At 57.5% G+C, this 57671-nt stretch carries 49 protein-coding genes and 3 tRNA genes (1 of these 52 running past the window's edge); 22 read left to right on the top strand and 30 right to left on the bottom strand.

The annotated features are described in order from the left end of the window. From AD944_RS14335 to AD944_RS14280, 12 genes are all read right to left on the bottom strand, one after another. On the bottom strand, nucleotides 1-1271 hold the 5' portion of the coding sequence (locus AD944_RS14335) for a complex I subunit 4 family protein (protein WP_006558541.1). Its footprint begins 247 nt before the window's first position; the window shows 1271 of its 1518 coding nt (coding positions 1-1271); it begins with the start codon at nucleotides 1269-1271; its stop codon lies off the left edge, out of view. Nucleotides 1272-1397: 126 nt separating this feature from the next. After that, a complete protein-coding gene (gene mutL, locus AD944_RS14330) occupies nucleotides 1398-3413 on the bottom strand; it encodes a DNA mismatch repair endonuclease MutL (protein ID WP_045542392.1) in 2016 nt (671 codons plus the stop codon). A 16-nt stretch (nucleotides 3414-3429) separates the two neighbouring features. After that, nucleotides 3430-3960, bottom strand: coding sequence for a DUF3035 domain-containing protein (locus AD944_RS14325; RefSeq protein ID WP_006558539.1), 531 nt, complete (start codon nucleotides 3958-3960; stop codon nucleotides 3430-3432). Between the two features lie 54 nt (nucleotides 3961-4014). After that, entirely contained in the window at nucleotides 4015-4500 is a 486-nt protein-coding gene (gene lspA, locus AD944_RS14320) for a signal peptidase II (protein ID WP_035379489.1), read from the bottom strand. Nucleotides 4501-4511: 11 nt separating this feature from the next. After that, a complete protein-coding gene (gene ileS / locus AD944_RS14315; RefSeq protein ID WP_045542393.1) occupies nucleotides 4512-7442 on the bottom strand; it encodes an isoleucine--tRNA ligase in 2931 nt (976 codons plus the stop codon). A 379-nt stretch (nucleotides 7443-7821) separates the two neighbouring features. Beyond that, nucleotides 7822-8766 carry a bifunctional riboflavin kinase/FAD synthetase gene (locus tag AD944_RS14310; RefSeq protein WP_045542394.1) on the bottom strand — a complete coding sequence of 315 codons (945 nt, stop codon included), beginning with the start codon at nucleotides 8764-8766 and terminating at the stop codon, nucleotides 7822-7824. A 2-nt stretch (nucleotides 8767-8768) separates the two neighbouring features. Continuing rightward, a complete protein-coding gene (gene mtnC, locus AD944_RS14305; RefSeq protein ID WP_045542395.1) occupies nucleotides 8769-9479 on the bottom strand; it encodes an acireductone synthase in 711 nt (236 codons plus the stop codon). After that, nucleotides 9476-10021, bottom strand: coding sequence for a 1,2-dihydroxy-3-keto-5-methylthiopentene dioxygenase (locus AD944_RS14300; RefSeq protein WP_006558532.1), 546 nt, complete (start codon nucleotides 10019-10021; stop codon nucleotides 9476-9478). Before AD944_RS14300 ends, mtnC begins: the two co-directional genes overlap by 4 nt. After that, nucleotides 10018-10638: a methylthioribulose 1-phosphate dehydratase gene (locus AD944_RS14295; protein WP_045542396.1), complete on the bottom strand. Its 621-nt coding sequence runs from the start codon at nucleotides 10636-10638 to the stop codon at nucleotides 10018-10020. The genes AD944_RS14300 and AD944_RS14295 overlap by 4 nt, the downstream gene beginning before the upstream one ends. Nucleotides 10639-10664: 26 nt before the next feature. Further along, nucleotides 10665-10916, bottom strand: coding sequence for a twin-arginine translocase TatA/TatE family subunit (locus AD944_RS14290; protein WP_006558530.1), 252 nt, complete (start codon nucleotides 10914-10916; stop codon nucleotides 10665-10667). 167 nt (nucleotides 10917-11083) lie between these two features. After that, complete coding sequence (locus tag AD944_RS14285) at nucleotides 11084-11533, bottom strand: CHAP domain-containing protein (protein WP_081473559.1); 450 nt, start codon at nucleotides 11531-11533, stop codon at nucleotides 11084-11086. Next, nucleotides 11530-12204, bottom strand: coding sequence for a regulatory protein RecX (locus AD944_RS14280; protein ID WP_045542397.1), 675 nt, complete (start codon nucleotides 12202-12204; stop codon nucleotides 11530-11532). The genes AD944_RS14285 and AD944_RS14280 overlap by 4 nt, the downstream gene beginning before the upstream one ends. A 242-nt stretch (nucleotides 12205-12446) precedes the next feature. Here AD944_RS14280 and AD944_RS14275 point away from each other — a divergent pair, with 242 nt between their 5' ends. From AD944_RS14275 to AD944_RS14255, 5 genes are all read left to right on the top strand, one after another. After that, nucleotides 12447-13649, top strand: a complete 1203-nt coding sequence (locus AD944_RS14275) for an aspartate aminotransferase family protein (protein WP_045542426.1) — start codon at nucleotides 12447-12449, stop codon at nucleotides 13647-13649. After that, complete coding sequence (argF, locus tag AD944_RS14270) at nucleotides 13646-14644, top strand: ornithine carbamoyltransferase (RefSeq protein ID WP_045542398.1); 999 nt, start codon at nucleotides 13646-13648, stop codon at nucleotides 14642-14644. Before AD944_RS14275 ends, argF begins: the two co-directional genes overlap by 4 nt. 3 nt (nucleotides 14645-14647) lie before the next feature. Then, entirely contained in the window at nucleotides 14648-14962 is a 315-nt protein-coding gene (locus AD944_RS14265) for a hypothetical protein (protein WP_045542399.1), read from the top strand. 122 nt (nucleotides 14963-15084) lie between these two features. Beyond that, nucleotides 15085-16035, top strand: coding sequence for an Hsp33 family molecular chaperone HslO (hslO, locus tag AD944_RS14260; protein WP_035379493.1), 951 nt, complete (start codon nucleotides 15085-15087; stop codon nucleotides 16033-16035). Between the two features lie 239 nt (nucleotides 16036-16274). Then, nucleotides 16275-16817 (top strand): flavin reductase family protein, encoded by a 543-nt coding sequence (locus AD944_RS14255; protein ID WP_045542400.1) that lies wholly within the window; start codon nucleotides 16275-16277, stop codon nucleotides 16815-16817. A gap of 267 nt (nucleotides 16818-17084) precedes the next feature. On the opposite strand, the gene AD944_RS14250 is transcribed toward AD944_RS14255, so the two are convergent. Then, nucleotides 17085-17435, bottom strand: coding sequence for a zinc ribbon domain-containing protein YjdM (locus AD944_RS14250; RefSeq protein ID WP_045542401.1), 351 nt, complete (start codon nucleotides 17433-17435; stop codon nucleotides 17085-17087). 183 nt (nucleotides 17436-17618) lie between these two features. On the opposite strand from AD944_RS14250, the gene AD944_RS14245 reads away from it, so the two are divergent. Beyond that, a complete protein-coding gene (locus tag AD944_RS14245) occupies nucleotides 17619-18605 on the top strand; it encodes a hypothetical protein (protein ID WP_006558521.1) in 987 nt (328 codons plus the stop codon). A 57-nt stretch (nucleotides 18606-18662) separates the two neighbouring features. Here the strand turns inward: AD944_RS14245 and AD944_RS14240 are convergent, their stop codons facing one another. Continuing rightward, nucleotides 18663-20975 carry a TonB-dependent siderophore receptor gene (locus tag AD944_RS14240; protein WP_082741223.1) on the bottom strand — a complete coding sequence of 771 codons (2313 nt, stop codon included), beginning with the start codon at nucleotides 20973-20975 and terminating at the stop codon, nucleotides 18663-18665. Between the two features lie 124 nt (nucleotides 20976-21099). Between AD944_RS14240 and hrpB the strand changes: the two genes are divergently transcribed. From hrpB to AD944_RS14225, 3 genes are all read left to right on the top strand, one after another. Continuing rightward, the gene (hrpB, locus tag AD944_RS14235) at nucleotides 21100-23667 is read left to right on the top strand and encodes an ATP-dependent helicase HrpB (RefSeq protein WP_045542428.1); all 2568 of its coding nucleotides are present in this window, start codon (nucleotides 21100-21102) and stop codon (nucleotides 23665-23667) included. A gap of 130 nt (nucleotides 23668-23797) precedes the next feature. After that, nucleotides 23798-24901, top strand: a complete 1104-nt coding sequence (locus AD944_RS14230; RefSeq protein ID WP_035379404.1) for a S1C family serine protease — start codon at nucleotides 23798-23800, stop codon at nucleotides 24899-24901. Nucleotides 24902-25373: 472 nt separating this feature from the next. Further along, nucleotides 25374-28475 carry a TonB-dependent receptor plug domain-containing protein gene (locus AD944_RS14225; protein WP_045542402.1) on the top strand — a complete coding sequence of 1034 codons (3102 nt, stop codon included), beginning with the start codon at nucleotides 25374-25376 and terminating at the stop codon, nucleotides 28473-28475. Nucleotides 28476-28629: 154 nt separating this feature from the next. Here the strand turns inward: AD944_RS14225 and AD944_RS14220 are convergent, their stop codons facing one another. Beyond that, on the bottom strand, nucleotides 28630-29487 hold the full coding sequence (locus AD944_RS14220) for an aldo/keto reductase (RefSeq protein ID WP_045542429.1): 858 nt from the start codon (nucleotides 29485-29487) through the stop codon (nucleotides 28630-28632). Nucleotides 29488-29800: 313 nt separating this feature from the next. Between AD944_RS14220 and AD944_RS14215 the strand changes: the two genes are divergently transcribed. Continuing rightward, nucleotides 29801-30247 (top strand): DNA polymerase III subunit chi, encoded by a 447-nt coding sequence (locus tag AD944_RS14215; RefSeq protein ID WP_045542403.1) that lies wholly within the window; start codon nucleotides 29801-29803, stop codon nucleotides 30245-30247. A gap of 7 nt (nucleotides 30248-30254) precedes the next feature. Here the strand turns inward: AD944_RS14215 and AD944_RS14210 are convergent, their stop codons facing one another. The 7 genes from AD944_RS14210 to AD944_RS14180 all read right to left on the bottom strand — a co-directional run bounded on the left by AD944_RS14210 (nucleotide 30255) and on the right by AD944_RS14180 (nucleotide 36598). Then, nucleotides 30255-32033, bottom strand: a complete 1779-nt coding sequence (locus tag AD944_RS14210; RefSeq protein ID WP_082741224.1) for a M28 family metallopeptidase — start codon at nucleotides 32031-32033, stop codon at nucleotides 30255-30257. An 81-nt stretch (nucleotides 32034-32114) separates the two neighbouring features. Then, a complete protein-coding gene (locus AD944_RS14205) occupies nucleotides 32115-33875 on the bottom strand; it encodes a glycosyltransferase family 2 protein (protein ID WP_045542404.1) in 1761 nt (586 codons plus the stop codon). Between the two features lie 128 nt (nucleotides 33876-34003). Then, a tRNA-Arg gene (locus tag AD944_RS14200) sits at nucleotides 34004-34080 on the bottom strand. A gap of 38 nt (nucleotides 34081-34118) precedes the next feature. Beyond that, nucleotides 34119-34424, bottom strand: a complete 306-nt coding sequence (locus tag AD944_RS14195) for an ETC complex I subunit (protein ID WP_045542431.1) — start codon at nucleotides 34422-34424, stop codon at nucleotides 34119-34121. A 22-nt stretch (nucleotides 34425-34446) separates the two neighbouring features. Continuing rightward, nucleotides 34447-34523 (bottom strand) — tRNA-Pro (locus AD944_RS14190). Between the two features lie 57 nt (nucleotides 34524-34580). After that, nucleotides 34581-35066, bottom strand: a complete 486-nt coding sequence (gpt, locus tag AD944_RS14185) for a xanthine phosphoribosyltransferase (RefSeq protein WP_035379430.1) — start codon at nucleotides 35064-35066, stop codon at nucleotides 34581-34583. Nucleotides 35067-35185: 119 nt separating this feature from the next. Continuing rightward, nucleotides 35186-36598, bottom strand: coding sequence for a glycosyltransferase family 4 protein (locus tag AD944_RS14180; RefSeq protein ID WP_045542405.1), 1413 nt, complete (start codon nucleotides 36596-36598; stop codon nucleotides 35186-35188). 217 nt (nucleotides 36599-36815) lie between these two features. Here AD944_RS14180 and AD944_RS14175 point away from each other — a divergent pair, with 217 nt between their 5' ends. From AD944_RS14175 to upp, 3 genes are all read left to right on the top strand, one after another. Then, entirely contained in the window at nucleotides 36816-37886 is a 1071-nt protein-coding gene (locus AD944_RS14175) for an NAD(P)H-dependent flavin oxidoreductase (RefSeq protein ID WP_045542406.1), read from the top strand. 102 nt (nucleotides 37887-37988) lie between these two features. Continuing rightward, nucleotides 37989-38246 (top strand): hypothetical protein, encoded by a 258-nt coding sequence (locus tag AD944_RS14170; protein WP_035379510.1) that lies wholly within the window; start codon nucleotides 37989-37991, stop codon nucleotides 38244-38246. 180 nt (nucleotides 38247-38426) lie between these two features. After that, nucleotides 38427-39080 carry a uracil phosphoribosyltransferase gene (gene upp / locus AD944_RS14165; protein ID WP_035379434.1) on the top strand — a complete coding sequence of 218 codons (654 nt, stop codon included), beginning with the start codon at nucleotides 38427-38429 and terminating at the stop codon, nucleotides 39078-39080. A gap of 68 nt (nucleotides 39081-39148) precedes the next feature. Here the strand turns inward: upp and AD944_RS14160 are convergent, their stop codons facing one another. Both AD944_RS14160 and AD944_RS14155 read right to left on the bottom strand, forming a co-directional pair. Continuing rightward, entirely contained in the window at nucleotides 39149-40261 is a 1113-nt protein-coding gene (locus tag AD944_RS14160) for a PQQ-dependent sugar dehydrogenase (RefSeq protein WP_045542407.1), read from the bottom strand. 222 nt (nucleotides 40262-40483) lie between these two features. Further along, on the bottom strand, nucleotides 40484-40996 hold the full coding sequence (locus AD944_RS14155) for a hypothetical protein (protein WP_035379438.1): 513 nt from the start codon (nucleotides 40994-40996) through the stop codon (nucleotides 40484-40486). Between the two features lie 304 nt (nucleotides 40997-41300). Between AD944_RS14155 and AD944_RS16865 the strand changes: the two genes are divergently transcribed. Further along, complete coding sequence (locus AD944_RS16865; RefSeq protein ID WP_156105408.1) at nucleotides 41301-41453, top strand: hypothetical protein; 153 nt, start codon at nucleotides 41301-41303, stop codon at nucleotides 41451-41453. A gap of 373 nt (nucleotides 41454-41826) precedes the next feature. On the opposite strand, the gene AD944_RS14150 is transcribed toward AD944_RS16865, so the two are convergent. After that, nucleotides 41827-42933 (bottom strand): acyltransferase family protein, encoded by a 1107-nt coding sequence (locus tag AD944_RS14150; RefSeq protein WP_169794920.1) that lies wholly within the window; start codon nucleotides 42931-42933, stop codon nucleotides 41827-41829. A gap of 351 nt (nucleotides 42934-43284) precedes the next feature. On the opposite strand from AD944_RS14150, the gene AD944_RS14145 reads away from it, so the two are divergent. Further along, complete coding sequence (locus AD944_RS14145) at nucleotides 43285-43935, top strand: oxygen-insensitive NAD(P)H-dependent nitroreductase NfsB (RefSeq protein WP_045542432.1); 651 nt, start codon at nucleotides 43285-43287, stop codon at nucleotides 43933-43935. A gap of 107 nt (nucleotides 43936-44042) precedes the next feature. On the opposite strand, the gene AD944_RS14140 is transcribed toward AD944_RS14145, so the two are convergent. Next, on the bottom strand, nucleotides 44043-44648 hold the full coding sequence (locus tag AD944_RS14140; RefSeq protein WP_045542409.1) for a CatB-related O-acetyltransferase: 606 nt from the start codon (nucleotides 44646-44648) through the stop codon (nucleotides 44043-44045). A gap of 559 nt (nucleotides 44649-45207) precedes the next feature. Between AD944_RS14140 and AD944_RS17660 the strand changes: the two genes are divergently transcribed. Next, entirely contained in the window at nucleotides 45208-45492 is a 285-nt protein-coding gene (locus AD944_RS17660; protein WP_035379446.1) for a hypothetical protein, read from the top strand. Nucleotides 45493-45690: 198 nt separating this feature from the next. Here AD944_RS17660 and AD944_RS14130 read toward each other — a convergent pair. Further along, nucleotides 45691-45780 (bottom strand) — tRNA-Ser (locus AD944_RS14130). 160 nt (nucleotides 45781-45940) lie between these two features. Here AD944_RS14130 and efp point away from each other — a divergent pair. Continuing rightward, entirely contained in the window at nucleotides 45941-46507 is a 567-nt protein-coding gene (efp, locus tag AD944_RS14125) for an elongation factor P (RefSeq protein WP_006557949.1), read from the top strand. A gap of 41 nt (nucleotides 46508-46548) precedes the next feature. Further along, nucleotides 46549-47376, top strand: a complete 828-nt coding sequence (locus AD944_RS14120; RefSeq protein ID WP_045542410.1) for an inositol monophosphatase family protein — start codon at nucleotides 46549-46551, stop codon at nucleotides 47374-47376. 331 nt (nucleotides 47377-47707) lie between these two features. Here AD944_RS14120 and AD944_RS14115 read toward each other — a convergent pair whose 3' ends face one another. Then, nucleotides 47708-48772, bottom strand: coding sequence for an NAD(P)-dependent alcohol dehydrogenase (locus tag AD944_RS14115; protein ID WP_045542433.1), 1065 nt, complete (start codon nucleotides 48770-48772; stop codon nucleotides 47708-47710). 185 nt (nucleotides 48773-48957) lie between these two features. Between AD944_RS14115 and AD944_RS14110 the strand changes: the two genes are divergently transcribed. After that, entirely contained in the window at nucleotides 48958-51963 is a 3006-nt protein-coding gene (locus AD944_RS14110; RefSeq protein ID WP_061474876.1) for an ATP-dependent DNA helicase, read from the top strand. Nucleotides 51964-52373: 410 nt separating this feature from the next. On the opposite strand, the gene AD944_RS14105 is transcribed toward AD944_RS14110, so the two are convergent. After that, entirely contained in the window at nucleotides 52374-52577 is a 204-nt protein-coding gene (locus tag AD944_RS14105; protein ID WP_006557943.1) for a cold-shock protein, read from the bottom strand. Between the two features lie 128 nt (nucleotides 52578-52705). Then, nucleotides 52706-53392, bottom strand: a complete 687-nt coding sequence (locus tag AD944_RS14100; RefSeq protein WP_045542435.1) for a dienelactone hydrolase family protein — start codon at nucleotides 53390-53392, stop codon at nucleotides 52706-52708. A 212-nt stretch (nucleotides 53393-53604) separates the two neighbouring features. Between AD944_RS14100 and groES the strand changes: the two genes are divergently transcribed. The 3 genes from groES (at nucleotide 53605) to ade (ending at nucleotide 57525) form a co-directional block, all read left to right on the top strand. Continuing rightward, complete coding sequence (groES, locus tag AD944_RS14095) at nucleotides 53605-53898, top strand: co-chaperone GroES (protein ID WP_035379617.1); 294 nt, start codon at nucleotides 53605-53607, stop codon at nucleotides 53896-53898. A gap of 54 nt (nucleotides 53899-53952) precedes the next feature. Further along, entirely contained in the window at nucleotides 53953-55593 is a 1641-nt protein-coding gene (groL, locus tag AD944_RS14090) for a chaperonin GroEL (protein WP_006557940.1), read from the top strand. A gap of 228 nt (nucleotides 55594-55821) precedes the next feature. Continuing rightward, nucleotides 55822-57525 carry an adenine deaminase gene (gene ade, locus AD944_RS14085; protein WP_045542436.1) on the top strand — a complete coding sequence of 568 codons (1704 nt, stop codon included), beginning with the start codon at nucleotides 55822-55824 and terminating at the stop codon, nucleotides 57523-57525. Nucleotides 57526-57671: the final 146 nt, after the last annotated feature.

The raw sequence follows: 57671 nt of genomic DNA, 5'->3' as shown, positions 1-57671 counted from the left end.
TAAACAGCCCCCATGATCATGGTGCTACCAGCCAGCAGAGCGACCCAGAAAGACACATGAATGGCCCCCATCAGCACCAGCAGTTCCCCTACAAAGGAGCCAGTACCGGGCAGGCCGACATTGGCCATGGTGAACAGCATGGTCAGCAGGGCCAGAACGGGCATCTGGCGGGCAACGCCGCCCAGCGCGTCAATCTGACGCGTTTCAGACCGCCACGCCACGGCAGAGACACAGAAGAACAGCGCCGCAATCACCACCCCGTGGGAGAGCATCTGAAAGATTGCGCCATCAACACCCTCAGCCGTGAGGGTAAACAACCCTACCGCGATCATGCCCATATGCGAGAAAGAGGAATACGCAATCACGCGTTTCATGTCTGTCTGCGCAAAGGCGATGAATGCGGCGTAGATAATAGCCACAACACCCAGCGCCAGCACGTAAGGCGCAAAGGCGTGGGCGGCATCCGGGAACATCAGCACCCCAAACCGCAACAGACCATAGGCACCTGTTTTGGACAGCACGCCGGACAACATGGCAGATGCTGGAGCAGGAGCCTCGGAATACGCGTCAGGCAGCCACGCATGCAGCGGGAACAGCGGCAGTTTGACACCAAAAGCCAACACAAAAGCCAACAACAGCCATATCTGCAACTGCCAGGAGAACCCGGCCTGCATCAGCGCAGGGATATCCGTGGTGCCCGCGTGCAGCCACATCACAATCAGCGCGATCAGCATGAACAGTGATCCGCCAAAGGTGAACAGGAAAAACTGAAGCGAGGCCCACACCCGCTTTGGCCCGCCCCACACGCCAATCATCAGGCTGGCAGGGATCAGCGTGGCCTCATAAAACACATAGAACAGCACCAGATCCTGCGCGGAAAACACGCCAAACAGGGCGGTTTCCAGCATCAGCATGGCCACCACAAAATCCCGCGCCTGCGTCTGCACCGTGCGCCACCCGGCCGCCATAGCCAAGGGGGTCAGGAAGGCCGTGAGCAGAATGAAGGCCAGTGAAATGCCATCCACCCCCGTATGGTAGGAAATGCCATACTCTGAAAGCCAGCCTAACCGCGCTTCATACTGCAAACCGGGCTGGGCGGGATCAAAGCCAAGCCACATCACCACGCTCAGGCCCAGCACACCAAGGCTGGTCCATAACCCCAGCCAGCGGGTGATGCGATCCTTTTCCGGGCCGCTGCCGCCAGACAGAAAAGCCAGTAACGCCCCGGCCAGAGGAAGATAGGTGATCAGGGAAAGCAGGGTGGAGTGCACGGTGTTCTTACCATCCGGGTTGCATCACATCATCCGCAACCTGCGCCTTTTTACCTGCCCAGACCAGACAAGCCCTGTTCACGTTCCGCCGAGCACCGGCTGTTTCAGCCGGTCCTCACGCAGTCTTCAACGCCTGCCGAACAGTTTTTCCAGATCTTTTTTGCTCAGTTTCAACCAGGTTGGCCGTCCATGAGAGCATGTACCCGCGCGCGGCGTGGCTTCCATCTGGCGCAGCAGGGCATCCATCTCCTCCCGAGTCAGCCGCCGCCCGGCCCGGATACTGCCGTGGCAGGCCATGCGCGCAATCACGGCATCCAGTTTGCCATCCAGTGATGGCATTTCGTCCGGGTTGCCGCTCTCGTCCGCTTCCAACTCATCCGCCAGATCACGCAGCAGACCGACGGCGTCACTGGTATTCAGCATGGCAGGCAACGCCCGAACCAGCACGGCGTCTCCGCCAAAGGCTTCAATCTCGATCCCCAGTCTGGAGAGCATGGCCTGTCTGGCGACCAGCAACTCCACCTGCAGGCGGGGCAGTTCCACCACGTCAGGCACCAGCAGACGCTGGGCTGTTACCGTGCCCCCCAGAAACTGCTCGCGCAGGCGCTCATGGGTCAGCCGTTCATGCGCGGCGTGCTGGTCCACCAGAACCAGACTGCCATCAGCCGCCACGGCAATCACATATGTATCCAGCACCTGCGCCACCGCAGCGCCCAGCGGATGCTCCGCCAGAGGCTGATATGCCGTGTCATGAGGCATGGAGTCGGGCACGTGTCCCGCACCAGTAGCGGGTACTGGTGCGCTCCCGTTATCGGGGAAAGCCCCCTCTGCGGAGGGAGATGCTGGGGCAAAGCCTGACGGCACAGTTCCGGCATCCCACCCCGTCTGAGCATCGCCTTGCTGGAAAGGCGACACCATGCGGGCGGTTGGAGCATCCCCCAAACCGAGACGCGGTTCCGCAAATCCTGAGCCGGACCGTAAGGGCAGAATTGTGCGTCCCGGCGCAGGAGCAGGCACAACAGGCGGCGCATTTTTTTCAGGCGGGTACCAGATACGTCCCGGCTTCAAGGCTGAGAAAGAGGGCCTTACGCCAGCATTGCCCGCGCCCCCTTCCAGCGCACGGGTCAGCGTGCCGATCACGAGGGAGCGGACGGATGCCTCATCTGCAAAACGGAGTTCTGTCTTGGCCGGATGCACGTTCACATCCACCCGGTCAGGCGGAATGGTGAGCATCAGCGCCACCACGGGGTGGCGACCGGGTTCGATCACGCGCCGGTAAGCCACGCGCACCGCCGTCCGCAGCACAGGGTCCACCACCGGGCGGCCATTCACCAGCATGAACTGCCCCGCTGCTGTGGCGCGATGCACGGACGGCCCACATGCAAAGCCGGACAGCACCATGCCATCCCGCTCGCCGTGAATGCTCAGAAATCCATCGGCCTCGTTCGCTCCCAGCAGAGCCGCCGCACGCCCCGCCATATCCTGAGCAGGCAGATCAAACAGTACACGGTCATCCATGGTGAAGCAGAAAGCTGTTTCCGGCACGGCCAGCGCCAAGCGACGCACCACACTCTCGGCGTGGTTGCCCTCCACACGGGGGCTTTTCAGAAACTTGCGGCGGGCCGGGGTGGCAAAAAACAGATCTTCCACCACTACACTGGTGCCTTGCGCACCCGCGCTGGGTTCTGGAGGCGTGATCTTGCCGCCTTCAACATGAATACGCCACGCGCCGGTCTCCCCCGGTGTGCGGGAGGTAATCGTCAGCCGCGCCGCCGCGCCGATAGAGGGCAGCGCCTCTCCCCGGAACCCCAGCGTGCGGATATGCACCAGCGATTCGTCCTGAAGTTTGGAGGTGCAATGCCGTTCCACCGCCAGAAGCAGGTCATCCGGCGTCATGCCGCACCCATCGTCCGTGACGATAATGCGGTCTATGCCGCCCCGTTCCAGACTTACGTCCAGCCTGCGGGCTCCGGCATCTATGGCGTTTTCAACCAGTTCCTTCAGTGCGGCGGCGGGGCGTTCTATCACCTCACCTGCAGCAATGCGGTTGACCAGCACTTCCGGCAGACGGCGCAACGTAGGACGCAGCGGCAGCGTGCTATCCGGTTCAGGCGAAGGGGCAGAAAAAAAAGGGTCTGACATGATCAGACCCCTTATATCAGAACAGCCCTTTTTTGGGAGGATGCTGTGTGGGGGTTACCCCCTTTGTGGGCTTGTTGCCCAAGGCCGCATTGGTTTTCAGGCGGCGGTTTTCTTCATCCGCATCCACAACCGATCCTGCCTTGCCACCTTTCCAGAACATGAGCTGCTGCACAAAGCCTGACCCGGCCTGCCCAAGCTCACCTTCATCCGGTGCATCAGACGCTTCCGTGGCGGAGCTGACCAGCATGCTCTGGCCCTCACTGGTTGAGCCGCCTTCCCCATGCAGCGCCACATCGGGGGAGAGAGTTTCCAGCGCCTGCAGGCGTTCACTTTCGTCCTGCGGGCGGTCCGCACCGCTGACGGGCTTGGCCAGTTCATCCATCGGCGGCATGGAAAGCGGCGCGCGCGTGGTGACGGTATATTCATCTGGCATACTGCGTTCGAGCCCGAACGCACGTGCGGCTTCTGAACCGGAACACCCGGTCAGCATTGCACACCCGCCGAGAAGAAGCAGCGGAGAAATCAGTGTCGAGACACGGCGCGCCATCTTCTGCCTTTTATCCTTCCTGCCCAGCCTGCCAGAGTGGCAGGTTGCTTTTGTTCATGTCGTCTGCTGCTGCCTGCCCATAAGGACATTCTGCACCAGCAGAACGCAGACCGCACACACTATAGCGGAATCAGCAACGTTGAATACATACCATGACCACCCAAAAGCGTGGGCATGAATAAAATCAACCACGGCACCATAGCGCACGCGGTCTATCACATTCCCTATGGCCCCGCCCGTGATAGCCCCTACGCAGGCGGCTGTCAGCTTGCTGGGGGTACGCGCCATCCATACCAGCAGGCAGCAGGCTACCGCCAGCGCCACCACGGAAAACACCACCCGGCCCGCATTGCCAACGCCACCAAACATGCCAAAGGTGACGGCATGGTTCCAGACCATGGTGAAGTTCAGAAACGGCAGCAGGGCAATGGATCCCTTGTTGGGCAGGTCCAGCCCATACAGAATCCAGTATTTGCTCACCTGATCAGCCGAAAGCGCTAGCATCAGCACCAGCAGCCCCAAACCAAAGGGACGAAGCATGAAGGGTTTGCTCACGCGCCCTCCTGCCCCGCAGCAGCAGACACAGCCGATGCCTTGAATGTGGTTTCCACCACATCCGCACAGCGCAGGCACAGGCCCGGGAATTCCGGCCGGGAGCCAGTCTCGGGCAGCACCTTCCAGCACCGCACGCATTTTTCACCCTCGGCAGCCCGCACAACAGGCGCGCCATGCAGCGTGCCGCCTTCCGAGCCCTCCACGTAAACCGAATTGCTTTCCGGATCGATCATCACCTCCACGTGGGAGACAATGGCCAGTTCGCTCCAGTTCACGTTGGCAAAATGCGCGGCTTCCTCCTGAGAAAGCGTAAGTTCCACCTGCGCCTGAAGGGAAGAGCCGATCGTACCATCACGCCGCGCCCCTTCAATCTCGGTGGTGATGATACGGCGTACGGCCCGCAGGCCAGCCCAGCGCTCATCCAGTGCCGGGTCACTCCATTCCGCAGGCATGTCCGGGAACGCCTGAAGATGCACGCTTTCCACATCACCAAACCGGGCAGTCCATGCTTCTTCCGCCGTGAACACAAGCACAGGCGCCAGCCACGTGGTGAGGCAGCGGTGCAGATGATCCAGCACAGTGCGGGCAGAACGGCGCAGGTGACTGTCTGGCGCATCGCAATACAACGCATCCTTGCGGATATCGAAGTAGAAAGCGGAAAGATCAGTTGTGCAGAAGCCATGCAGGGCGGGATAGACGCCAACCCATTCATGCGTTTCCACCGCGCGGGCAATCAGGCCGCCCAGATCTGTCAGACGATGCAGAACCCAGCGTTCCAGTTCCGGCAGTTCTGCGTATGGCACGGCTTCTTCAGGCGTGTAGCCATCAAGCGCCCCAAGCAGCCAGCGCAGTGTATTGCGCAGGCGGCGATAGAGTTCACCCTGCTGCTTCAGGATTTCCTTGCCAATGCGCAGATCTTCATTGGTATCAGAATTCATGACCCACAGACGCAGGATATCTGCGCCCAAGCTGTCATTCACGTCCTGCGGGGCCACCACGTTGCCCAGAGACTTGGACATCTTGCGGCCCTGTTCATCCAGAACAAAGCCGTTGGTCACCAGCGCCTTGAACGGGGCGATGCCGCGCGTGCCCACACTTTCAAGCAGAGAGGACTGGAACCAGCCGCGATGCTGGTCAGACCCTTCCAGATAGAGATCGGCCGGGAAGCTCAGACCCGGCTGGCCCAGCACGAAGGAATGGGTGGACCCACTCTCGAACCACACATCGACAATATCGAACACCTGTTCATAATCATCAGGGTTACGGTCCGGGCCAAGGAAGCGGGAAGCCGGGGCGCTGTACCAGACGTCCGCCCCTTCCTCACGGAAGGCGTCAACCACACGCTTCATCACCGCCGCGTCACGCAGGACTTCGCCCGTACGTTTTTCCACAAACACGGCAATCGGCACACCCCAGGCGCGCTGGCGGCTGATGCACCAGTCCGGGCGGTTCTGGATCATGGAGGTCAGCCGGTTCCGCGCCTGTGCGGGCACGAAGGTGACATCATCCAGTGCGTCCAGCGCTTTATTGCGGAGCGCGCCTTCTCCATCCATACGGATGAACCATTGCGGCGTGGCACGGTAGATCACCGGTGCGCGGGACCGCCAGGAATGCGGGTAGGAATGAACCAGTTCACCCCGTGCCACCAGCCCTGCCGGGGCCAGACCGTTCGCGTTGGCCTGCTCCATCACCGCTGTCAGCGTGGCGCACACAACATCAGCCGCCTTGAACACATGCACACCGGCAAAACCGGGCACCCATGGCGCGTAAGTGCCATCGTCCTGCACAACCTCGGGCACTTCCACATCATATGCGCGGCACAGGCGGAAATCGTCCTCACCATGGGCCGGGGCCATATGAACCAGGCCGGTCCCTGCTTCCGTGGTGACAAACTCACCCGGCAGCATGGGCACATCAAAATCATACCCGGCCCCACGCAGCGGATGAGCACACACGGCCCCCTCCAGCGCGCTGCCCGGCAACGTATAGAGCACATGATGCGCGGTAACGTGGGCTTCCTTGCAGAAGGCGTCTACCAGAGCTTCGGCCACCAACACCTTGGCACCCGGTTCAAGCAGAGCGCCCTCACCCGTGTCATCCACCCGCAGTACCACGTAAGTGATCTCTGGCCCGTAAGCCAGTGCCCGGTTGCCGGGGATGGTCCATGGCGTGGTGGTCCAGATCACCACGGAGACATCGGCCAGCGCATGGGCTGGGGTCGGGTCTTTCACCACCGGGAAGGCCACCAGAATGGTGGTGGATTTATGATCGTGATATTCGATCTCGGCTTCTGCCAGAGCGGTCTTTTCAACCGGGCTCCACATAACCGGACGCAGGCCACGATACAGACCGCCATTCAGCAGGAACCGGCCAATTTCTTCCGCGATCGCCGCTTCGGAGGAAAAATCCATGGTCGCGTAGCGGTTGGCCCATTCAGCCTGAACCCCCAGCCGCTTGAATTCTTCCATCTGCACGTTCAGCCATTTGCCCGCATAGGCACGACATTCCGCACGGAATTCCAGCACAGGCACGGAATCCTTGTCCCGCTTGGCCTTGCGGTATTCTTCCTCAACCTTCCATTCAATGGGCAGGCCGTGGCAATCCCACCCCGGCACGTACCGAACGGCATAGCCGGACATCCGGTGTGCACGGTTGATCACATCCTTAATGATCTTGTTCAACGCGTGTCCGATATGCAGATGTCCGTTTGCATAGGGAGGACCATCATGCAGCGTGAAGGTCTGACGCCCTTCCGCCTGCTGTTTAATCTGCTCATCCAGCCCAATTTCCGCCCACCGGGTCAGCCAGTCTGGCTCCCGTTTGGGTAGGTTCCCCCGCATGGGAAAGGACGTGCGGGGCAGAAAGACCGTATCGCGATACAGATCGGCGGGAGAGGTCTTTTCTGGGTCGCTGCTGGATGTAGACATGGAACGGCAGGTGTCACTCTGGTTCGGGTTCAGCTCAACACGCAACAGGCGGCCGGATGGCGCACCAGTGCGAAAGACGTGTTATCAAAGCGCAAAGGAAAAGGGTCAAGAAGCAACACAACATAACGGGTTGCTCCCCTTTTCCAAAATCAGGCGAAAAACCGGCGCGCTGCAACGGATACTGCACTGCACGCCAGAGGACCTGCTTACGTTTTATGAGAGAAAATCAGTTTCCTGACGCCATAATTTACCCCCACATAGACACTGTAGATAATGACGGCAGACATCACAACGTTATGCGGCGGAACCCAAAAATGCCGGGCACTCGCCAGTAACGGTATGCCAACAAGGCATGAAACAAGATGAGGGAAAACAGCCGTCATGACCCTGCCAGTTCCGCGTCCAGCACGGTGCGGGCGGCCTGAGCATCCTGCGCGATCTGGGCCTTCAGTTCATCCAGTCCGTTAAAGCGTTTTTCCGCCCGCAGCATGCGGTGCACCGCAACGGAAAGGGTCTGGCCGTACAGATCCCCCTCATAATCGAACAGATTGACTTCAACCCGGCTTTCCTGCCCGTCATCAATGGTGGGACGGCGGCCAATATTGGCCACGCCGGGCCGCGTGTTGCCATCTGGCAGGCGCACCGTTACCGCATATACCCCACGGGCAGGCTCCAGATGCCGACCAAGCGGGATATTAGCGGTGGGGAACCCCAGCAGGCGGCCCCGCTTATCCCCATGCTGCACCTCACCCCGAATAAACCATGGCCGCCCCAGTTCTTCCGCAGCCCGTTCAGGGTAGCCATCCTGCAACAGGCGGCGGATACGGGAGGACGAATAAGGCCCACCACTATCCGCCAGAGCAGGCACTGCCGTAAACCCTACCCCCAGTTCAGCCGTGCGCTCAGCCAGAAATGGCACACTGCCACCACGCCGATGCCCGAACGCAAAATCCGGCCCACAGGCAACATGCCGCAGCCCCAGGGACTCATACAGCACGTCTTCCACAAACCGTTCGGCGGGCATGAGAGAAAAGGCTTCATCAAACCGGATCTGAAACACATGTTTCACACCCAGCGCTGCAAGTGCGGCAAACCGCTCATCCGACAGGGTCAGGCGGAAAGGTGGGTCCTGTGGGCGAAACAGTTCTCGCGGATGCGGGTCAAACGTGACGACCGCCAGCGGCAGGTCTGGCCGCGTGGTATGCAGGGTATGCACCAGATGAGCATGGCCCAGATGCACCCCGTCAAAATTGCCAAGGGCCGCAGCGCAGCCCCGCGCCTCTACGGGAATATCCTGCCAGTTCTGGTGCAGCCGCGCCCGCATGGTTACGCGCGCTCCGCACCCGGCAGGCCGAACAGCGCTGCCGCTTCTGGCAAGGTTGCCGCTGTTGGAAACTTTTTCCCGGCGATAGTGCCATCTTCAGGCCGCACAATCTGACACACGCGCAACCCGGCTTCCGCCGCGGCCTCAAGTTCCGCCGTAACATCGGAGAGGAACAGAACGTCCTCATCCTGCCAGCCGGTTTCCCGCAGAATAGCCCTGTAGCTTTCAGCTTCTTTCTTACCGCCTACGCGCAGATCAAAAAAACGGCTGAACAGGGGCGTCACATCTCCCTGCTCGGTATGGCCGTAAATCAGCTTCTGCGCGGGTTCGGAACCTGAGGAATACACAGCCAGTTCAACCCCGGCGCGAGACCATGCTTCCAGCGCGGGCACCACGTCCGGATACAAACGGGCCACCAGTTCTCCACGCTTATACCCTTCCGCCCATGCCATGCCCTGCAAGGCCTTGAGGGGAGCTACCTTTGCGTCTTCATCCATCCAGCGCTCAAGCTGCTCAAGCGGCGGCACGCCGGGGGCCAGCCGTTCGGTTTCCGCCAGAGCGTCCTTGACCACAGGGTCATTTTTCCGCTCGGCAATCAGGCGTGGCAGATGCGTGCGGGCATAGGGAAACAGCACCGTATGCACAAAGGAAACCGGGGCTGTTGTGCCTTCAATATCCAGCAGCACAACACGGGGAGCAGCAGAAACACTCATAGAGGATACGCCAGAAAACGGTGGGCCAGATCCGTGCCGGTATAATCGGCAACCCAGCCTTCCTTATGGGTAAAGATACGCAGCGTGACAAAATCGGGCTCGGGCCCGCCGTCAAACCAGTGCTTTGTGCCTTCCGGCACGGAAATCAGGTCTGTCTGGGTGCATTCCACATCATAAATGCGGTCTCCCACATGCAGGATAAAGTGACCGCCACCATGCACAAAAAACCGGACTTCATCTTCGCTATGAATATGTTCGGACAGAAACTTGCCGCGCAGCGCTTCCCGATTAGGGGTGTTTTCATCCACGCGCAGAACATCCGCTGATCCCGCGCCAGTTTCCCCCATCAGTTTATCCAGAAACGGACGGTAGGTTGCCAGCACCGCCTCCTCATCCGCATCACGCGGGGGAATGGCTGGCCCTTCCCACCGTTCAAAGCGCACGCCAAGCGGCTTGAGTTCGGCGGCAATCTCAACCGGATCATGCGTCAGGAGAACAGGCTTTTCAGGCACCGTATCCTGAAAGATGGTCAGTGTGCTCATACGCCCAGCTTCCTTCTTTCCAGAGCGCAGGCCAGCAGGAACTCCAACCCTTCCAGCCGGGCCAGCGCGGTTGGCATGTCCTTGCCCCACACATACACACCATGGCCACGAATGATGTACCCCGCTGGCATGGCCCCGAACACCGGAGCCACCACCGTGGCCAGACGGGCAATATCCTGATCGTTATCAAACAGGGGCACCGGCACTGTTGTCTCGTGCGTGGTCTGCCCTTCAAACACTTTCAGCACTTCATAGTCAGACAGGTGCAGGGCTGGGCTTTTTTCCACCATGGAAAGCACGGTAGACGCCACGGAATGCCCATGCAGAACAGCACCCGCCGTAGGGTCCTGCTGATAGATCTGGCAATGCAGCAACGTCTCGGCGCTGGGTTTATCCCCTGCGCGGTGCGGCTTACCGTTTTCATCAACGGTAATAACGTCCGCCGCCTGCAAAAACCCTTTATGGCCACCGGAACGAGTAATGGCGATACGGCCATCCGCAAGCCTGCGGCTGATGTTACCAGCCGTGGCGGGTACCCATCCGCGGGAATCCATACGCTGCCCGGCCGTGAGAATATCCTGCACGGCCCGCGCGAAATCCGTCATGCTCTCGCTCATACCTTGATCCTGCCAGCGCCTTGGGTTCAGGGCTGCGGTGTCTTGTCCCGCGCTGCGGGAACAGGCTCAACCGGCGTGGTGGCCGAAGGTGGCGCAATATGCCCGTTGGGGCGGCTTGCGCTATCATCCATCGGTTCATCATCCGCCATGTGCTTCTTGAAGGATTTGATCCCCTTCGCGAAGTCTCCCATCATGGAGCTGATCTTGCCGCCGCCACCAAAAACCACCAGCACAACCACAAGCACAATCAGCCAGTGCCAGATGCTCAAGCTACCCATTCAACAGTCCTCTGCTTACATGCCGACACAGCCGGGACGGCCCATCTAATCCTGCGTCTGTCTTAGACCACATGGCGGCGCTTGTCTTCTCATGCAAGCCCGAACTCCTGCATCTGGCCGCAAAACCCGCCGCGGCAATACCAAACGCCCGGCCCCGCCAGCGTCTCTCAGCTACTGCCCATCACAATAGGCTCTATAAAGCCGTAAGCAGGATAAACGGTTTTCCCCAACCCGTGAACAGGTGACCACCATACCCGCACGCGCGTCCAGTCATTGGCAGGAGAAACATCCTCCACCGGCGCCTTATGCGTCACCCGCCCGGGCTCCCAGTTGGCGTGATCCACCAGCACAAGGCGGGAGTTTTCCACCTTCCGCACCACGGAAACATGCCCCGATGGCAGCCGGCGCGTAGAGCGGAACACCAGAACATCTCCCTGATGCGGCGCGGAAGACCGTGCATATTGGCCGCGTGCCTGGTTCCACCAACTAGCTGCGGCACCGCGCAGATTAATGGCAGAGTGCTCTCTGGCGTAAGGGGCGCATTGCACGGAGCCATTCCACCCACCGCCGCAGGCCGCCAGAAAAAGCGGCAGCAGCAAAAACACGTATCGCTTCACGATTCGGACCTCAACCGCTCCATCCATCGTCCGGCTTCTTCCGGCTCCATATCCAGCACCCGTTCGGCCACATCCCGTCCGTAACCGGACCGGGCCAGCACACCAAGCGCGCGCTGCCGCTCGGCCATGGCTTTCTGCCTCTCATCCTGCTCCTCCTCTTCCTCATAAGAAGAAGCACGCAGCGATGGCCTGCCAGCAAAAGGCCCCAGCCGCCGTTTGCGGGCCAGAACCAGAGCTGCTGAAAGCTCTGTTTCCTGAGGAGAAAACCCTTCCACCACATCCTGCAAGGCGACATTACGCACATCTGCCTCCACCCCTCGGGCAGCCAGATGCGCCTGCACCGCCTTGCCTGACCGACCGGAACGCACCAGCTTTTTGGCTCGTGCTCTGGCAAAGGCTTCATCATTCACTGCGCCAAGCTGCACCATATCTGCCGCCACGGCCTGAATGACGGGCTTCAGGGCGGCAACCGCGGCGCTGACCTCATCCGCTTCTACCCCAGCTTTCAGCGCTGCACGCTCCCACCGAGACACACGGCGCGCCAACACCTGCTCCAGCCCGTGGCGGGTGGTGCCAAAACGCGCCAGATGCGCCAAAGCCGCTTCTCGCAAAGCTGCGCGATCAGGAGGAGGGGGTGGGCTGTCAGGCCCGGAAGAGGATGAAGACGCCATGCAACAGAGTATGCCTCAAAACACACCGAAATGACTATTCATGACGTCAGCACATCTCTGCACGCAAGAAATGTGACAGTTTCATGTATGATTTTCGCACTCTGCGTTTGACTCTGGCTGCACAACGCAGTCATCATTGCGTCCGCAACGGGTCGCCCGCTCCACACAGGCAGCGGGCGTTTTCTGTTTTGCGTGATTTTGTCCCTTTTTTGAACAATGACAGCAACACAAAGATAACCTCCATGATTCCAGCCCTGACCCCTACCTACAACCGCGCTGACCTCGCCTTTGAGCGTGGCGAAGGCGCATGGCTGTACACCACGGACGGGCGACGATTCCTGGATTTTGCTGCTGGCATTGCCACATGCTCCGTTGGCCATGGCCACCCGCATCTGGTGGAAACCGTGCAGCAGCAGGCCGCCAAGGTCATGCATGTGTCCAACCTGTTCCGTATTCCGCAGGCTGAAAAGCTGGCGCAGCGGCTGGTGGATAACAGCTTTGCGGATAGCGCGTTCTTCTGCAATTCCGGCGCGGAAGCCAATGAAGGCATGGTGAAATTCGCCCGCCGGGCACAGGCTCTTGCGGGCCACCCGGAACGGACGGAAATCATCTGCATGGATGGCGCGTTCCATGGCCGCACGCTGGCCATGCTCTCCGCCACAGGCAACCCGAAATATCTGGAAGGCTTCGGCACTCCGGTTCCGGGCTTCCTGCATGTGCCGTTCAATGACATCGAGGCCGTGAAGGCCGCCATCACGCCCCGTACCGCCGCCGTGATGCTGGAACCCATTCAGGGTGAAAGCGGCATCAAGGTTGCCTCGCCAGAGTATCTGCGGGCGCTGCGTGCCCTGTGTGATGAAACGGGCGTGCTGCTGGCACTTGATGAAGTGCAATGTGGTGTAGGCCGTACCGGCAAGCTGTTTGCGCATGAATGGGCAGGCATCAAGCCGGATGTGCTCTCCACAGCCAAAGGGCTGGGCGGCGGCTTTCCCATCGGCGCTGTTCTGGCAACGGAAGCGGTCGCCAAGGGCATGACAGCAGGCACCCACGGCACCACGTTTGGCGGTAACCCGCTGGCCTGCGCCGCCGCCAACGCCGTGCTGGATGTTCTGCTGGCCCCGGGCTTTCTTGAGCAGGTGCAGGCCCGCGCCAAACTGCTGGACACCCAGCTGGATAAACTGGTGAAAGAAGCGCCGGGCGTGTTTTCCGAACGCCGTGGCCTTGGCCTGCTGATCGGCCTGCGTTGCGTGCCGCCAGTAGGGGAAGTGCAAGCTGCCGCACAAAATGCTGGCCTGTTGTGCGTAACGGCCGGAGACAATGTTCTCCGTCTGGTGCCGCCCCTTACCGTTACGGAAGAAGATTGCATGGAAGCGGTATCCCGCCTGCGGCAGGCCATTTTTTCCAATAGCCATAATAACAAGACAGTTCTGGAGCCAACCCCGTGAGCGCTGCCCTTTCCACCGTCTCCCCTACCCAGACCCAGGCCGGGCCGCGCCATTTTCTTGACCTGAAAGATCTGGACGCAGCAACCCTGCGCCAGATTCTGGATGTTGCCCGCAGCATGAAGACCATGCAGCAGGGGCGGCGGTTCCCTCTGCACCCGCGCCTGCCACTGGCCGGGCGGATGCTGGGCATTATCCTCTCCAAACCCTCCACCCGTACCCGCGTTTCTTTTGAAGTAGGCATCCGCCAGCTTGGGGGGGACGCCATTATCCTCACACCGGGCGAAATGCAGTTGGGGCGGGGGGAGACCATTGCCGATACTGCCCGCGTGCTTTCCCGCTTTGTAGATGCGCTGGTGCTGCGCACCGGCAAGACAAGCTCCCTGCTTGATCTGGCGAAATGGAGCAGCGTGCCCGTTATCAACGGCCTAACACCAAGCTCTCACCCGGTGCAGATTCTGGCTGACATTCTGACGTTTGAAGAACATCGCGGCCCCGTAAAAGGCCGCACCTTTGCCTGGACCGGTGACGGCAACAATGTGCTGGTGTCCCTGATTGAAGGGGCCGTGCGCTTTGGGTTCAAACTGCGTGCCGCCACCCCGCCAGATATGCGCCCACCGCAGGACGTGCTCGACTGGGCCACCCGTGAAGGGGGCGCGGTGGAATGGACCGCCGACCCGCGTGAAGCCGTGAAAGGTGCTGATTGCGTGGTGACGGACACTTGGATCAGCATGTCTGATTCAGAAGAAGAAGCCGCCACCCGCATGGCCAAGCTGGAAGCCTATCAGGTCAATCCTGCCCTGATGGCGCTTGCAGCCCCCAATGCCCTGTTCATGCACTGCCTGCCTGCCCATATAGGTGAGGAAGTAACAAAGGACGTGTTTGAAGGCCCGCAATCCGTGGTGTTTGATGAAGCTGAAAACCGCCTGCATGCCCAGAAAGGTGTGCTGGCATGGGCCATGGGCGGCGCAGACTGGCTTTCTTTCGGGAAGGAATAAGCAATGAGCGGTACGGAGAACGCACACCCTACCAGCACGGAAGAAACACCCGCCGCCCCCGGCTGGGTGGAAGATTCGCTGGACAGAATTCTGGCAACCCTGCCTTTCCCGGCAGACAAGCTGGCTCCGTTTCGTGCCTCCTATCTGGATTGCCTGGCAGGATGCGGCCGTGCTGCTGATCTGGACCGCGCCCATGATGCCTGCCGTCAGGGGTTGCTACGCGCTCTGAAAGATGGGCTGGACATGGATGCTGAAACCAGCCGGGCGCTTGAACAGAAGCTGGAAAAGCTTGAACTGGACATTTCAAGCGCCATTTAAAGCAGAACGTGTTGACGCGGGCAGAAGAGCGCCGCCAGCCATAGGATGCTTTTTCTCAAGCATTTATGTGGATGGCCTCCGCGCACTTTCTGCCCGTTTTTCTTTTTTCAAGGCCCCCCATCATGCAAACCCCCGCTTTTCTTGACCGTGACCGTCCCGATGTGCCTGATCTGGTTGTGCCGGGCGGCATAACCCCGTTTTTCCTGCAAGGCCGCCCCGTGCGCGGACGGCTGATCCGCCTTGGCGTGCTGGCGGATGTGCTGCTGACCCGTCATGACCATCCTGCCCCCGTCACCCGGCTGGCAGGCAAAGCGCTGACTGTTGTGGCGGCACTGGCCTCCGCGCTGAAGTTTCAGGGCTCTTTTTCTCTTCAGATCAAGGGCGATGGTCCTGTCACCATGCTGGTTGCGGACTGCACGGATACGGGTGCTCTGCGCTTTTACGCCCGCACGGATGAAGACGCCCTGAACGCGCTTCTGGCAGAAACACCCAACCCGACGGACCGCGATCTTCTGGGCAATGGCTATCTTGCCCTGACCGTGGATCAGGGACCGGATACGGAGCGGCATCAGGGTATTGTGGACATTGCGGGAGATGATCTTGCCACCATGGCCTCCCACTACTTCGCCACCAGTGAACAGCACGCCTGCTGGATCTATCTAAGCTGCAAAATGACCGATGCAGGCTGGCGCGCAGGTGGACTGGTGCTGGAGCGTATTGCGGGTGAAGGGGGCTCTCACGTGGTGGGAGATGAGAATGCCGATGCAAGCTGGGAGACAGCGACCATTCTGGCGACCACCCTCACCAGCCGGGAACTGCTGGACGATACATTGCCTCCGGCTGATCTCCTGTATCGCCTGTTCCATGAGGAAGGTCTGCAAATAGGCCACCCGCGCGCGCTGGCCTATGGTTGCCGTTGCTCGCGCGCGCGTCTGGCCGATGTGCTTCAGGGCTTCCCGGATGATGATCTGGACCATATGGCACAGGATGACGGCCAGATTGTCATGACCTGTGAGTTCTGCAACATCGACTTCCGCTTTCCCCGGAAGGATATTTCGCCTCACGCAGGCTGAAACCTCCTCCCTTTTTTCGGCTTTTGTTAAACAAGACATCCCTTAACGGCCCATGCACACAGCCCTGTTGCATGGGCCGTTTTGCTTCCAGCGTCATGACGCCTCTTTTAGTCTGTAACGTTCAGCCCGGTTGCGCGTCAGATCTGCTGGAGTTTGCCCTTTGAAAGCACTGGCTTTTTAGAAGAGCGCTCTCACCAAGACTGTGCCAGTGTGTACAGACGTGAGCAGAAGAGGATGACATGAAGCATTTGCCCCTCAACCGCGCTTTTACGCTGCTGGAACCCGGCCCGGTTCTTCTGATCACCACGCATGATGGCACCAGAAGCAATATCATGACTCTAACATGGAGCATGGTGCTGGATTTTTCAGCCAGTTTTGCCATTACCACCGGACCATGGAACTATTCTTATACCGCACTCACAAAAACAAAGGAGTGCGTGATCTCACTTCCGACTGTGGACATGATTGATACCGTGGTGGGGATCGGCACGTGCTCAGGCGAAGATACTGACAAATTTGATAAATTCGCGCTCACGCCCCTCAAAGCAGCCCATGTTAGAGCGCCTCTTATCAAGGAATGCCTCGCCAATATCGAGTGCAGGCTGGTGGACAGAATTGACCGCCACAACATTCTTATTCTGGAAGGACTTGAAGCCTATTTTGACACCAGCCGGAAGGAACAACGGACCCTACATGCGGTAGGGGACGGCACCTTTATCGTCGATGGCCGCAAAATTGATAGAAAAGAAATGATGCAGTCAAAATTGCCTGAAGGCCTTTGAAAGCCCCGCCCTTTTCTACACAAGGCTTCCCGACAAAAGAGCACCAAAATGAAAAACAAGTTCGGGCGGCTTGGTGCGGCGGGCTGTCCGGGTCAGGATGCCCGCCTTTATGTGCACAAAAACACCAAATAGCTGTACGCCCGATGCACTGGCACCGGGCTTGCAGACAGAGTGTTTTGACAGGACGTTTTTATGATGGGCAACTTGGCTCTCAAAAACCGTCCTGCCCCTTTCGGGAAGCCTCTGATCCCTAGGAAAGATGGCTCCTCAGGACTTCTTCACAAATTCAGATTTCAGATTCATCGCGCCAAAACCGGGAATTTTGCAGGCAATATTATGCCCGTCCGCACCATCGGTCAGCCGGATATTCTTGACCTTGGTGCCACCCTTCACCGCCTGAGAAGACCCTTTGATTTTCAGATCCTTGATAACGGTCACGGTATCGCCATCGGTCAGAACGTTTCCGTTGGCATCTTTCACAACGCTGGTATCTTCCGCTGCATCGTTGCCCGTGGCGTCCTGGCTCCACTCGTTCCCGCATTCCGGGCAGATCCACAGGCTGCCATCCAGATAAACGTGTTCACAGCCGCAGGTCGGGCAACTCGGGTTACGCTCCACACTTACTCTCCTTGTTGATGGCCGGACCCTACTGCATGCCAGCCCGGATAGGAAGCGCAGCACGCACCATAACGGGCCGTTGACCGCCGCCGCCGCCGAAGGCAGGATTTGGCCGGGCAGAGTCTCGGCTCCTGCCTTCATCCGAGTTTGATCCGGGATCTTTGACTAGAAAGGGTCCACACCATGACGCTGTTCTCTCGCCCGCTACGCCTGTCGCTCACCGCCGCCCTTGTGCTGCCAGCCCTGCTGGCTGGCTGTGCGAGCGAACAGCAACCCACGCACTTTGCCCCGCTGCGCTATGATTACCTCAGCCAGATGAACCTGAATGTCAGCACGCTTTCAGTGGTGGACAATACCGTGACCAACCCTGTTCCCGGCGATATTGGCGCGCGTGCCCCCACGCCCCCCGTTCAGGCTGTACGCCAGATGGTTCAGGATCGGCTGGCCGCAGCCAGCAACAACGGCAGCACCGCCCAGTTCGTGATTGACCGTGCCTCCATCCTGCATAATGCCGGTGGCACGCTGAACGGGCAGATTGATGTGCATCTGAACATCCTCAACCCCGGTGGCACGCAAGCCGCCCATGCTGAGGCCCATGTAAGCAGCACCGTGCACCCTGACCTTTCAAAAGGGGATGCGGATAGCCCGGCCAATCTTTACGAAATCACACAGAACATGATGCAGCGGATGAATGTGGAACTTGAATATCAGGTTCGCCATTCCTTAAGCACGTGGCTTGTGGATGCCGGGGGCACACCCGTCGGCTCTGCCATTCAGACCCAGCAGTTGGGCAAACCCGGTGAGAGCACCCCTGCCACACTCGCAGCTCCTGCCGCTGCTGCCACAACGCAGGCTGTCACCTCTCCCACCACATCCACAGCGGAACCGGCCTCGCCCACCACCGAGCCAACAAACGCGCCCATCACCACCCCAAAAGTAGAGGTGCCAAATATTACAACACCCAAGGTGGACGTGCCGGGCACGGAGGCTCCTCAGAACACGACGGCACCCGCCGCATCACCCTCCAGCAGTGAACCTGACCCAGTGTTCCCTGCTGGTGAGGGCGATGACAGCACCTCATCAACCGCAAAGCCCAAAACGCTTTCACCCAAGCCCAGTTATCTGAAGGTGCCCACGACAAAAAGCACCACATCCTCATCAGGCAACTAAAGACTTTCCCCCCTCCCTTCACTCAGGAGGGGGTTTTTCTTTCCCTGCAAACAGGTTTTAGAAAACACTCTGTACCGTGGCCATAAAGTTTCGCGGCTCGCCATAGTAGTTGTAGTAATAGATATTTCCGAGGCGCTGAAAGTAACGTGTATTGGAAAGGTTGTTGACGTTGACAGTAATGTTCAGTTCAGGCCGAAGCTGATAGCCAATCTGCGCATTGGCAACAACGTAGCTCCCCTGTGTCACCGTGCGGGACGTTCCAAAAGTGCCACTTTGCGCCGTCAGGCCGCCACCAACGCTCCACACATTGCGCGTCACCTCCGGCGGGGCAAAACGATAATGGGTCCAGAGTTTGAACAGATGCTTGGGTGAGTTGGGTGTATAAGCCTGCCCGACCAGAGAGGCCGTGCTGTCTTTCAGAATAACGTTATCATTGTAGGTGTAACTGGCATTGATATCCCACCCCGGCAGCAGGCGGCCTATCATTTCCACTTCTGCCCCCTGACTGCGCACCTTGCCTGCGGCCCGGTAACAGGTGCTGGTGCCCGAGCGGCCACAAATGGGCTCCATGTCCCCTTCCGCCATCGCTTTATTCCGCTCAATCACCCTGTATCCGGAAAGAGTGACATTCAGTTTGCGATGAAAGAAATTCCCTTTCAGGCCCCCTTCAATCTGCTGCCCCTGAACAGGCTTCAGGCGTCCGGAAAGGCTGTAGGCTGACTGCGGAGAAAACGTATCCGTAAAACTGGCATATGCTGTCAGGTTAGGCACAACATGCCACACCAGCCCCAGATACGGTGTTGGCACCGCGTTGTTTTTCTGGCTGATGACATAAGGCGTGTTTCTCGAAATATTTTTGTATTTATACTCATAGAAACTTAACCGCCCGCCCAGCATCAGTTCAAGAGAAGGCAACAGATGAACACGGGCTGACCCATATACCCCTCCCTGTCTGGTGGGCTCCCGATACATGGTGGTGAGAGCGGGTTCAATAGTGCTTGAAATGGCAGGAGAGAAAATATCCAGTCCGGTCAGGGAAGTATCCGTCCGCCATGACTGCGATGCTCCGCCATCCACCATCACATCAGAATCATAATTCCCTCCAATCAACAGATCGATCTTATGACGCAACACGCGCACAGGGCCGGTAAAATAGAGGTCTGCACCATCATACTGATCATGGATAGAAGCTGTGGAGACAACAAAATTACCGCGTTTCTGTGCTGTAACCGGACTATTGAGATAGCTATAATGCTGGCTGTTATCTGTCACACGGTGGCGGCCACTCAGCCGCACGCGCCATCCACCGCCAAAGCGATGCTCCAGTTCGCCGCCCAGTTCATACATGGGGGAGGTGGTATATCCCCAGTTCGCACCCACAAAACTGTTCCGGTTCAAATGCAGATCACTGCCATCAGTCGCGCGCGGTAGCCCCATAAAGCGCGTGGTATCGTTTTTCTGCCCCATGGCCACCAGAGACACGGTGGTATGATCTGTGACATGAACATCAATATCTGCGTACGCCGTCCAGCGGCGATCATGCGCTTTCTGATAGAAATAATCGCGATCCGTGCCCGCCAGAACAAATCGGCCTGTCACACGTTTTGAAGCCGTAAGCGGGCCTGTAACATCTGCATCCGCATGGAAATTGTTCCATGACCCACCACTGAAAGACCCCTGCGCCTTGAAATGATCCAGCGGCCGCTTGCGCACAAAGTTCACACTTCCGCCCGGAGGAGCCGATCCCTGAAACATCCCGTTAGGGCCACGCAGTACTTCAAGCCGATCATAAATAGCCACATCAAACTGCTGCGCCATTTGCAGCCCCCCGGTAGAGGGCACACCATCAAACTGAGGGGTTAGCGCGTACCCGCGGGCGGTCATGCCGGCTGTGCCATCGCCATACAGGTTGACATTCACGCCCGGCACCTGCTTGAGCGCATCATCCACGGTATTGAGGTTTTGATCACGCATCTGCTGGCGGCTCAGAACAGATACTGACTGTGGAATTTCATCCAGCCGCATCAGCATCTTGCTCATGGAAACAGCTTTCACCACGTAGTTACCCGTACCATCCGTTGTGGCGTTTCTGTTCCGCTCGCCCTGCACCACAAGGCTTTCCACACTGCTGGGCATATCATTGTCAGTGGTCTGGTGCTGCTGGCTTTTCTTTTTGGCGGCATCATCCGTATCGGCTGCCTGCGCCACCATAACCGGCAGTCCAGCCATCATACTCCATAGAAAAACGCCATACTGGCACGCACTTCGTGCTGTCAGCTTCCTGTTGCCCTGCTTTGCCACGCGCCCCGCCGCCTGTTGAACCGCCACCACACCCTTACTTTCTATTTCGTAAATGAGAATCAGTCGCATATCACAGTTGTGTGATAAACCACAACAGTTCGGTCCGCGTTTGCAGGGTTTTTCTCCTGGCAGCCCTACCTCTTCCTGGCGCGCAAACATTGCCGTGCGCGGCGCGCAGAGCCATAAAGCGGCTATGCCCACACCGCTTCACACTCAGGATCTGTTCTCTCTGGCTGATGGTCTTCCGGTAAAGGACGCCCTGCCCGGCCTTTTTGCGGCTCTTGCACGGGAACCGTCTGCGGGGCATCCACCCTCCGCCATTCTGGTCGCCCCGCCCGGTGCGGGTAAAACCACGACTGTTCCGCCGGTTCTGGCCAATGCGCCGTGGCGGCGAGAGGCCGATCGCATCATCATGCTGGAACCCCGCAGGCTGGCAGCCCGCGCCGCCGCCCAGCGCATTGCCGCACTGATGGGAGAAGAGGTTGGTGGCTTTGTGGGCTACCGCACCCGCCTGGATGCCGCCATTTCTGCTGCCACCCGCATTGAAGTGCTCACGGAAGGTCTGTTCCTGCGTCGTCTGCTGGGGGACCCCATGCTGGAAAACGTGGCCTGCGTGATAGTAGATGAAGTGCATGAACGCTCTTTGGAGGCAGACCTTGCTCTTGCCTTTTGTCTGGACCTGCAACGCACGTTACGGCCTGACCTGCGGCTGGTGGCCATGTCCGCCACAGCGGAAACCGAGCGTCTGGCCAGCCTGATGAACGCCCCCGTGCTCACCAGTGAGGGACGCATGTTTCCGCTCACCGTGCAGCATGCCAAACGGGACATCCCTCATATACGCGATCTGACAAACGTAACCGCCACCGCCGTGCGGCAGGCGCTGGCTGAGACTGAAGGGGATATTCTGGTCTTTCTGCCCGGCACGGGCGAAATCCGGCGCACCATGCAGCTTCTGGATGGTTGCGCCGCCACCGTTTTACCCCTGCACGGAGAACTCCCCCCGGCGGAGCAGGCCCGTGTGCTGCGCCCCGGTGCCGCAGGCGAGCGACGGGTTATTCTGGCAACGTCCATTGCCGAGACATCCCTGACTGTTCCGGGTGTGCGCGTGGTGATTGATGGTGGCTTTCGGCGTGCACCCCGTTTTGATGCCGGTGCAGGTCTCTCCCGCCTTGAAACGGTGCGTATTTCCAAGGCTGCCGCCCGCCAGCGTGCGGGGCGTGCAGGGCGAGAAGCGCCCGGTACCGCCATCTGTTTATGGACCTCCGCCACGGAACGCGGCCTGCCTCAACATGACCGACCGGAAATTCTGGAAGCCGATCTGGCCGATTTTGTGCTGGCAACAGCATTATGGGCGGATAGCGTGGGGGAAAATGACGCCCCGCTCCCTCTGCCCGATCAGCCTCCGGGCAGCGCCGTAGCGACCGCGCGCGAACTGCTCACTATGCTTGGTGCATTGGATGACGCCGGTAAAATCACCCCACTTGGGCACAACATGGCGGCGTTGGGCACCCACCCACGTCTGGCCGCCATGATGCTGGCGGCCAATACGGAAGAAGAAGCCGCACTGGCGGCAGACCTTGCCGCCCTGCTTGAAGAACGGGACCCGCTGCGCCCGCGTGCTGCTGGCCGATCTGGACCTCCTCCCATCCCGCCGGCGGATATTTCTCTGCGGCTGGACCTGATAGCGGGGGGAGATCATCCCGATGCAGACCGAGGAGCCTTGGCCCGTATTCGGCAGGCCGCATCCCGCTTCCGCCTTCGGCTAGGGTTGAAGGCCCGGCATCCCGCACAGGGAGACCCTGCCGCCCTGCTGGCTGCGGGTTTTCCGGACCGTATTGCGCTCTCTCGCGGGGAAGCTGGAAATTTCCGCCTTTCCAGCGGCACCAACGCCCGCCTGCGCCGTGATGACCCATTGGCGGAAAAAAAACTGCTGGCCGTGGCTGGCCTGCACCTCCGCACCTCTGCCGAAATCCGGCTGGCCGCTCCGCTTGATCTCAACGCCCTGCCTCCGGCGCTGCTGGATCGCACAAAGGAGCAGGTTGAAACCTCGCTTGATTCCGTATCAGGCAATATTCTGGCCCGCCGCCGCACCCGTATTGGCTGCCTTGTCCTGCGGGACCGTACAGAAAAAGTGCAGAGTGGAGATGCCTCCGCCCTGCTTCTGGCCCAAGCCAAAGCAACCCCCGATACCGCATTGGAATGGAGCGATGCCGCGCGCCAGCTTCAGGCCCGTGTAGAACTGGCCCGCACGCTGCCCGGCGGTACCCATGGCGTGGAAGACGGTTGGCCGGTTTTCTCAACCCCGGCACTGGCCGACAGCATGGAAGACTGGCTGGCCCCGTGGCTAGAGGGGCTCTCTTCCCTCACGGACCTCAAGGAGCTGGATCTCACCACACTGCTCCGCAACCATCTGGGCTATGCCCGCACAAATTGGCTGGATACGCATCTGCCCGCCAGCCTGCCTTTCCCCGGTGGCACCGCCAAAGTGGATTACACGCAGCCTGTGCCGGTTGCAGAAGCACGGGCACAGGTGTTTTACGGCACGGATAAAACGCCCCAGCTTGCCGGTGGGCGGGTGCCTCTCCGGCTGGCTCTCCTCTCCCCCGCAGGCAGACCGCAGGCCATTACGGCGGATCTTGCAGGTTTCTGGCAAGGGGGCTGGGCGGATATGCGGCGTGACATGCGCGGCCGTTATCCCCGGCACGAATGGCCTGAAAACCCAGCCCTCGCCCCCGCAAAACCACGGACCTCCCGCCGTTAAGGCGTTGGGTAAAGCGTGATGTTTTCATGACATTCCGCCCTGTAATGTTACAACAAGGGCACATCACCATTGCGCCAGAGCAGGAAACAAGGGCAGAAGTGACCATGATTGGAAACCTGACCACGGCCCGATGAAGACACTCCTGCGCAGCCTGCCTGTTGTTGCTGCCGCCTGCCTGTCCGCAACCCAGAGCACAGCAGGCGCTGCTCAAGCGCAACCGCTGCCTACCTTTGCCCCTGCGGTCCCGTTGGTCGCCCCACCCGGCCCTACATCCTTCGCGCCATTGGTGCGCAAGGTGGTGCCCGCCGTTGTCAACATTGCCGTGACGCGGGATTCCGATTCTGACAAACGAAAAAAACTACCTTCCGCCGTAAAAGGCACCCCACTGGAACGCCGCTTCCGGGAACGGATGCGCAAACATGGCGATGAAGTTCTGGGCGCGGGCTCGGGCTTTATTCTTGATCCATCCGGCGTGATTGTCACTAACGGGCATGTGGTGGAGGATGCTGACAAAATCACCGTCGCATTGGTAGACGGTAAGGAATACACCGCCCAGCTTCTCGGCATTGACCCTCTGACAGACATTGCCGTTATCAAAATTCAGAGCAACACCCCTCTGCCTTACGTGCAATGGGGGGACAGCCGCCTTGTGCAGGTTGGAGACTGGATTGTGGCAGCGGGAAACCCCTTCGGGCTGGGGTCCTCCGTTACGGTAGGCATTGTCTCTGCTCGCGGGCGGGATATTGGCACCGGCCCGTTTGATGATTTCCTTCAGCTTGATGCCCCCATCAACCCCGGTAACTCCGGCGGCCCCACCTTCAATCTGGCAGGACAGGTGATTGCGCTGAACACCGCCATTGTCTCCCCCACCGGTGGTTCTGTGGGGCTTGGGTTTTCCATCCCGTCCGAGATTGTCATCCCCATTGTCAATTCCCTATGGCATGATGGGCATCTTGACCGGGGCTGGCTGGGCGCCACTCTGGAAGACATCATCACCCACAATGGCGCCCTTGTGGCGGAAGTGGACCGTAACGGCCCTGCTGCGCGCGGCGGTCTGAAAAAAGGCGATATCATTACGGCCATGGCAGGCGAACACATGGACACGGCCCGCAGCATGATCCGCGCCATTGCCGCCGCCCGCCCCAACACGGATTTACAAGTCACCGTGCAGCGGAAGAACCAGCCTCTGGTCTTGACCGTTCATATCGGCCGCCGCCCCCGCTCGGAAGACTGACGCGCCCCATTCCGCTTTGCATCATCGTCCGGATTCTCTGGGGGCTTGGCTCTGAGAATCTGTTTTTATGTGGCTTCCCTTCTCGCTTCTCCTTTTTAAAAACTGTCCAAAAGGTCAGCCTCCGAGCGCGGGTAAAGAGCAAAAACAGGCAAGACTACGGCCTTTATGTTTCATCTTTGCAACACAGGGGTCACTTTATATATCTGCATATCTAATGCGTGTTGACGGAATGACAGAACGCTCCCTAGATTTCAGAACGTTGCACATGAACACCGAAAGTATTTTTGGAGCAGGCAAATATTGCCTGAGGATCTGTTTGTTCTTTTCTTGATTCTGGACGTTCATTTTGAACAACCCATAGAAAAAATACAGTATTCTTTCTCCATAATATTATATGGCTCGTTCTCAATGTGCAAAAAAAAACAACTCAACAGCGTATTAAGCTAATTACGAGCTCCGGAGAGCAGAATATATGGGCGCACACCCTCTGAACCTGGAGATACCCCGCGGTCTCTACAGTAAAAAGCTATTCCTGCTGACTGTTTCAGCCATGAGCAGCTTTGTGTTTTCTGCCGCCCATGCCCAGACAGTCAGCGCACCCGCTTCCGCGCCAACGGCCCAGCCCGCGCCGAGCAAAAAAGCCCGTGCAGCCACTAAGGCAAAGACAACACCCGCCACCACAGCCACAACGGCTCCTGCCGCTGCTCCGGCACAAAGCAACGCACGCGCAACCATTGCCAAAGCAAAGTCCATCAAGGCACCAGAACCCGAACAGGAAAATGTAACCGTTGTGGGCTCCCTATTCCGGGACCCCAACCTGAAAGGCATGATTCCCATCACGCGCATTTCCCAGCAGGACATGCAGCGCCGTGGTTTTGCCAACGTAACAGATGCCTTGCAGTCCCTCTCCTCCAACGGTTCAGGCACGCTCACAAACTCCTTTTCGGCCAACGGCGCCTTTGCTGGTGGGGCCTCCGCCCCCTCCCTGCGTGGCCTTTCAACCGATTCAACTCTGGTGCTGATGGACGGCATGCGCCTGTCCTACTATCCGCTTTCTGATGATGGAGAGCGGAACTTTGTTGATACCAACTGGATGCCCTCGTCCATCATGGAAACAGTGGACACCATGGAAGACGCAGGCTCCGCTCTTTATGGTGCGGATGCTGTGGCAGGGGTGATCAACTATGTCACCCGTAAACAGATCAAAGGGTTTGAAGGCAACGCGGAAGGCGGCCTAACACAGGGCGGCTATGGCGGGCACCAGAAACTGTATGCCACCTACGGCGTAGGTGATCTGCATAGTGATGGCTACAATTTCTACGTGAACTCCGAATACCAGCAGGATGATGCCATTTATAACCGGCAGCTCAACTATCCTTTCAACACCAGTGATCTTTCCGGGCTAGGCGGCATTAACGGTATTACCAACGTATCAGACGGTGCTGGCGGCATTTCCAACTTTGCCGCAACACCCGTGGCCCTTATACGCCCCAGCGATGGCGAGAGAGGTGGTACCGGCCCCTGGCAGCTTCTCAATCAGGCAGCAGGCTGCGGTAAATATGGTTCTGTGGTAACAGGCTCCGTGGCTGGCGCATCTGGCACCAGCCAGGCGTGCTCACAGGATCTCGCCAAAGATTATTATCAGGTTTCCCCATCCCTGCGCCGTATCAGTGCAACTGCGCATCTGACTGTAAACGTGTCACAGCGCTCGCAGCTCACCGCGATGTTCACATACTCACAGGCCCTCTCCCAATATACGGGAACGCCGTATAACGCCCGTGCCTATTCTCAATCGCGCAATGCCGATACGTACAGCACGCCGTTGCCCGCGTATCTCCCCAACGGAGAACCCAACCCCAACAACCCATTGGGAGAAGATGCACAGGTTTACTACAAGTTTGGTGATCTGACGCCAGCAACAAGCCAGTTCAGCCAGAACTTCCGTGGCGCCCTGCGCTACACCGGTTCAGCCGCCTCTCACTGGGGGTCTGACTGGAACTGGGATGTCAATTTCACGGGCATGAACACCCTGCTTCAGCAGACCATTACTGGTGTGCCGACCATTGCCGGGCTGAAGAATGCCATCATCAACGGAACCTACAATTTTGTTGATCCTTCCCAGAACAGTGAAGCAGTTCTGAACTCCATCGCACCCAAAAATGTCATGAACGCCCGTTCTCAGGAATATTCGGGTGACATGCATGTCACCAAAGGGCTGTTCCATCTGCCAGGCGGCATGGCCAACCTGGCCATTGGCGGCAATATCCGGTGGGAAGCCCTGAACGACCCAAGTGCAAACCCCTATGACCGCAACAACCCGGATGCGCAGTGGACAGGCTACATCAACCCCTTCAATGCACAAGGCAGCCGCTGGGTAGAATCTGGCTACTGGGAACTGGGGCTTCCTTTCCACAAAATGGTAACGGCCGACATCTCCGGCCGGTATGATCATTACGCGCAAGGCGCAGGTTTTGGCCGCTATTCTCCCAAAGCATCGCTTAGTGTAACGCCGGTGCAGGAATTCACACTACGCGGCACATTCTCCCGCGGGTTCCGCGTGCCCAGCTTTGCGGAAACCAATGGTATGAACGTGGCCTACACCACGTACAACATCACCAACCAGAACTTCATCAACCAGCATCTGAACGCCAATGGCACGCCCAACAGCTATGCTCAGGCGTATTATCTAGGGCAGAACACCGCAGGCAACCCGGACCTAAAGCCTGAAATTTCCACCAACTTTACGGGCGATGCCCTCATCCGCCCGACCAAATGGTTGAACCTGACTTTTGGTTACTACTACATCAAGAAGAACCGCTACATTGCCGCCAATCCTCTGGGGGCTTCCACAATCGCCAACGCCTGGCTTGCTGGGGGTGATGCCGCTCTGCCCAGTGGCGTAAGCGTAACATCGGACCAGATTGATACCCAGAACCCCGGAGGGCAGCTTCGCCCCTATATGGTGAACCTTGGCTATGTGAACACCAAAAGCCTGATGACAGATGGTGTGGACTTCAAAATCAACGCCAACACCCGTCTGCCCGGCGTCCTGCGCAATATCCGGCTGATCAGCATTGGTCAGGCCACGTATGTTCACTCTTTCAACTTGACCATGCCTAATGGGCAGGTACAGCACTGGGCTGGCACACTGGCCCCGTACAACGCCGTTGCCGCCTCTGGCACGCCGCGCTGGCGTGCAAACTGGTCCAACACGTTTATCTGGAAGAACCTGGCCGTTACACCGACTGTGTATTACACCAGCGGTTACAAGAATGTTGCTGAAGACACCAACGGTCCCGGCACCCGCAGTTGCTCGGATAGCGCCAATCTGCTGGCCGGGAGTGCCGCTGCCCCCACAACACAGTGCCATATTCGCAACTGGTGGGATGTTGACCTGAACGTGAGCTACAACATCAACCAGAAATGGCGCCTCTATGCCACGGTTTACAACCTGCTCGGGTTCCGCTCCCCGTACGATTTCGGGACTTACGGTTCCTACCTCTACAACTCTTCCTGGTCTCAGAAAGGGGCTGTTGTTCGTTCCTTCCAGTTTGGTGTGAACGTCACCCTGTAATCCTGGCAGCACGGTTTATCGCTCATGGCTAAGCCTGAACCGTGCTTTCTTCAAACCGGATTTCGGCAAAAGCCCACTTCATAAAAGAAGTGGGCTTTTGTTTTACGTCCACTCACTCCAAGGGAAAGCGTGATCTCCCCTTGCACTCTTCCTCTCAGATCATTTCCAGAGAGACCTTCTTTTCTGGGGGCATAAAAGCACGGTCCAGTTCAGCCAGATCCGCATCGTTTAGCGTGATCTCCTGTGCGGCAATGTTCTGTTTCAGATGATCAATGGAACCAGCTTTGGGAATGGCAATCATGTTGCGCTGACGCAGCACCCATGCCAGTGCAATCTGCGCTGCGGTTGCCGGGCCGGTTGAAGTCTTGTGGCGGCTGGCCACCACTTTAAGCGCCTTGTTCTGCAACAGCGCCCCGCCCTGCCCAATGGGCGAGTACGCCATTGTCACAATATTGCGGTATCTGTCAGCATCCAGCAGGTCATACTCAACCCCGCGATGTTCCAGACTGTATAAAATCTGGTTCACCTGACATTCTCCTGGCTGCACATAATTTTCCAGTTCCAGAATGTCTTCCACGTCAAAGTTTGAGACACCCCAGTTACGGATCAGCCCTTCCTGCTTCAGTTTGCGAAAACCCTGCACCGTTTCAGCAAGCGGTACGCCACCCCGCCAATGCAGCAGGTAAAGATCAATCCAGTCCGTTCCCAACCGCCGCAGGGAATTACGGCAGGCCTTGGCCACACCATCTTCCGATGCATTGGAAGGCAGCACCTTTGTCACCAGAAAAACCTTGTCACGCTCCCGATAAATGGCCTCGCCAACCAGACTTTCAGAGCGGCCATTTCCATACATTTCAGCGGTATCCACCAGCTTCAGTCCGGCCTCGACCCCATATTGAAGACTGGCCATTTCTGCGCGCCTGCGCTCTGCGTCCCCCTCCCCCATATTCCACGTGCCCATGCCCAGTGTGGGCAAAACAGTGCCATCGACCAGCGTGACTGTCTTTTGCATGGTGTTCTGTTGTCCTTCCTCACGTGATCCGCGCAGATCACTCTTACTTTCTTGCACCGCATCAAACACCACCAGACAACCTCCGCCATGAGGCTAGCCTGAGGGATATGGACGGCGTGATCTGCGCCTTCTCATCTTTCATTTCATGGTATGCCAGCGCAGACGGAAAAAGATCGTTCCCCAAAGGGAGGCTCGCATGTGCCCCACACATGGAAGAAAGCAGCCCTGACCAGCAGGGCACAACGCACACCCCCTTCTGCCAGCCCGAAGGCTTGCTATACTCCTTCGGCCAGAGCACAGGACAATCGGGATTATGACGCAGATCGGCTTTTACCACCTTACCCGCACCAGCGTGACAGAAGCCCTGCCGCAGCTTCTTTCCCGCACGCTGGCCAGCGGCCAAAAGGCTGCGGTGTGGTGCACGAGCAAAGCCCTGCTGGATGATGTGGATAAAGCACTATGGAAAGTTTCTGACCCCACATGGCTGCCCCATGGCAGCAAGGGCGTGCTTTTACCCGAGCGTCAGCCCATCTGGCTGACCACGGAAGAGGACACCCCGAACAACGCCCCTTTCCTGTTTCTGCTGGAAAGCCGCGCCTGTGAGAACTGTGCACAGTTTGAACGGATTTTTGATCTGTTTGACGGTCATGATGAGCAGGCCGTCGCTGCGGCCCGCACCCGCTGGTCCAGCCTGAAAACCGCAGGCCATGAGCTGGCCTACTGGCGGCAGGAAGACAAAGGCTGGAAACGGGCGCGCTAGAGGGCCGTTAGTCCCTACGCATGGCCCGGCTGGCATCACGAATACCCGCAAATTCGGAAGTCTCTTTCCAGTGCGGCCATTTTTGCGAAAAAGCCAGATCATGTCCTACGCGATACAGCAGTGCCACATCCTCCGCTGCACCACGCACATCCCATGTGCGGCTCCACGCATCACAGGCCTGATGGTAGCAGGCCATATATCCCTCCAGCCACGCCTTGCCTGCGGGCACGCCCCCTTTGAGCAGATCAGGGTAGCCAGCCATATCCATCATGGCCACCACAGGCACCCCGGCCCGCGCAAATGGCAGATGGTCCGCCCGATAGAACGCACCACGTTCCGGCATGGCTTCCGGTTTCATGGTACGCCCCTGCCGCCGCGCTGCCGCAGCCACATCCTCCTGAACCGTATTCTGCCCAGCTCCCACCATGAACGCAGTGCGGGATGGTCCGGCCATCTGCAACACATCCATTGTAAAATTAGCTGCCGTTTTCTCAAGAGACACCAAGGGGTGCGCCGCATACCAGACTGAGCCCAGCAGCCCGCGTTCCTCGGCAGTCCATGCTGCAAACACCACCGTACGCTCGGGTGCAGGGCCAGCTTTAAACGCGCGTGCTATTTCCAGAACGCCCGCAATGCCGGAACCATCATCAATCGCGCCACGCCGCATTACCATCTGCCCCTGCGCGTTGGTGCTTGTGCCGAAGGCATCCCAATGCGCCCCAAACATCACGCTTTGATCGGGCTTTTTCGTGCCGGTTATTTTCGCCAGCACATTCTGGCTTTTCAGGTTTGCCGTCTGCACCGGCGCTTTGAGAGAAAATGCGGCATTTTTTAACGTAACAGGCGCAAAACTGGTTTGACGTGCCTTGACCCGTTCTTCCGCCAGATCAAGCCCCGCTGCCGAAAAAAGCCGTGTTGCGGCATCGCCTGAAATCCAGCCCTGCATCAACACGGTCTGATCCTTGCCATTGCGCACAATGTCAAAGGATTCCCCTCCGGCTGCAATAACCGTCTGCCAACCGTAGGAGGCACCGGGCGTGTCATGCACAATCAGCGCCCCTATGGCACCTCTGCGCGCTGCTTCCTCATATTTGTAGGTCCAGCGGCCATAATAGGTCATGGCCCGCCCGGCAAAACGACCATAGGCGGCATCTTGCTGAGTCGCTTCAAAATCAGGATCATTGATCAGAAAAACGGCAATCTTGCCTTTCAGATCAACACCTTTGAAATCATCCCATCCCCGTTCCGGCGCATGCACGCCATAGCCCACAAACACCATGGGCACATTGGCAATCTCAATCTGTTTGACCGGGCGGACGGTGGAAAAATAGAGATCCTTATTCTGCTGAAGAGTAAGTGCCTGATTAGGGAAACTCACCTTTGCAACAGAGGGTTTTCCAACCCGTGTGCGCAGCAACGGTACGGTTTGTATCCAGCCACCATTTTCTCCCGCAGGTTCCAACCCTATTTTCTGATACTGCTCAATCAGCCATGCAACAGTCCGTTCCTCTCCCTGCGTGCCGGGCGCACGCCCTTCAAAGGCATCAGACGCCAGAACGCGCATGACATCAGACATCCTCTGAGGATCAATTGGCGCATAGACAGAGGATGAAACATCCTGCACGGGGGCAGCCAGCCCCTGCGGGACAACACTACTGGCCCACACGGCAAGGCCAGCGGCCAGATACACGCCTGCACCACCACGCCGTTTCCGATGATGGACTTTTTGCCGGCGGGCTGTTTGACCGTCCACAGTGCACTCTATTCCAGCCGCGCTTCTCATCATGCCGACCCTCAGTTCTTTTTCAGATGAAATAATGCCTCAGATAAAATGAACCGTAGCATGCCCCAGCAGGATACGGGCCACCTACGCTTTCTTCTGCATGTAAACACTCCGCCAGAATTCCTCCGAGCACAAGGCTCTGGCGTTTTTTCCATAATCCTTGGAGAGCACCCCATACCGCACTGTAAACCACAGCGCTTGCCACGCAAAAGCACAGAGTTTTTCCAGAAAAATTTTTCTATCCAGTCGTGCCTCAAACACGTTCTGGGTCTCGTATTTTCGGTACACAACCTGCCTGCGTAAAAAAACGGACGACAACAGCCCCGGCGTATATTCTCCCACGTACGCTGGTATCTTGCGCATCAGAACATCTGGCAACAGGTGACCATTCAACGTTACTGCTCTGAGCAGTTTCCGAAATTTCATCTCAGGTGCCGCTTTTTCAAGAAAAGGATGATCCCTGAAATAAGCGGCATCTTCTCCGTGGCTTTGTTCGTGCTCAATCTCTTTCAGGCTGGGCGGATATGTCAGCGTCTGCCGCCAGAACGAAACCCCTTTGCTGACATCCCGCAACGCCAGCGTAATGGCATGTGCGCTCTGATACCGGTAAGAAAGCGCGCACCACAAAAAACTGGCGGAAAGCAGTTTAAGCGCTGCCGTCCAAGTGCCGCCGCCTTCCATAAGAAACACGGCCAAAGAGGCCCGAAACCCAAGATACCGCGTGTGGGCCGTTTCCTTTGAAAGGAAATGTTCTGAAAAACAGGCAATGCCATTCAGCGTAAACACGTTGAAGCGGTTGATAAGCCCGAACAGAGCATCATCCCCGCGTACAAAAAATGGAAATGGGTAATAGTCTATCGCGTCCAGCCGGAAAGCGAAAAACCACCATCCTCCATAAACCGGGCTTCCCTTCTCCGTTTCCAGCGCAAGCAAAGACGCAGCCGAACGGATCTCTTCATTCTGGTGCAGGGGACGAAACAGCCCCTGATGGAACTCAGCGCCTTTTTCCTGCACCAGCCATGGTTTTTGGGCGTCCAGCAGAACCCCCGCCAGGCCGATCTTGGGATCAGGACTGTATGAGAGCACGGCATACGCACGCTTGATGGATTCCACCTCGCACGAGATATCATCGTCCATGAACAGGCAGTGCGTGTAGTGTTTCTGATCTTTCAAATACAGAAGCCCACGTGCAAAGCCGCCACTCCCCCCGTAATTCTGGTTAGGGATGAGCTGCGCACCTTCCACTGTCGCTGGGTCCAGTGTGTTCGAATTATCAACAACAATAAAATCAATATGCTGTTGATCCTGGGGGGCAGACAGCAAGGCTTTTCGCACGCGTGCAATGGAGCGGGTAACATAAGCAACCCGATTGAAATGCGTAATCACCACGCCCAGTTTGGGCTGCATCAAGGGGGAAGCATCCGTGGCAAAGCACAGTTGCTCCACAACAGCCTGCCTTTTCCCTTTCAGGCGCAGAAACAGCATCCCCTCCGCCACACGCGGCCATGCAGTAATGGCAAACTCATGGGTGCGGGTTTGTGTCTCATCAAAAGTGTAGGTTTGCAGGCAGGAGGAAGCGCCCTCTGCCGCATGGTGCCAGAGTTCCAGCGTAAACTGCCCTCTACCCCGCACCTTTAGAAAAAGGCTGCTGATGCTGCCAAGACTTTTCCACTTCTCGACAGAAAAGCCATTATAAAACGTATCGGCTGAAAGCGGCAGATCATCCGGCAGTACAAAACCAGCTCCAGCGAGATCGGGTTCTGGCATTCCACCGCGAAAATACATCTCCGCGCAATGCTCAATCTCTGCTTCAGGACGAATAAGACTATGCAGAACAGTGAGCATAAAAACGCCAATCCCCTCAATCAGAACGCCTGCCGACGTACAGAAACAGGCCCGTGTTTACCACACAGCCTGAGACCCTGCTTGAAAAAGCACACAGCCAAGATTTTGAGAAAGAGGAAAGAGAGAACTGGCGCGCCCTGCTGGATTCGAACCAGCGACCCACAGCTTAGAAGGCTGTTGCTCTATCCAACTGAGCTAAGGGCGCGTGATGTTCGTTCCGGATACCGAGGAATACCCAGAAAATCAATGGGTCCAGTTCTGAATCCGATTGGATGCAAAATTATCTGAATAGACTTTGGGAACACGGATGCGCTCAGCAGGTTTTTCAACCTCAAAGGCAATATGTTTGCGCTGTGCGTACGCCACAGCTTCTTCACAACTGGAAAAATACAACCGCAGTTGGGCGCGCGTGTCACTGCTGCCTGTCCACCCCATCAGGCTGTCCTGATGTCGTGGGGCGCTCTGCCCATATTCAAACACCCAATCCTGCGTGCCTGCCAGTCCTGACTGACCCGCTGGCTTAGGCTGCCTGTAAATCCGTGCCGGCATCACAATGCCTCCAGATGTTATATGGTCGGGGCGCCCGGACTCGAACCGGGGGCCTCTTGTACCCAAAACAAGCGCGCTACCAGGCTGCGCCACGCCCCGAATGCAGCGGAACCTAAGCGGCATTCTTCCGGCTGGCAAGCCCATAACGGTAAAAAATCAGCTATCGCTTTCAATCGGCTTGCTGGCCAGCGGCGGCACGAACAGCGGCGCGGTATCCCACGGGAACAAAACCCAGGTTTCCTGCGGCACTTCCACCACAAACCGGTCAGTCAGCGCTTTACCGGCAGGTTTGGCATACAGGCAGGCAAAATAGGCCTTGGGCAGGCGTTCACGCACAACACGCGCCGTAACACCAGAATCTACCAGATCATCAATTACCAGAAAGCCTTCACCATCCCCGGCGGCTTCCGGTGATTTGATGATACGCGGCTCACCGCGCTCTTCCTCATCATACGTCACCACGGAAATGGTTTCCACAAGGCGGCAGTTCAGTTCACGCGCGATAATGGCAGCCGGAATCAGCCCACCACGCGTTACGGCCACAATGCCTTTGATCGGCATGTTCGCCACAAGCTCTTCAGCCAGCAGGCGAGCATCCCGATGCAATTGATCCCACGTGACAGTCGCGTAATTTACGGCCATCTGGCGCTTCTTCCCTACTCAATATCAATCGTGACCAAGATGATCCCGGTCCGTCCGCGGTCCTTCTGCCACTACTGGCGGCTTTGCTGCAAACCCGTTTCCGGGATGTTGCGCGTTTTTTATGCCAGCAATGCCTGTTTCAACACACCAACGGCTTTGCTCCACGGCACCGGACGGAAGCTGGCCCGAATGGCGTCTTCCTGCTCCTTCAGCGCCTGCGGATCATCCAGCCAGCAGGTGATGCGGGCCAGAAGATCCGTGCCGTTATCCGGGTCAAACGCCTCCGCCAGGCCCCCTCCGGCTTCCGGCAGGGAGGAACGGTCAGAGATAAGGCAGGCTTTGCCGCACGCCAGACTTTCTGTCACAGGTAGCCCCCATCCCTCATAAAAAGAGGGGAAAACCGTAAACAGGCAGTTCTGATAGAGATGGGCCATCAGGGTATCCGAGGGTGCATCTATCCACACAACATGTCCATTCAGCCAGGCGCTATTACGGATCTGCTGCATGAGATCATCCACCAGCCAGCCTTGGCAGCCCGCCAGCACCAGTTTGGGCACTGCTCCAGCCGGGCGTGCCTGCAACAGCCTCCGCCATGTCCGAAACAGAACCGCATGATTTTTCCGTGCTTCCAGCGTGCCTACACACAGCACATAGTTCCCCAACGCGGAGACAAGACGGGCCTCTTCCACCGCACGCGGCGCGGCATCCGCCACAAAGCCGCTGCCCATGGGCAATGTGACAACAGGCGCGCTCAGGGGTTGGCTGTGCTGGGCCGCATAGGCGAGAACATCCTGCCGCGTGGCCTCGGAGTTCGCAAAAATCACATCACATTCCGGCAGAACAGCCCCGTACCAGCGGCGGAAAACAGCAGGTAGACCAGGGCGACACCACTCCGGCCACAACAAGGGTACCAGATCATGCACCAAAACTGCGGCTCTTACCCCATAACGCTGTTTGATGCTGTGCAGGAGGGCACCATAGCTTGCATGTGTCCAGGAAGCGCCAAGTGTCAGCACAACATCGCCCGCCTGAGGGGCAAATGCAGCGCCTGCTTCCGCCGCACCGCGCCGCCGGTTGCGCCATTCAGCCTGCGCCACATCCTTGACAAACGCGCCAGAGGCCTGCCCTAGCGCACCCAAGCTCAGCCCCGCCGCCAACAGGCTGCGCACAACCTGCCCGGCAGGAACGCGCAGCGAAGTCGGCACACTTTGAGCCAGACGTCGCACACGGGAAGCCTGCCCCCCACCCGGTTCCGCACTCGCGGTTCTCACCTGTCCCGTCTGCTGCGCTGCCGCGCCGCCCGCCAGATGGGCGCTGAGCGCTTCTACCTGCTCCCACGCTACGGGCACAAAATCCGTGCCTGTAGGCGTGTGCCGCACGAACCGAATGGCAGGCCATATCTGGGCGTCATTCCGCAGGGCGTGGCAGATTTCCAGAACCACGCGCTGAATGCCGCTGGGGCGCGTGGCGGTGCGGGCATACACAAACAGGTCTTCCACATCTATCCAGATGCGCACCGGCTCCTGCTGCATGAAACGCGCTCCTTATACTTTAGTGCGCCAGGGTCATTCTGCCCGGGCGCCAGTTCGGTTATTCTGACGATATGCCCTGCCTCAAGCCATACCGTCCGGATGGCAGGAATAAAAGCGGCACGTTCCAAGGAAGACCGGGCCCTGAAAACACCGGGAACATTTGGCAACATCATGGCGTTGTAATAGATGTATCTATTACACATCTTATGAGCCTCACATGATCCCTGAGATTTCCAACCTTCTTACGCCGGGTTTTCCCGTCATTCAGGCCCCTATGGCAGGGGTTTCAGACAGTTCCGTGGTCATCAAGGCAACGCAGGCCGGTTTTCTGGGGGCGTTGGGGGCAGGCATGATGGAGCCTGAAACCATACAAAAGGAGAGCCGCAACATCCGGGCCGCCACTTCCGCCCCTTTCTGCATTAACCTGTTTGTGCTGGAAGAGCCTTCCTCCACCGCGCCAGATCTGGCTCCGCTGACATGGCTGACCGATCTTTACGCGTGGCACAACATCCCTTTTTCCGTTCCCGAAAAATGCGCGCCGTCCTTTCCGGCCCAGTTTGAAGCCGTTCTGGCCGAAGCCCCTGCGGTGCTAAGCTGCACATTTGGCCAGCTTTCCAAAGATCAGATAGCGGCCTGCCATGCCCGCAATATTGCCGTTGTGGGCACAGCCACCAGCACGCCAGAAGCACTGGCATGGGCGGATGCCGGGGCAGATGCCGTTTGCGCGCAGGGTATTGAGGCGGGAGGCCACAGAGGCAGTTTTCTGACCGCGCAAGATCAGGGCATGGGGCTTCTGCCCCTCCTTCAGGAAATCCGGTCTGCTGTCTCGCTACCCCTTATTGCGGCAGGCGGCATTGCCACAGGGAGCGCCATACTGGCCGTGCTGGCTCTTGGCGCATGTGCCGCCCAGATGGGAACAGCCTTGCTGCCCAGCACCGACCTCTCCCTACCTTCTCCCTATCGCAAGGCCTTGCTCAACAAGCCCTTTGGCACCGATACGGAACTGACAAATGCTTTTTCAGGCCGGTATGCCCGTGGTTTGCAAAATGAGTTTCTGAGAACCAGCAGAGGCAAGGCAACCCTGCCCTATCCCATACAGAATGCGCTTACCCAACCACTGCGCAAGGTGTCTGCTCAAACGGATGGTGAGCACCTTTCCCTCTGGGCTGGGCAAGCCGTGCATCTGGGCCGAGACATAAGTCTGGCCGCGCTAGCAGAGACGCTGAAAAAAGAACTGCTGGACGCTAGTCAAACACTGAAAAAACAATGGCTTTCTGCTTTGTCATGAAACGTCTTTCAACAAATACCCGTTATAGACGGTGAGACTTGACTGATGAGAAGCAGAGTGGCCGGAAGAGTCACCTGATACTAGCGGAACAAGGAAAAAACCATGAGAGCGATCTCAAAAAATGTCGCAACCGCTGCCATTCTGACAGCACTGATAGCCCTTGCTGGGTGTGGAGACCGTTATAACACCGGCGCACGCGCAGGCTCTGGCGCGCTGATTGGCGCAGGGGGTGGCGCCGCTATTGGGGCCATTGCTGGAGGCGGCGGTGGGGCCGCAGTTGGCGCATTGGCAGGCGGTGCCACTGGCGCGGCTGTGGGGGCAGCCACCACACCTCAGAGGCCCTCGCACCGCCATCGCTAAGGGACGATTCGTCAGCTTTTGATCGTCTGACAAAGGAAAACGTGAGGCTGTATGGGCAGGACAAAAAGAACCACCCATACAGTCTTTTCTTTATCGAAACGGGTACATGGGGAAGTTTTGCCCCTGTACGCGGCTTTTCTGCCATAGCTTCCACCCGCATCTGCGGGTAAAAGAGCGGGCATGACAACACAGCCTTCTCCCTTTGCGTCCTCCCCTATTGTGTTGGACCATCCTCTCATCCGGCATAAACTCACCCGCCTCCGGAAGGTGGAAACCTCAACGGCAGGATTCCGTCGTCTGGTGCGGGAACTCAGCCTGCTGATGTGCTATGAAGCCACGCGGGACCTGCCCATGGAGCCGGTGGAAATCACCACCCCGCTTGAAACCATGCAGGCAGAACAGCTTGCAGGCCCGGATGTGTGCTTCATTTCTATTCTGCGGGCTGGCAATGGGCTGCTGGATGGCATGCTTGATCTGGTGCCGTTTGCCCCGGTTGGTCATATCGGCCTGTACCGTGACCCTGAATCACTGGAAGCGGTGGAATACTACCTCAAACTGCCCAGCCAGATTTCCTCCCGCCGGTGCGTGGTGGTGGACCCTATGCTGGCCACTGGCCATAGTGCGGCCGCAGCCCTCACCCGCCTGAAGGAAAAAGGGGCAAAACGGCTGCTGTTTGTCTGCCTGCTTTCCACCCCTGAAGGCATAGCCTGCCTGAAGGAGCACCACCCGGATGTGCCGGTTATTACCTGCGCCATAGACCGCGGGCTGGACGAACACGGTTATATCCGCCCCGGTCTGGGGGATGCTGGAGACCGCCTGTTCGGCACCAAATAAGACGTAACGGCTTCTCCGCCTTTCGGTCTGCAATGGGGCCAAGGCGGAGTATCCGAAAGGGTGGCCGCCTACTGGTGTGGCCCATATGTCAGCCGATACACTGCCCCTGCCTTATCATCACTGATCAGCAGACTGCCATCAGGCAATGGCTGAACATCGGCTGGCCGCCCCCATGACCGTTCATTCTTCTGAAAACCGCTGACAATAGTTTGCGGAGCCAGTGGATTACCATCTTTCCCGAATGGAACGGCAACAACCTGATACCCGGCAAGTTTGCTTCTGTTCCAAGATCCGTGCTCGGCTATAAAAAGCGCCCCTTTGTAAACAGAGGGAAACTGCGTTCCTTCATAAAACCGCAGCCCCAGTGCAGCCACATGAGCCCCCAGATTAACAGCGGGCGGCGTAAATTCTGAGCAGGCGTGCTTTCCGCCAAACTCAGGGTCAGGCACATCCCCCTGATGGCAGAAAGGGTATCCAAAAGACTGATCCGGGGTTGTTACCGTGTTCAGTTCATCGGATGGCGTGTCATCCCCCATCATGTCGCGCCCATTATCTGTAAACCATAACGCCTGTGTTTCTGGCCGCCAGGTGAAACCGACTGTGTTGCGGATGCCGTAAGCCACATCCTTCTGGTCCGTTCCATCGGGCTTCATGCTCATGAGCCGGCCAAACTGACGCCCCACATTACAGATATTGCACGGTGCCCCGATTGGCACATACAGCCGGTTATCCGGCCCAAAGGCTATGAATTTCCAGGAATGGTCCCCTTCCTCATACGGAAGATTATCCACCGCCACCTGTGGCTCTGGCGGACTATCCAGATGGTTCTCTATATCGTGCAGCACCAGAATATGAGTGATGTCAGACACATACAGGTCTCCATCATGAAACGCGACGCCCGCAGGCATACTCAGGCCGGACGCAATGGTCCGTATCTGGGTTGCTTTTCCATCCTTAAAACCGGAAAGCGCGTAAACTTTCCCTGCTGTCATGGACCCGACAAAAACCGTTCCATGTGCGCCTAAAGCCATTTCACGCGCACTTGGCACAGGAGCCGCATAGACGGAGATGTGAAAACCGGACGGCACTTCCAACCGCTCTACAGGGGGAGCCGCATGTGCCGTGGCCAATGGCATAAGTCCCATTGCACCGCACACCAAGCCTAGCCAGACAGACCGCATCCCTCTTTCTCCTCAGTCAGAAAAATGATGTTAGGATCTTGCTACTCTGAAAAACCTTTCAACACGCAACAACGGCAACGCAGAAGCGGAAAAAGAGTACACGTAAAAAATCATTCTGAGGGATAAAAAAATCTGGACACCATGGCAGGATGAGTGTGCATGCCTTCACCCTTACGCAGGCAGATACAAAACTGATATGATCTTTTTAAAAAACTCACGATTTTAAAGCTTTTTACGCATATGGGTTCTAAGGTCATTACACCGTTTGGCATACTGAGACGCCTTGGATGCCGTGAAAAAATTGATCAAAAAAGCACCCGCCAGAGAAAAAAAGGAAACAACCGTTAGAATTTCCCCAGTAGCGGAAATAACCTCTTCATAATGCAGCGCAGAATACCATAACAGACTGATGCTCAGCACTGCGCCAAAGAAACCAAATACACCCGTCGATTTCATGAGGGAGTCTTCAATGCTTTCAAATGCGGATGTCTCTTTCCACAAATCAAAAAGCTGGCGGTCCACCTCCCCCACAGCTTCTGCATGGGTAGCCTTATCTTCAACCGTGCGCTTGTGTGGATTTTTACGGTAGATATCCAACTCCTGCCTTGCCTTGGCAAATACACGCCTCCGCTCCTTGATAGCAGGCAGGCTGATATCCACAAAGCTCAGAATGGCCACGTTCAACCCGGCTGATAATTGAACAACAGCCTGAAAATCCCCCCACGTCACGGCCATGCGGAACCGCTCCCATCTCCACTTTATGCAAACCAGCCCTTTGTTTAGTGTTCACTCTCCTGGAGAGATAGAGCCACCGGACATGCCAGCCATAACACGCCATAGAGAGAGGCATGGCAGCCCGGCACATCCTTGAACAATGCTTCAAGAAACATAATCACGGGGAGTTACACCCGCTGCAAAACACTCTTCCGGGGTTCAGTCCCTCCGCTCTTTGCTTGCTTTCTCAGCCTCATGGCGCAATGGTGGCGGAATTACCCCTCCCCCAACGGGAACCGGGGCACTTCAGAGAGGGAACGAGATCATGCGCACAGGAAAGAAAACCGTCTTGATGGCCCTGATCGCGCTTGCGCTCTCTGGCTGTAAAAACTTCTATCACAGCAGTTGCCCCGGCTTTTATGGCGAAAACCCTGAGGCACGAGATGGCGTGAAATCTGTCATCCAAACCTGTAACTGAAACTCTCATACCGAGCCTGTGTGAAGAACCTGCCACAATAAGTCTGGCGGGGCTTTAGTCCCTTAAGAACAAGCTCCTGCCATCTCCACACGCTTTTAAAATAACGAATAATCCAGACGAGTTCATAACACCATCCCACCGTGGCTACGCCACAGGCGTCTACCATTGCAAAAGAGAATCGCAACACTGTGCAGCACAAGATAAACAGGCGGGTCGCGCAGATAACCACACCAGAGAGAACTACCCGTCCAGAGTAGCCTCCACCCCGCCAAAAGCTGCCACACGCCCTATCCACAATGGCCTGCCCTGACGGCAGACCATGAGAGAAGACATCGCCCATCAAACCGTCTTAACAGGTCTCAGGACACGGGCTCTAAGAGGACGACATATCTCCGCCAAGTGCTGGCCGGGGTATTGTCTTTCTGTGAAACTGACTGAGCCGATGAGCCGGCATTTCAACAAGCCAGAAAAAGACCGTAGCCACCAGAATAGCACTGACAACACTAAGCCCGGCCACTTCCAGCGGCGGCATAAACAGCCCGAACCATGCAACAACAGCCAGAAAAACCGGCAGGTGCGTAATATACAAACTGTAGGAAATTTTCCCCAACTCCTGCCAAATGCCTCCCCGCAACAGGCGTGATGACCGGGAAGCGGGATCACTGACCAGCAGGATAAGCGCGCAGGCCCCCACCAGCACCACACTGTCCCGCCCTATGGAGCATCCGGCAAACACTGCAAGCCATGCCGCAATCCGGATACCTCTCCCCTTCGGTAACCGTGCTCCAGACACCGCCAGAGCATAACCCGCCGCAAAAAAGAGAATAAAATAGAGTGTTGCGGCAAGACCGTTCAGCACCCCTCTACCCAGAGTGACATCTGGAGCGACCTCACCTGAAAAAATAAGCACCATGGACACAATGGCTGACACCAGAATGGTGGGTATCCATACCCGACGCCATATCACGGCCAGGGGTAATAAAAGGGAGATCCGCCACTCATGAGTCAGAGACCATACGGCGGCATCCAGCGGGTAGCCTTGACCTGTCACATCGCCCAGAAGAGTTGTTTCCTCAAACCAGTCTTCCCATGTGGGAGCCTGCCCCCACTGAGCACGCCAGAAAAAGGGGTTAAGCTGATGGGAAATGGGGTGATGCCGGCATATCTGGTAGAGCAGCAGGGAAAGCAGTAGTCCTGCCGCAATAGGCAGACAAAGCCTAAGAGTTCTGCGCCAGTACCAGTCCATCATTCTGAATGATTTGCGCCGTTGTACAGCAAGTGTCAGCACATAACCGCTCAGAACAAAAAAGAACAGAACAGGTGCGCGCCCCGTTGCAATCATGCGCAAAGGCGTATGCAGAAGCAGACTGTCTGGCAAAACCCATGGTGGTGGCCACATCCAATGTACATGGTGCAACAGCACAACAACAGCCGCAATACCGCGTAGGGCGTCAAGCTCCTCCCGGCGGTTACTAACCACTTTCCCACTATTTTCCATTTTAAAATACTCACACGTCCACAGTCTTTTTATTGTGCGGAATCGCCTGTTATTCTTTGTAACTTTTCTATCGAACGCGCAGTCCTGCTGCTGACAGGAATATCCTTTCAGCACAAGAGATATCAGAAGGCCGACATCAGGCTTTAACGGCAAAGATCCAACACGGATTTCCGATTGAAAAAATAAAGTTGTGATATGGGGAGAAGAGAGACCAAAGGCTTCTATGGCGTGGGAGCCATCCCTGATTTTTGCTTTCTCTCTCCCTTCCCGTGTATCCTGCTGGCTGAACGTTCTGCTTCTGCGGACTATTCTGTTTTAATGAGGAGACATGGTGTGACCCTTCTGGAAACCCTGACCCACCGGCACACAACCAAGGCGTATGATAAAAGCCGGAAAATCCCTGCTGATATCGTTTCTCAGTTATTGGAAGCCCTCCGCTACAGCCCCTCTTCTGTCAATTCCCAGCCCTGGCATTTTTTTGTAGCGGAGAATGACGCAGGCAAGGCACGCATTGCAAAAGCAACGACGGGCATTTTTTCTTTCAATGCCCCCCGCGTTCTGGATGCTTCGCATGTGATTGTACTCTGCGCCCGCAACACACTTTCGCCAGACTACCTTGAAGCCTTGGCCAAGCAGGAACAGGCTGACGGACGTTTTGCCACGGATGAAGCCCGTGAGCTGGCCCACAAATCCCGTTCCGGATTTGTAAAAATTCATGAAGAACTTGGAGATGTTCCAACTTGGGCGCAAAAGCAGACATATATTGCCCAAGGCTTTCTGCTGCTTTCTGCCGCCCTGCTTGGTGTAGATGCCACGCCGATGGAAGGTTTTGAGGCATCTATTCTTGAAAAAGAACTGGGTTTGAAAGAAAAAAATCTGACGCCAACCGTGATTGTCTCGCTTGGATACCACTCCGATGCGGATTTCAACGCCAGACTTCCTAAATCACGCCTGCCAGAACAGTCCATTTTTACAACCCTGTAAAAACATTGTTCTCACGGGTCAGCCCACCCGGCATGCCCCGTGCAGAACAGGGGCAAAGTAAACGGTAGGAAACAAAAAGAGGTGCTACGCCCCCCTTGTCGCTTGGTTTAGGACTGGTGTGGGGCGGCCTCAAAAGCGCACAGAAATCCCTCAATATCGTCGCTCATCAATTTTGACATGCGCTCCCGTATTGAAGCTTCGGACCAATTCCACCACGCCACAGCCAGCAGACGCTCGATAATTTTTTCCGCAAACCGATATTTGATGACCCGCGCCGGATTACCGCCCACAATGGCATACGGTGGCACATCCTTCGTCACCACAGCGCCTGTCGCGACAATTGCGCCCGAGCCTATGGTGACACCAGACAGAATGGTGGCCCGCGCTCCAATCCAGACGTCGTGCTCCAGAACAATATCTCCCTTGGTGGAATGATCATCTGTTGCATCCGATGCTTCTGGCCAGAAGCGACTTAAATCCTTGAAGGGGTAAGTTGTAACCGTATCCGGGCGATGATTTCCCAGAATCATCAGCACTTCTCGGGCAATGGAACAATAATTCCCGACCTTGAGCTTGGCATACTGCGCTTCAATAACCACTGGGGAACCATCTGCACCGTAACTATGCTCCCCGATTTCCCAACCCCATTCGTCTATCTCATGCGCAAGGGAATAACGGAGAAGTAATGAAAAAACGTTCTTCCCGTAAGGCATTCAGTCTCATCCTTTTCTGTGAACACTCTAGTCTGCACGACTTCAACTCTTGCTGCCCATTATCGTTCTATAGGGCTGCTCCCATACGGATAGAGACCACTTTTCAAGCCGAGCCCCGCTAAGCAGAAATAATGAGGTTCAACACTATGGCCGCCTCAAACTCCCCTGGGCCATACTTTGCCCGACAACCGGCAGAAGCAAAGCGCATCTGGCACAAAAGAGAAAAACACAGATAAAAGTGTTTTTCCAAGCTCTTTCAGAACACGTTGCCACCCCCCATGACCACCGGCAGCAGTCTTGCACTCCATTAGCTCGCAATCTGACAGGAATTACTTCTGGTGCTCCCTCTATCGGGCGTAAGCTGTTTTATATGCACCAGCACCTGATCAAGATTGCCACCGCAGCCCGTTCGTTCCTGGAGCCAGTTTGGGTAGAATGGCACAAGGCACGAGGAGGGCCCGTTCCTCCCATTCATTCTCAATACACGTGTGGTCGGAGCAGCCTCTTTATTGTTCGGGCACTACGCCATGAAGGTATAGCGGGGACATGGAGATCTGGAGTGCCCCGCCATTCCGAAAACGGGCCAGATCTGGGACCCCTTGGATTCCATGGGAAGGACCGTTGGGAAGGTCACGCCTGGGTGGAAGCAGGCGGTTATATTCTTGACATTACAGCCGACCAGTTCGGTGCTTCCCCGGTGATCGTTGTTCCAGTTGGAGATGAACGATACTCTCCCGGCGATCTGGACACCGCTCTGCCCGTCCATATCGCCAACCGCATAAAGGCAGTGGATGCCATCTGGCCACTCTGGCTCGCATGCCATGATCAGGCAATGGGCCGTTGAAACACGGTCCATTCCCCTGTGAGACGGGAGAAACACTCAAGCCCTACCCATCACGGGTTAAATGAGATGCCCTGTTGCTCCCCAGGCCCCGTTTCTCAATTCACGCTCCAGCCCGAACGGCACAGATCATTTTGAGCGAGGGACGTATGCTCCCCTCATCTTTTAGTCTTTAATTTTATCGGAGAATTTTTACCCTGATGGCGGAAGGGGTGGGATTCGAACCCACGGTACGGTTACCCGCACGCCAGTTTTCAAGACTGGAGCCTTCAACCACTCGGCCACCCTTCCTGCATCAGGTCGAACGTCTTATAAACACGCCTTCTTTTTCTGTCTAGCGGGGGTGTGAGCAGAAACTGTTTGTAGGGTTTCACTGCCCTCACGCTTGCTCTTACGGGGTTGGAGTTGTAGAACGCCGTTCTTTATTACCCAATCCATTCAGGGACGAGTTATGAAACAGCAGGCGAACCTGATCCGGGCCGGACAGGTTATCGAGCATGATGGCCGTCGCTGGACGGTGCTGAAACAGCAGATCATCACCCCCGGCAAAGGCGGCGCATTCATCCAAGTGGAAATGCGCGACCTTAAAACCGGGAACAAAACCAACGAACGCTGGCGTACCGCTGACAGCGTTGAACGGCTGATGACCGAGGACAAGGAATATCTGTATTCCTACACCGATGGTGAAACGCTTGTGCTGATGGACCCGGAAACGTTCGAGCAGTACATGATCCCGGTTGATCTGCTGGGTGACCAAGCACCGTTCCTTCAGGACAACATGACCATCAACCTCCACCTTGTTGAAGGTGACCCGGTTGGCGTGGATCTGCCCCCGCAGGTCACGCTGGAAATTGTAGAAGCAGACCCCGTTGTCAAAGGGCAGACGGCAAGCTCCTCCTACAAACCGGCCAAACTTTCCAATGGTGTTAAAACCATGGTGCCCCCTTTCATTGAAGCGGGTGAACGGGTTGTCGTCAGAACAGAAGACGGCTCTTACGTAGAACGCGCCAAAGACTGATCTTTCAGCACCACTCCAGAGCAGGACAAAACACAGTGGCCATGCGTCTTTCCCCCGTCATGATGGTGATGCAGACAGCTGCCCAAAAAGCAGCCAAGCGTCTCCTGCGCGATTTCAATGAAGTCGAGCAGCTTCAGGTAAGCATCAAAGGCCCCGGTGACTTTGTCTCTCAGGCAGATCTTCGGGCAGAGCAGACCATACGCGAAGAACTGGAACGGGCCCGCCCGGGCTACGCCTTCCGGATGGAAGAATCCGGCGCTTCAGGCGGTGATAACTGGACGTGGCGCTGGATTGTGGACCCGCTGGACGGCACCACAAACTTCCTGCACGGCATTCCGCACTGGGCCATTTCCATTGGTCTGCAACGCCGCCTGCCTGATGGAAAGATCGAACTTGCAGCCGGGCTGGTGTACAACCCGGCCGCAGGTGAAATGTTCTGGGCGGAAAAAGGCAGCGGGGCTTACCTGAACGAACGGCGCATTCGTGTTTCCGCACGCCGGGACATGCATGAATCCGTGTTTGCAACAGGCATCCCCTTTGCCAAGGTGCCTGCACGGCAGCGCCTGCCCTTCGCCCGCGTGATGGGCCACCTGATGCCGCGTGTGGCCGGAGTCCGCCGCTTTGGTGCCGCGGCTCTGGACCTCACATGGGTTGCCGCTGGCCGGTACGAAGGTTACTGGGAATTTGGTATCAAACCGTGGGATTGCGCAGCCGGCATCCTGATCGTGCGTGAAGCTGGCGGTCAGGTCACTGACCCCGCCGGGCAGGATCTGGATGACATGCCGGACGATGTGATGATTGTGGCTGGCAACGCCAACATGCACGGCAAGCTGCTTGAAGTGGTTGCGGAAAGCCTTCAGGACGCCTGAAGCCCCCTTTCCCATTTCCAGCTTTAAAGAAGGCCGCCTTCACATTCACTGTGGGCGGCCTTCTTTTTTAGGTGCTTCCACCTCGCGTTAAAAAAAGAGACGGCAGACTGCCCTGATGGACTTTTCAAACAGCCCATCAGGAAACGCAGTACGGTTTAACAGATCAGCCTGACCAGCTTATTCGGCCTCTCCGGGTAGAGTGCCTAGAGGACGATGTGTGACTTAAGGCCGTGTTTGCGCCCGCCTTCCCCGCGTGCCACTCAACACCGTCCTTCGGCCTCCCATTACTTTGCTCTCCATGAGACTGCACCAGAACTTCTGAGGCTTTCTCTCACGCCGTTTCTGGCAGGGACGCCATATCAAGCACAAACCGGTATTTTACATCAGAGCGCAGGACGCGTTCATAAGCCTCATTGATCTGATCCATTTTGATCATTTCAATATCGGCCGTGATGTTGTGCTTGCCGCAGAAATCAAGCATTTCCTGCGTTTCCTGAATGCCGCCAATGGCTGACCCGGCCAGGCTGCGGCGCTTGCCTACCAGTGTGAACGCCCCCACAGACATGGGTTTTTCCGGCAGCCCCACCAGCACCATGTGCCCATCCTGCCGCAACAGGCCCAGATATTCGTTCACGTCGTGCTCGGCAGAAACCGCATCCAGAATGAAGTCAAAGCGGTTAGCTTCCGCTTGCATGGCCTCGGCATCACGGGAAATCACCACGCGATGCGCGCCCAGCCGCTTGCCGTCTTCCACCTTGTTGGGGGATGTCGTGAACAACGTGACTTCCGCCCCAAGTGCCACAGCAAACTTGACTGCCATGTGACCCAGACCGCCCAGCCCGACAACACCAACAAGGTGCCCTTTGCCCACCTTCCAGTGCGCCAGTGGAGACCACGTGGTAATCCCCGCACACAGAAGCGGCGCAGCGGCGGCAGGATCAAGATTTTCAGGCACGCGCAGCACAAAATGGTCATCCACCACAATGCTGCGGGAATAACCCCCATAGGTATGGGCCCCTTCTTTCGGGAAAGCCGGGTCCGGGCTGTTGTATGTCCAGGTCGGCAGGGCATCACAATATTGTTCCAACCCGGCTTCACAGGAATGGCAATGGCGGCAGGAATTGACCATGCAGCCCACACCCACCAGATCACCTTTTTTAAAGCGGGTGACATCTCCGCCCGTCTGGACCACACGTCCAATAATTTCATGGCCGGGCACGCAGGGGTAAAAGCTCGGCCCCCATTCACTGCGCACCGTGTGGATATCGGAGTGGCAGACACCACAATAGGCAATATCTATCTGCACATCACGCGGGCCGCAGTCCCGCCGTTCAAACGTAATGGCTTCCAAGGGAGCCGTAGCACTGGAAGCAGCATAACCAACACAGGAAAACACGTGTCTGTCCTTTTCCACTGAGAGCAAAAGCAGGCAGGCGATATCCATCCCTTCCCGCACAAAATACTGGGGTGATCATACGGTATCAGGCCCGCTTCAGAAACAGCGCACTGTGGGCATCAGGCTTTCACCATATGGAATAGCCTCTAGTTCGCACGCCCCAACTTGCGTAGAGTAAGGCTTCCATGCAGTCATCCTTTCCCTCTGCGCATGATGCGCCCGCGCTCACAGCGCATCATCGCGGCATTTCCGTGCTGACGGAGGACGGGGAATTTCTCACCCTTTCCATCGCGGAAATACGCGAGCGGCTGCAAACCATGCCCTGCCCACTGGTGGTGCATGCGCCTGCCTTCGCCCGCAAACTGGGCCTGCATGCACCGGGCCAACCCTGCCCGTGGCTGGACCTGCTGGAACTGTTCGCCTTTGTCTATCCGGCCCGTTCCGTCGCCCCAACACCGCGTGGGCTGGCCCTCGCCCTTGGGGTAGAAGAGGAACGAATTGGGCAGGCGGAAGCAGATCTGCTCCCTCTTCTGACCTCCCTGATGCTGGCGGAACTCGCGCGCCTCAAAAGTGGCCCGGAAGCAGAGTTTCTGGCCGCGCTGACCGTCCGGCTGGGGCAAGCAGGCTGGCCCTGGGCGGGAACTGTCGCGGAAACGCTCGGCCTGCATGAAAAACTTGGACCACGCGGACAGTTGCCAGAAGACGCCATGCAACCAGGAGACGCCCTGCGCGTGTGGCGCGTGCTGCCCAAATGGGAGGATGTTGCCCCACGCCCGCCTCCGGCGTCTCATCCCATCACGTCAGCCGAAGCCCGCGCCCGCCTGACCATGCTGCTGGGCGAAGGGGCTGAAAGCCGCGCAGGACAGGCAGATTTTGCCAGTGTCTCCACCGCTGCGTTCGAACCTCGCACCATGCGCGGCAATCCCGCCGTGGTGCTGGCGGAAGCCGGAACGGGAACGGGCAAGACGCTGGGGTATATCGCACCCGCCAGCGTGTGGGCGGAACGCAATGGCGGCAGCGTGTGGATCAGCACCTACACGCGTCACCTGCAACGCCAGATTGAGCAGGAAACGCACCGCCTGTTTCCGGATGACGCCACACGCCGCCAGCATGTGGTGCTGCGCAAAGGGCGCGAGAATTACCTCTGCCTGCTGAATATGGAAGAAGCCGTCAACAGTGCGGCCTCCCGCCCCGCAGGCGTGACCATTGCGCTGGCGATGCTCGCCCGCTGGGCCCGCGCCACCGCTGATGGTGATCTGACAGGCGGAGACCTGCCCGGCTGGTTTGGAGACCTGTTTGGCCACGGCAACATTACCGGCGTTGCGGACAGGCGCGGCGAATGTATTCACGGTGCCTGCCCGCATTATCAGCGCTGCTTTGTGGAACATACTATCCGCCGGGCGCGGGAGGCAGATCTGGTCATTGCCAATCATGCGCTGGTGATGGCGCAGGCAGCCTATTCTGAAAACGCCATGGCGGATGATTCGGAAGAAGGTGAAGAAGACAGCACGCCTTCCCGCTATGTTTTTGATGAAGGCCATCATCTGGCGGATGCGGCAGACGGTGCCTTTTCCGCCGAACTCTCGGGGCTGGAAGCCGCGGAGCTGCGGCGCTGGCTGTTGGGCGCGGAAGGCCGCCGTTCCCGTGCACGCGGCCTCAAGCGGCGGCTGGATGATCTGGTGGTCGGCCTGCCCAAGCTGGAAACACCGCTGGACGCTGCCCTGATGGCGGCCCACGCCTTGCCCGCCCCCGGCTGGTCCACACGGCTGGCCGGAACAGACGGTGAGAACGAACCACCGCCTCATCCCGCTGAAGACATGCCTGCACAGGGAGAAGATGGTCTTTTCCCCATGGTGCAAAATGCTGTTGAGCCCGTGCTTGAGAACCCGACCGAGATGTTTCTCAAGCTGCTGCGCCAACAGGTTCTGGCGCGCAGTCAGGAACGCGGGCGTGCAGACCATGCCTACGGCGCGCTGGAATGTGACCTGCACCCTTTATTGCCCGACCTTGCACAAGCCGGGCAGGCGCTGGCGCGGGCACTGGGGCGGCTGGCGGAACCGCTCCGCACACTGGCGGAACGCCTGCACGCCCGTTTGCAGGATGAAGCGGAAAGTCTGGACAGCGTCACCCGAGGGCGAATTGAGGCTATGGTGCGCGCCTTGCGCCGCCGGGCCATTACCCGGCTGGACGCCTGGATTGCCATGCTGGACGCGCTGGATCATCCACCGCCAGCAGATGCCACCCCGACCCACATTCATTTCATCCGGCTGGATCGGCGGGAAAAACAGCGTATGGGCGAGCAGGATGTAGGCCTGCACCGCCACTGGCTGGACCCCACCGTGCCTTTTGCTGCGGTTATGGCCATGCCTGCACAGGGCATGCTGATTACGTCCGCCACCCTGCGCGATCAGTCTGACACCCCGCGCAAACCCCCTACAGAAGAGGGACAGACGGAAGACCTTTACTCGGAAGAATCGGAACGTGCGTGGGAAGCGGCTGAAGCCCGGACCGGAGCAAACCACTTTCCGGCCCCCGCCATTCGGGCCAGCCTGAGTAGTCCTTTCGACTACGCCCGGCAGACGCGCACGTTTATTGTCAATGACATAGACCACGGAAGTATTGCCGATCTGGCTGCCGCCTATCGCACCCTGTTTCAGGCCTCTGGCGGCGGAGGGCTCGGGCTGTTCACCGCCATATCGCGCCTGCGGGGTGTTCACTCCCGCATTGCGCCTGCGTTGGAAGAAAGCGGCCTGCCTCTTTATGCGCAGCATGTCGATGCAATGGATAACGCAACGCTGGTGGATATTTTCCGCACGGAAGAACATGCCTGCCTGCTTGGCACGGATGCCATGCGTGATGGTGTGGATGTGCCAGGAAATGCCCTGCGACTGGTGGTTTTTGAGCGCGTTCCGTGGCCCCGGCCTGATATTCTGCACCGTGAACGACGCATTCATCTCTCTGGTGGTGATACAACCGGATATGATGACCGGATTGCCCGGCTCAGACTGCGTCAGGCGTTTGGGCGACTTATCCGCAGCCAGTCAGATCGGGGTGTTTTTGTGCTGTTGGATCGCAGAACGCCTTCGCGCCTGCTCTCAGCCTTCCCACCGGGGGCCGAAGTACGACGGATGGGGCTGGCGGACACAGCACGGGAAATTGAAAGCTTTCTGCCACGCACGCCTCAAAACTGAACGGCGATGGCCCATCGCGCTCGGGGCATGACAAGATGCCTTACGAGGCGGCTTTGCATGCTGAAGTCAAAAGGCTGCGTCTAAACCCTCAGTAATCGGAAACAGCATGCGTTTCCACCTGTGCTGAAAGCAGAATAGAAAAGCTCAGCGCAAGCGCATTGGCTTAAAAACACCAACGTCATCCAACGCAGAAAAACTGCCGCACAAAACTGACAGGTTCTTCAAATAATTTTTGGAATAATCAAAATGTGTCGCAGAGACAAACAGGAACCACCAAGAATAACGGCGTAGCGTTTTCTTGCCAGATCATGCCACAGGTGTCAGTTGGCACGGCTTTAGCGAAACCAACAGACAGTCTCTGCAGAGAGTGCGGAGCAGGTTGCGTAAACGCCCTCGCCCCGCAGGCAGCCTTAGAGAGGCTTGAGCTCTGTAGCAGCCACTTTGCCGCGCTCTGTCACGAGTTCATAAGAAATCTTCTCATTCTCATTCAGACCACGCAGGCCAGCAGCCTGAACAGCGGTGATGTGAACAAAAACGTCTTTGCCTCCATCATCAGGAGCGATGAAGCCAAAGCCTTTGGTGGCATTGAACCATTTTACTGTACCGGTCGGCATAGGCGGGTAACTTTCCCTGATAGTCTCCTGCCGGGCAACCATATGCCGGCTACAGGACCCCTCTATCCGCTCATGAAGCGGCGGGAATGTCAATCAAAATACCCCGCCTGTGCGCGATTCCGGCAGTTTCAGCCCTTCAGATGCGCTTCCAGAAACGCCACACTGCGCTGCTGCGCCAGAAGGTAGGCCTCCGCGTTGAAAGACGAGCGTTCCGCGCAGCCAAAGCCATGCCCTGCCTCGTCATACACGAAAATTTCAATTCCCGGCTGCGCCTCCCTGATGGCGGTCACATCCATGTGAGGAATACTGCTATCCTGCCCGCCAAAATGCATTTCCACCGGGCAATGCGGAGTCTCGTTGCGGCTGGCGGCAATACCACCACCATACCAACAGACAGCGGCTGCAAAATCATGCGTATGGGTTGCGGCCTGCCATGCCAGCGTGCCGCCCCAACAATAGCCGATAATGCCCGGTTTGCTGCGACCGCTGCCACGTTTATGCGCCAGTGCAGCCGCACTTGCCCGCAGATCCAATAAGGTTTTTTCTAGGGGAATCTGGGCACGAAGAGCCAGGCCCTGATCAATTCCGGCCTTGTCATACCCCAGTTCCGTCCCCGGCTGGGCGCGGTCAAACAGAGCGGGCGAAATCACATGAAAACCGCGAGCCGCAAAATCATCACACACATGGCGGATATGATCGTTCACGCCAAAAATTTCCTGCACCACAACAAGCGCATAGGGCAGATCCGGGCTACCTGCCTCATAGGCTGAAAAGCTGTGTCCGTCCTCAGCCTGTAGTGTGATTGCATGCCCCATGGCGGCGACTCCTTTTGCGTGAAGTGTTAAAACTGGAAGAAAGTTTTCCACATTTCTTGACTCTCGGGGAGGACAAACCTATCTCCTGTTCTGGCACTCCCGGGGTGGGAGTGCTAACGCAACGCGGCGTTCGTTACGCGCGGTAAAAGCAGGTGGTGTCGCTTCCAGACAAGGGCGCCACCGCAGCAAAAATGAATGTGGAGCGATCCATAATGACGAAGTTTCGTCCTTTACACGACCGAGTAGTCGTCCGTCGTCTCGAAAGCGAAGAGAAGACAGTTGGCGGCATTATTATCCCTGACACGGCCAAAGAAAAGCCGATGGAAGGCAAAGTGGTCGCAGTTGGTCCGGGTGCCCGCAATGAGCAGGGGCAGATCGTAGCGCTTGATGTCAAGGCTGGCGACAAGATCCTGTTCGGCAAATGGTCCGGCACAGAAGTGAAGATCGACGGTGAAGAGCTGCTGATCATGAAAGAAAGCGACATTCTGGGCATTATTTCCGCCTGAGTGACGCCCTGATCCGCTTTTCAATATTTAACTGATCCTCACAGGAGAATTTCAATGGCTGCCAAAGACGTAAAGTTTGGTGGTGACGCACGCCAGCGTATGCTGCGCGGTGTCGACATCCTTGCAGACGCTGTTAAGGTCACGCTCGGTCCCAAAGGCCGTAACGTTGTGCTGGACAAGAGCTTCGGCGCTCCCCGCATCACGAAGGACGGTGTGTCCGTCGCCAAGGAAATCGAACTTGCTGACAAGTTCGAAAACATGGGCGCACAGATGCTGCGCGAAGTGGCTTCCAAAACCAACGATATCGCTGGTGACGGCACGACCACTGCAACCGTTCTGGCTCAGGCCATTGTGCGTGAAGGCCACAAGGCCGTTGCCGCTGGCATGAACCCGATGGACCTCAAGCGCGGTATCGACAAGGCCGTTGCTGCGGTTGTTGAAGAACTGAAGAAGAACACCAAGAAGATCACCACCCCGGCTGAAACAGCCCAGGTTGGCACGATCTCCGCTAACGGTGAATCTGAAATCGGTCAGATGATCTCCGAAGCCATGCAGAAAGTTGGCTCCGAAGGCGTGATCACGGTTGAAGAAGCCAAGCACTTCCAGACAGAACTGGACGTGGTTGAAGGCATGCAGTTCGACCGCGGCTACATCTCTCCCTACTTCGTGACGAACACGGAGAAGATGACGGCTGATCTGGAAAACCCCTACATCCTGATCCATGAAAAGAAGCTGTCTTCTCTTCAGCCGATGCTGCCGCTGCTTGAAGCCGTTGTGCAGTCTGGCCGTCCGCTGCTGATCATTGCAGAAGACGTTGATGGTGAAGCGCTGGCAACCCTGGTTGTCAACAAGCTGCGCGGTGGCCTGAAAATTGCTGCTGTCAAGGCTCCGGGCTTTGGTGACCGTCGTAAAGCCATGCTGGAAGATATCGCTATCCTGACCGGTGGCCAGGTGATCAGCGAAGATCTGGGCATCAAGCTGGAAACCGTTACCCTGCCGATGCTGGGCACCGCCAAAAAGGTGCGTATCGACAAGGAAAACACCACCATTGTTGATGGTGCTGGCAAGTCTGACGACATCAAGGGCCGTTGCAAGCAGATCCGTGCGCAGATCGAGGAAACCACCTCTGACTACGACCGTGAAAAGCTGCAGGAACGTCTGGCCAAGCTGGCTGGCGGTGTTGCCGTGATCCGCGTTGGTGGCTCCACGGAAGTGGAAGTCAAGGAACGCAAGGACCGCGTTGATGACGCCCTCCACGCAACCCGCGCTGCAGTGGAAGAAGGCATTGTTCCTGGTGGTGGCACGGCTCTGGCCCGCGCTTCTGCCAACCTGTCTCACCTGCACTACCACAATGACGATCAGCGCGTTGGTGGTGACATCATCCGCAAGGCTCTGCAGGCTCCCCTGCGCCAGATCGCTCACAACGCTGGTGAAGATGGTGCGGTTATCGCCAACAAGGTGCTTGAATCCAAAGAATACGCTTTCGGGTTCGATGCACAGGCTGGCGAATACAAGAACCTGGTTGATGCCGGTATTATCGACCCGACCAAGGTTGTTCGCACGGCTCTGCAGGATGCAGCTTCTGTTGCCGGTCTGCTGATCACCACCGAAGCTATGGTGGCAGAACGTCCGGAAAAGAAAGCGGCTCCGGCTGGCGGCCCTGACATGGGCGGCATGGGCGGCATGGACTTCTAAGGTCCTTTTTCCTTACCGTTTTGGAAGGCGGCTTCGGCTGCGTTCCGAAACGGGCGGAAAGCCTGAAAGGCGAGTGGCAACTTTGGTTGCCCTCGCCTTTTTCTTTTAAAGAAACAGCATTTGCCTTCCCCACCCGTATCAGGAACAATAACGGATCGGGGCTGATGAGGATTTTTGGAGACTGAGGCCTCAGCCAGCCTCCTGCTTTACGGGGGAAATGAAACAGGCATGACAGGCAGCACACTTTCCAACCGCATTGCACAAGGTTGCGGAACTGAAATAGCGGATACGGTCATCAAGAATATCCGGCTGTTTGATCTGGTAACCGGAGAGCTTATTCCCACGGATATCGCCCTGTGCGGGGACAGAATTGTCGGCACGCTGGACACATACGAGGGCAAGCGCATTATTGAAGGCCGGAACCGCATTGCCGTGCCGGGCTTCATTGATACGCACCTGCATGTTGAATCCTCGCTGATCACGCCTTTTGAATTTGACCGCTGCGTTCTACCCCATGGTGTAACCACCGCCATTTGTGACCCGCACGAAATGGCGAACGTTCTGGGACGAGCAGCGCTGGACTACTTCACGGAGGCCGCGACCCGCACCATCATGGATCTACGGGTCAATCTCTCCAGTTGCGTGCCTTCTACGGCGCTGGAAACCTCCGGCGCATGCCTTCGGGCCGCAGACCTCGCCCCTTACCGCACACACCCGAAGGTGATCGGCCTGGCGGAATTCATGAACATTCCGGGGGTTCTGAACTGTGACCCGGAGTGCATAGAAAAGCTGGAAGCCTTTGAAGGCTGCCATATTGATGGACATGCGCCCCTTATGCGTGGCCGCAAGCTGAATGGCTATCTGGCGGCTGGCATCACCACCGATCATGAAGCCACCACAGCCGAAGAAGCCTTGGAGAAAATCCGCAAAGGCATGATGGTGCTGATCCGCGAGGGCTCCGTCTGCAAGGATCTCAGGGCCCTCGTGCCTTTGCTCACGCCACAGACGGCACAGTTCTTCGCTTTCTGCACAGATGACCGTAACCCGCTTGAAATCGCCCATGAGGGCCATCTGGATTACCTTATCCGGCTTGCTATCTCTCTGGGCGTGGAGCCTCTGGCCGCCTATCGCTGTGCCACACTCAGCGCGGCACAGGCTTTTGGCCTGCGGGACAGAGGGCTGATCGCCCCCGGCCGCCGCGCGGATATTGTCCTGCTGGATGACCTGCGCGAATGTCGCGTTTCAGACGTGATCAGCGCGGGCAGACTGGTAAATGATGCCCTGTTTGAAACACGGGATATCCTCCCCGCAACAGGTATTGGCAGCGTGCAACTCCCTGCCCCTGTGACTGCTGTTGATATGCTTGTGCACGGTGATGGGGCAGAACGCCCCGTTATTGGCCTGATACCGGGCCAGATCATAACGCCTTTCCTCAAGGCAGATCTGCCTACCGAGGAGGGCGTGGTGCTGCCAGATGTCACGCAGGATATCGCCGCTGTCTGTGTGGTGGCGCGCCACGGCCATAACGACAACATAGGCCGGGGCTTTGTGAAGGGCTTTGGTTTGACCACTGGGGCCATTGCCTCCTCCGTGGGGCATGACAGTCACAATATCTGCGTAGTGGGCATGGACCCGGCTGACATGGCAGAGGCTGTGAACCATCTGGAAAAGCTGGGCGGAGGTTTTGTTGTTGTGCAGCACGGCAAGGTTCTGGCGGACATGCCCCTGCCCGTGGCTGGCCTGATGAGCGATGCACCATTTGAGACCGTACGTGACCAGCTTATCACGCTTCGCGCCGCTGCCCGCACCCTCGGCTGCACGCTGGAAGAACCCTTCCTGCAACTGGCCTTCCTACCGCTGCCCGTTATTCCCCACCTGAAAATCACGGATTTCGGGATGGTCGATGTGAACAGAATGGAAGTGCTCTCCTGACTCCTCGCCTACGTCCCGAGAAAGCCATGATCTCCCGTCGCCGTCCCTCTCACTTGTTTTTTTAAGGGGCTTTAGAAAGTGATTGCCCCCTCCCCAGACCGGAAGCGGGTAGGCTGGTAGGCTGGTAGGCTGGTAGGCTGGTAGGC

Origin of the sequence: Acetobacter tropicalis (genome assembly GCF_001580915.1) — a bacterium.
GTDB classification, from domain to species: domain Bacteria; phylum Pseudomonadota; class Alphaproteobacteria; order Acetobacterales; family Acetobacteraceae; genus Acetobacter; species Acetobacter tropicalis.
The sequence above is the reverse complement of the archived record's forward strand: the minus strand, read 5'-3'. Positions and strand labels throughout refer to the sequence as shown.

Excerpts from the sequence above, each read along its gene's own strand:
- AD944_RS14225 (WP_045542402.1), top strand. The coding sequence starts at position 25,374 with ATGGGCGCACACCCTCTGAACCTGGAGATACCCCGCGGTCTCTACAGT.
- AD944_RS14310 (WP_045542394.1), bottom strand. The coding sequence starts at position 8,766 with ATGCGGGCGCGGCTGCACCAGAACTGGCAGGATATTCCCGTAGAGGCG.
- ade (WP_045542436.1), top strand. The coding sequence starts at position 55,822 with ATGACAGGCAGCACACTTTCCAACCGCATTGCACAAGGTTGCGGAACT.
- AD944_RS14160 (WP_045542407.1), bottom strand. The coding sequence starts at position 40,261 with ATGCGGTCTGTCTGGCTAGGCTTGGTGTGCGGTGCAATGGGACTTATG.
- AD944_RS14240 (WP_082741223.1), bottom strand. The coding sequence starts at position 20,975 with ATGCGACTGATTCTCATTTACGAAATAGAAAGTAAGGGTGTGGTGGCG.
- AD944_RS14245 (WP_006558521.1), top strand. The coding sequence starts at position 17,619 with ATGACGCTGTTCTCTCGCCCGCTACGCCTGTCGCTCACCGCCGCCCTT.
- AD944_RS14265 (WP_045542399.1), top strand. The coding sequence starts at position 14,648 with ATGAGCGGTACGGAGAACGCACACCCTACCAGCACGGAAGAAACACCC.
- AD944_RS14215 (WP_045542403.1), top strand. The coding sequence starts at position 29,801 with ATGACGCAGATCGGCTTTTACCACCTTACCCGCACCAGCGTGACAGAA.
- AD944_RS14140 (WP_045542409.1), bottom strand. The coding sequence starts at position 44,648 with ATGCCTTACGGGAAGAACGTTTTTTCATTACTTCTCCGTTATTCCCTT.
- AD944_RS14110 (WP_061474876.1), top strand. The coding sequence starts at position 48,958 with ATGCAGTCATCCTTTCCCTCTGCGCATGATGCGCCCGCGCTCACAGCG.
- ileS (WP_045542393.1), bottom strand. The coding sequence starts at position 7,442 with ATGTCTACATCCAGCAGCGACCCAGAAAAGACCTCTCCCGCCGATCTG.
- efp (WP_006557949.1), top strand. The coding sequence starts at position 45,941 with ATGAAACAGCAGGCGAACCTGATCCGGGCCGGACAGGTTATCGAGCAT.
- mtnC (WP_045542395.1), bottom strand. The coding sequence starts at position 9,479 with ATGAGTGTTTCTGCTGCTCCCCGTGTTGTGCTGCTGGATATTGAAGGC.
- upp (WP_035379434.1), top strand. The coding sequence starts at position 38,427 with ATGACAACACAGCCTTCTCCCTTTGCGTCCTCCCCTATTGTGTTGGAC.
- lspA (WP_035379489.1), bottom strand. The coding sequence starts at position 4,500 with ATGCTTCGTCCCTTTGGTTTGGGGCTGCTGGTGCTGATGCTAGCGCTT.
- groES (WP_035379617.1), top strand. The coding sequence starts at position 53,605 with ATGACGAAGTTTCGTCCTTTACACGACCGAGTAGTCGTCCGTCGTCTC.
- AD944_RS14175 (WP_045542406.1), top strand. The coding sequence starts at position 36,816 with ATGATCCCTGAGATTTCCAACCTTCTTACGCCGGGTTTTCCCGTCATT.
- AD944_RS14220 (WP_045542429.1), bottom strand. The coding sequence starts at position 29,487 with ATGCAAAAGACAGTCACGCTGGTCGATGGCACTGTTTTGCCCACACTG.
- AD944_RS14205 (WP_045542404.1), bottom strand. The coding sequence starts at position 33,875 with ATGCTCACTGTTCTGCATAGTCTTATTCGTCCTGAAGCAGAGATTGAG.
- hrpB (WP_045542428.1), top strand. The coding sequence starts at position 21,100 with ATGCCCACACCGCTTCACACTCAGGATCTGTTCTCTCTGGCTGATGGT.
- AD944_RS14195 (WP_045542431.1), bottom strand. The coding sequence starts at position 34,424 with ATGCCGGCACGGATTTACAGGCAGCCTAAGCCAGCGGGTCAGTCAGGA.
- AD944_RS14295 (WP_045542396.1), bottom strand. The coding sequence starts at position 10,638 with ATGAGCGAGAGCATGACGGATTTCGCGCGGGCCGTGCAGGATATTCTC.
- AD944_RS14275 (WP_045542426.1), top strand. The coding sequence starts at position 12,447 with ATGATTCCAGCCCTGACCCCTACCTACAACCGCGCTGACCTCGCCTTT.
- gpt (WP_035379430.1), bottom strand. The coding sequence starts at position 35,066 with ATGGCCGTAAATTACGCGACTGTCACGTGGGATCAATTGCATCGGGAT.
- AD944_RS14120 (WP_045542410.1), top strand. The coding sequence starts at position 46,549 with ATGCGTCTTTCCCCCGTCATGATGGTGATGCAGACAGCTGCCCAAAAA.
- AD944_RS14180 (WP_045542405.1), bottom strand. The coding sequence starts at position 36,598 with ATGCAGCAGGAGCCGGTGCGCATCTGGATAGATGTGGAAGACCTGTTT.
- groL (WP_006557940.1), top strand. The coding sequence starts at position 53,953 with ATGGCTGCCAAAGACGTAAAGTTTGGTGGTGACGCACGCCAGCGTATG.
- mutL (WP_045542392.1), bottom strand. The coding sequence starts at position 3,413 with ATGTCAGACCCTTTTTTTTCTGCCCCTTCGCCTGAACCGGATAGCACG.
- AD944_RS14300 (WP_006558532.1), bottom strand. The coding sequence starts at position 10,021 with ATGAGCACACTGACCATCTTTCAGGATACGGTGCCTGAAAAGCCTGTT.
- AD944_RS14325 (WP_006558539.1), bottom strand. The coding sequence starts at position 3,960 with ATGGCGCGCCGTGTCTCGACACTGATTTCTCCGCTGCTTCTTCTCGGC.
- AD944_RS14210 (WP_082741224.1), bottom strand. The coding sequence starts at position 32,033 with ATGATGAGAAGCGCGGCTGGAATAGAGTGCACTGTGGACGGTCAAACA.
- AD944_RS14230 (WP_035379404.1), top strand. The coding sequence starts at position 23,798 with ATGAAGACACTCCTGCGCAGCCTGCCTGTTGTTGCTGCCGCCTGCCTG.
- AD944_RS14255 (WP_045542400.1), top strand. The coding sequence starts at position 16,275 with ATGAAGCATTTGCCCCTCAACCGCGCTTTTACGCTGCTGGAACCCGGC.
- AD944_RS14100 (WP_045542435.1), bottom strand. The coding sequence starts at position 53,392 with ATGGGGCATGCAATCACACTACAGGCTGAGGACGGACACAGCTTTTCA.
- AD944_RS14155 (WP_035379438.1), bottom strand. The coding sequence starts at position 40,996 with ATGGCCGTGACGTGGGGGGATTTTCAGGCTGTTGTTCAATTATCAGCC.
- AD944_RS14280 (WP_045542397.1), bottom strand. The coding sequence starts at position 12,204 with ATGGCGTCTTCATCCTCTTCCGGGCCTGACAGCCCACCCCCTCCTCCT.
- AD944_RS16865 (WP_156105408.1), top strand. The coding sequence starts at position 41,301 with ATGCGCACAGGAAAGAAAACCGTCTTGATGGCCCTGATCGCGCTTGCG.
- AD944_RS14105 (WP_006557943.1), bottom strand. The coding sequence starts at position 52,577 with ATGCCGACCGGTACAGTAAAATGGTTCAATGCCACCAAAGGCTTTGGC.
- AD944_RS14170 (WP_035379510.1), top strand. The coding sequence starts at position 37,989 with ATGAGAGCGATCTCAAAAAATGTCGCAACCGCTGCCATTCTGACAGCA.
- hslO (WP_035379493.1), top strand. The coding sequence starts at position 15,085 with ATGCAAACCCCCGCTTTTCTTGACCGTGACCGTCCCGATGTGCCTGAT.
- AD944_RS14290 (WP_006558530.1), bottom strand. The coding sequence starts at position 10,916 with ATGGGTAGCTTGAGCATCTGGCACTGGCTGATTGTGCTTGTGGTTGTG.